The 57029-nt window shown below is 72.1% G+C and carries 47 protein-coding genes and 7 tRNA genes (2 of these 54 running past the window's edge); 26 read left to right on the forward strand and 28 right to left on the reverse strand.

The window, feature by feature from the left end:
• Positions 1-426 carry the end of a metallophosphoesterase family protein gene (locus OHB04_RS19735; RefSeq protein WP_326689023.1) on the forward strand. 1284 nt of this gene lie to the left of the window's left edge, so the window shows 426 of its 1710 coding nt (coding positions 1285-1710); the start codon falls outside the window, past its left edge; it ends in the stop codon at positions 424-426.
• Positions 427-565: 139 nt separating this feature from the next.
• A tRNA-Glu gene (locus OHB04_RS19740) sits at positions 566-641 on the forward strand.
• Between the two features lie 100 nt (positions 642-741).
• Here OHB04_RS19740 and OHB04_RS19745 read toward each other — a convergent pair.
• The 3 genes from OHB04_RS19745 to OHB04_RS19755 all read right to left on the reverse strand — a co-directional run bounded on the left by OHB04_RS19745 (position 742) and on the right by OHB04_RS19755 (position 4161).
• Entirely contained in the window at positions 742-2121 is a 1380-nt protein-coding gene (locus OHB04_RS19745; RefSeq protein ID WP_326807934.1) for a hypothetical protein, read from the reverse strand.
• A gap of 286 nt (positions 2122-2407) precedes the next feature.
• The gene (locus OHB04_RS19750) at positions 2408-3163 is read right to left on the reverse strand and encodes a formylglycine-generating enzyme family protein (protein WP_326689025.1); all 756 of its coding nucleotides are present in this window, start codon (positions 3161-3163) and stop codon (positions 2408-2410) included.
• A gap of 179 nt (positions 3164-3342) precedes the next feature.
• Complete coding sequence (locus OHB04_RS19755; RefSeq protein WP_326807935.1) at positions 3343-4161, reverse strand: class I SAM-dependent methyltransferase; 819 nt, start codon at positions 4159-4161, stop codon at positions 3343-3345.
• Positions 4162-4506: 345 nt separating this feature from the next.
• Here OHB04_RS19755 and OHB04_RS19760 point away from each other — a divergent pair, with 345 nt between their 5' ends.
• The 4 genes from OHB04_RS19760 to OHB04_RS19775 all read left to right on the forward strand — a co-directional run bounded on the left by OHB04_RS19760 (position 4507) and on the right by OHB04_RS19775 (position 6194).
• Positions 4507-5217 carry a Clp protease N-terminal domain-containing protein gene (locus OHB04_RS19760; protein WP_326807936.1) on the forward strand — a complete coding sequence of 237 codons (711 nt, stop codon included), beginning with the start codon at positions 4507-4509 and terminating at the stop codon, positions 5215-5217.
• Between the two features lie 200 nt (positions 5218-5417).
• Positions 5418-5492: transfer RNA gene (locus OHB04_RS19765), tRNA-Asp, on the forward strand.
• 20 nt (positions 5493-5512) lie between these two features.
• Positions 5513-5586: transfer RNA gene (locus tag OHB04_RS19770), tRNA-Phe, on the forward strand.
• Between the two features lie 272 nt (positions 5587-5858).
• Positions 5859-6194, forward strand: coding sequence for an SCO4225 family membrane protein (locus OHB04_RS19775; protein WP_326807937.1), 336 nt, complete (start codon positions 5859-5861; stop codon positions 6192-6194).
• A 67-nt stretch (positions 6195-6261) separates the two neighbouring features.
• Here the strand turns inward: OHB04_RS19775 and OHB04_RS19780 are convergent, their stop codons facing one another.
• The 3 genes from OHB04_RS19780 to OHB04_RS19790 all read right to left on the reverse strand — a co-directional run bounded on the left by OHB04_RS19780 (position 6262) and on the right by OHB04_RS19790 (position 10468).
• Complete coding sequence (locus tag OHB04_RS19780; RefSeq protein ID WP_326807938.1) at positions 6262-7431, reverse strand: ABC transporter permease; 1170 nt, start codon at positions 7429-7431, stop codon at positions 6262-6264.
• 118 nt (positions 7432-7549) lie between these two features.
• Positions 7550-9631, reverse strand: coding sequence for an SEL1-like repeat protein (locus tag OHB04_RS19785; RefSeq protein ID WP_326807939.1), 2082 nt, complete (start codon positions 9629-9631; stop codon positions 7550-7552).
• Between the two features lie 42 nt (positions 9632-9673).
• Positions 9674-10468 (reverse strand): SanA/YdcF family protein, encoded by a 795-nt coding sequence (locus OHB04_RS19790; RefSeq protein ID WP_326689031.1) that lies wholly within the window; start codon positions 10466-10468, stop codon positions 9674-9676.
• Positions 10469-10747: 279 nt separating this feature from the next.
• Between OHB04_RS19790 and hrpA the strand changes: the two genes are divergently transcribed.
• The 3 genes from hrpA (at position 10748) to OHB04_RS19805 (ending at position 15482) form a co-directional block, all read left to right on the forward strand.
• Positions 10748-14764, forward strand: coding sequence for an ATP-dependent RNA helicase HrpA (hrpA, locus tag OHB04_RS19795; protein ID WP_326689032.1), 4017 nt, complete (start codon positions 10748-10750; stop codon positions 14762-14764).
• 84 nt (positions 14765-14848) lie between these two features.
• A tRNA-Asp gene (locus OHB04_RS19800) sits at positions 14849-14923 on the forward strand.
• Between the two features lie 367 nt (positions 14924-15290).
• Entirely contained in the window at positions 15291-15482 is a 192-nt protein-coding gene (locus OHB04_RS19805) for a DUF6274 family protein (RefSeq protein ID WP_326807940.1), read from the forward strand.
• Positions 15483-15947: 465 nt separating this feature from the next.
• Here OHB04_RS19805 and bldC read toward each other — a convergent pair whose 3' ends face one another.
• Positions 15948-16154, reverse strand: a complete 207-nt coding sequence (gene bldC / locus OHB04_RS19810; RefSeq protein WP_003949541.1) for a developmental transcriptional regulator BldC — start codon at positions 16152-16154, stop codon at positions 15948-15950.
• 464 nt (positions 16155-16618) lie between these two features.
• Positions 16619-17494: a hypothetical protein gene (locus OHB04_RS19815; RefSeq protein ID WP_326689034.1), complete on the reverse strand. Its 876-nt coding sequence runs from the start codon at positions 17492-17494 to the stop codon at positions 16619-16621.
• 188 nt (positions 17495-17682) lie between these two features.
• Between OHB04_RS19815 and OHB04_RS19820 the strand changes: the two genes are divergently transcribed.
• Both OHB04_RS19820 and OHB04_RS19825 read left to right on the forward strand, forming a co-directional pair.
• Complete coding sequence (locus OHB04_RS19820) at positions 17683-18801, forward strand: Leu/Phe/Val dehydrogenase (RefSeq protein WP_326692813.1); 1119 nt, start codon at positions 17683-17685, stop codon at positions 18799-18801.
• 249 nt (positions 18802-19050) lie between these two features.
• A complete protein-coding gene (locus tag OHB04_RS19825; protein ID WP_326689035.1) occupies positions 19051-19311 on the forward strand; it encodes a DUF3073 domain-containing protein in 261 nt (86 codons plus the stop codon).
• 128 nt (positions 19312-19439) lie between these two features.
• On the opposite strand, the gene purM is transcribed toward OHB04_RS19825, so the two are convergent.
• From purM to OHB04_RS19845, 4 genes are all read right to left on the reverse strand, one after another.
• Positions 19440-20519 carry a phosphoribosylformylglycinamidine cyclo-ligase gene (gene purM, locus OHB04_RS19830; RefSeq protein ID WP_326689036.1) on the reverse strand — a complete coding sequence of 360 codons (1080 nt, stop codon included), beginning with the start codon at positions 20517-20519 and terminating at the stop codon, positions 19440-19442.
• Positions 20520-20716: 197 nt separating this feature from the next.
• Positions 20717-22267, reverse strand: a complete 1551-nt coding sequence (gene purF, locus OHB04_RS19835) for an amidophosphoribosyltransferase (RefSeq protein ID WP_326689037.1) — start codon at positions 22265-22267, stop codon at positions 20717-20719.
• 54 nt (positions 22268-22321) lie between these two features.
• Positions 22322-23146, reverse strand: coding sequence for a maleylpyruvate isomerase family mycothiol-dependent enzyme (locus OHB04_RS19840; protein WP_326807941.1), 825 nt, complete (start codon positions 23144-23146; stop codon positions 22322-22324).
• Positions 23147-23156: 10 nt separating this feature from the next.
• Positions 23157-23741 (reverse strand): TetR/AcrR family transcriptional regulator, encoded by a 585-nt coding sequence (locus OHB04_RS19845; RefSeq protein ID WP_326689039.1) that lies wholly within the window; start codon positions 23739-23741, stop codon positions 23157-23159.
• 189 nt (positions 23742-23930) lie between these two features.
• Here OHB04_RS19845 and OHB04_RS19850 point away from each other — a divergent pair, with 189 nt between their 5' ends.
• A complete protein-coding gene (locus tag OHB04_RS19850) occupies positions 23931-24665 on the forward strand; it encodes an SDR family oxidoreductase (RefSeq protein WP_326689040.1) in 735 nt (244 codons plus the stop codon).
• Positions 24666-24932: 267 nt separating this feature from the next.
• Here OHB04_RS19850 and purL read toward each other — a convergent pair whose 3' ends face one another.
• From purL to purS, 3 genes are read right to left on the reverse strand one after another with little or no spacing between them, the layout of a single operon-like run.
• Positions 24933-27203 carry a phosphoribosylformylglycinamidine synthase subunit PurL gene (gene purL, locus OHB04_RS19855; protein ID WP_326689041.1) on the reverse strand — a complete coding sequence of 757 codons (2271 nt, stop codon included), beginning with the start codon at positions 27201-27203 and terminating at the stop codon, positions 24933-24935.
• On the reverse strand, positions 27200-27877 hold the full coding sequence (gene purQ, locus OHB04_RS19860) for a phosphoribosylformylglycinamidine synthase subunit PurQ (RefSeq protein ID WP_326689042.1): 678 nt from the start codon (positions 27875-27877) through the stop codon (positions 27200-27202). Before purQ ends, purL begins: the two co-directional genes overlap by 4 nt.
• Complete coding sequence (purS, locus tag OHB04_RS19865) at positions 27874-28176, reverse strand: phosphoribosylformylglycinamidine synthase subunit PurS (protein WP_326807942.1); 303 nt, start codon at positions 28174-28176, stop codon at positions 27874-27876. The genes purQ and purS overlap by 4 nt, the downstream gene beginning before the upstream one ends.
• A gap of 362 nt (positions 28177-28538) precedes the next feature.
• Between purS and OHB04_RS19870 the strand changes: the two genes are divergently transcribed.
• The 8 genes from OHB04_RS19870 to OHB04_RS19905 all read left to right on the forward strand — a co-directional run bounded on the left by OHB04_RS19870 (position 28539) and on the right by OHB04_RS19905 (position 33661).
• Positions 28539-28856, forward strand: a complete 318-nt coding sequence (locus tag OHB04_RS19870; RefSeq protein WP_326689044.1) for a histone-like nucleoid-structuring protein Lsr2 — start codon at positions 28539-28541, stop codon at positions 28854-28856.
• Between the two features lie 138 nt (positions 28857-28994).
• A tRNA-Gly gene (locus tag OHB04_RS19875) sits at positions 28995-29066 on the forward strand.
• Between the two features lie 78 nt (positions 29067-29144).
• Positions 29145-29217 (forward strand) — tRNA-Gly (locus OHB04_RS19880).
• 230 nt (positions 29218-29447) lie between these two features.
• Positions 29448-30482, forward strand: a complete 1035-nt coding sequence (locus OHB04_RS19885; protein ID WP_326689045.1) for an ABC transporter ATP-binding protein — start codon at positions 29448-29450, stop codon at positions 30480-30482.
• Positions 30479-31297, forward strand: coding sequence for an ABC transporter permease (locus tag OHB04_RS19890; protein ID WP_326689046.1), 819 nt, complete (start codon positions 30479-30481; stop codon positions 31295-31297). Before OHB04_RS19885 ends, OHB04_RS19890 begins: the two co-directional genes overlap by 4 nt.
• Positions 31298-31399: 102 nt before the next feature.
• Positions 31400-32806, forward strand: a complete 1407-nt coding sequence (locus OHB04_RS19895; RefSeq protein WP_326807943.1) for a sensor histidine kinase — start codon at positions 31400-31402, stop codon at positions 32804-32806.
• Positions 32807-32909: 103 nt separating this feature from the next.
• Positions 32910-33512, forward strand: a complete 603-nt coding sequence (locus OHB04_RS19900; protein WP_326692814.1) for a response regulator transcription factor — start codon at positions 32910-32912, stop codon at positions 33510-33512.
• A 76-nt stretch (positions 33513-33588) separates the two neighbouring features.
• Positions 33589-33661: transfer RNA gene (locus OHB04_RS19905), tRNA-Gly, on the forward strand.
• 58 nt (positions 33662-33719) lie between these two features.
• On the opposite strand, the gene OHB04_RS19910 is transcribed toward OHB04_RS19905, so the two are convergent.
• The 4 genes from OHB04_RS19910 to purD form a co-directional block, all read right to left on the reverse strand.
• Positions 33720-34652 carry a phosphoribosylaminoimidazolesuccinocarboxamide synthase gene (locus OHB04_RS19910; RefSeq protein WP_326689048.1) on the reverse strand — a complete coding sequence of 311 codons (933 nt, stop codon included), beginning with the start codon at positions 34650-34652 and terminating at the stop codon, positions 33720-33722.
• 254 nt (positions 34653-34906) lie between these two features.
• Positions 34907-36493 (reverse strand): N,N-dimethylformamidase beta subunit family domain-containing protein, encoded by a 1587-nt coding sequence (locus OHB04_RS19915; RefSeq protein ID WP_326689049.1) that lies wholly within the window; start codon positions 36491-36493, stop codon positions 34907-34909.
• 170 nt (positions 36494-36663) lie between these two features.
• Positions 36664-38628 carry a hypothetical protein gene (locus OHB04_RS19920; protein ID WP_326807944.1) on the reverse strand — a complete coding sequence of 655 codons (1965 nt, stop codon included), beginning with the start codon at positions 38626-38628 and terminating at the stop codon, positions 36664-36666.
• Between the two features lie 380 nt (positions 38629-39008).
• The gene (gene purD, locus OHB04_RS19925) at positions 39009-40280 is read right to left on the reverse strand and encodes a phosphoribosylamine--glycine ligase (protein WP_326807945.1); all 1272 of its coding nucleotides are present in this window, start codon (positions 40278-40280) and stop codon (positions 39009-39011) included.
• A 277-nt stretch (positions 40281-40557) separates the two neighbouring features.
• Here purD and OHB04_RS19930 point away from each other — a divergent pair, with 277 nt between their 5' ends.
• Positions 40558-41313: an SLATT domain-containing protein gene (locus OHB04_RS19930; RefSeq protein ID WP_442814887.1), complete on the forward strand. Its 756-nt coding sequence runs from the start codon at positions 40558-40560 to the stop codon at positions 41311-41313.
• Positions 41314-41434: 121 nt separating this feature from the next.
• Here the strand turns inward: OHB04_RS19930 and OHB04_RS19935 are convergent, their stop codons facing one another.
• The 5 genes from OHB04_RS19935 to OHB04_RS19955 all read right to left on the reverse strand — a co-directional run bounded on the left by OHB04_RS19935 (position 41435) and on the right by OHB04_RS19955 (position 46174).
• Positions 41435-42094 carry a hypothetical protein gene (locus OHB04_RS19935; RefSeq protein ID WP_326689053.1) on the reverse strand — a complete coding sequence of 220 codons (660 nt, stop codon included), beginning with the start codon at positions 42092-42094 and terminating at the stop codon, positions 41435-41437.
• 205 nt (positions 42095-42299) lie between these two features.
• Entirely contained in the window at positions 42300-43205 is a 906-nt protein-coding gene (locus OHB04_RS19940; RefSeq protein ID WP_326807947.1) for an alpha/beta fold hydrolase, read from the reverse strand.
• Complete coding sequence (locus tag OHB04_RS19945) at positions 43202-43951, reverse strand: GntR family transcriptional regulator (protein ID WP_326809475.1); 750 nt, start codon at positions 43949-43951, stop codon at positions 43202-43204. The genes OHB04_RS19940 and OHB04_RS19945 overlap by 4 nt, the downstream gene beginning before the upstream one ends.
• Before the next feature lie 38 nt (positions 43952-43989).
• A complete protein-coding gene (locus OHB04_RS19950) occupies positions 43990-45417 on the reverse strand; it encodes an aspartate aminotransferase family protein (RefSeq protein ID WP_442815100.1) in 1428 nt (475 codons plus the stop codon).
• Between the two features lie 112 nt (positions 45418-45529).
• Entirely contained in the window at positions 45530-46174 is a 645-nt protein-coding gene (locus tag OHB04_RS19955; RefSeq protein ID WP_326807948.1) for a hypothetical protein, read from the reverse strand.
• 230 nt (positions 46175-46404) lie between these two features.
• Between OHB04_RS19955 and OHB04_RS19960 the strand changes: the two genes are divergently transcribed.
• Together OHB04_RS19960 and OHB04_RS19965 are read left to right on the forward strand one after the other, a co-directional pair.
• Positions 46405-47184 (forward strand): response regulator transcription factor, encoded by a 780-nt coding sequence (locus OHB04_RS19960; RefSeq protein WP_326689056.1) that lies wholly within the window; start codon positions 46405-46407, stop codon positions 47182-47184.
• Positions 47184-48530 (forward strand): sensor histidine kinase, encoded by a 1347-nt coding sequence (locus OHB04_RS19965; protein WP_326689057.1) that lies wholly within the window; start codon positions 47184-47186, stop codon positions 48528-48530. Before OHB04_RS19960 ends, OHB04_RS19965 begins: the two co-directional genes overlap by 1 nt.
• A 56-nt stretch (positions 48531-48586) precedes the next feature.
• On the opposite strand, the gene OHB04_RS19970 is transcribed toward OHB04_RS19965, so the two are convergent.
• Positions 48587-49222 carry a LysE family translocator gene (locus OHB04_RS19970; RefSeq protein ID WP_326689059.1) on the reverse strand — a complete coding sequence of 212 codons (636 nt, stop codon included), beginning with the start codon at positions 49220-49222 and terminating at the stop codon, positions 48587-48589.
• 140 nt (positions 49223-49362) lie between these two features.
• On the opposite strand from OHB04_RS19970, the gene OHB04_RS19975 reads away from it, so the two are divergent.
• Positions 49363-49815 carry an Lrp/AsnC family transcriptional regulator gene (locus OHB04_RS19975; RefSeq protein ID WP_326689060.1) on the forward strand — a complete coding sequence of 151 codons (453 nt, stop codon included), beginning with the start codon at positions 49363-49365 and terminating at the stop codon, positions 49813-49815.
• A 91-nt stretch (positions 49816-49906) separates the two neighbouring features.
• Here the strand turns inward: OHB04_RS19975 and OHB04_RS19980 are convergent, their stop codons facing one another.
• Together OHB04_RS19980 and OHB04_RS19985 are read right to left on the reverse strand one after the other, a co-directional pair.
• Positions 49907-50725 (reverse strand): polyphosphate polymerase domain-containing protein, encoded by an 819-nt coding sequence (locus OHB04_RS19980; RefSeq protein ID WP_326807949.1) that lies wholly within the window; start codon positions 50723-50725, stop codon positions 49907-49909.
• Positions 50722-51450, reverse strand: a complete 729-nt coding sequence (locus OHB04_RS19985) for a DUF4956 domain-containing protein (RefSeq protein ID WP_326807950.1) — start codon at positions 51448-51450, stop codon at positions 50722-50724. Before OHB04_RS19985 ends, OHB04_RS19980 begins: the two co-directional genes overlap by 4 nt.
• Positions 51451-51751: 301 nt before the next feature.
• Between OHB04_RS19985 and OHB04_RS19990 the strand changes: the two genes are divergently transcribed.
• Together OHB04_RS19990 and OHB04_RS19995 are read left to right on the forward strand one after the other, a co-directional pair.
• Positions 51752-53821: a protein kinase domain-containing protein gene (locus OHB04_RS19990; protein ID WP_326807951.1), complete on the forward strand. Its 2070-nt coding sequence runs from the start codon at positions 51752-51754 to the stop codon at positions 53819-53821.
• Positions 53822-53967: 146 nt separating this feature from the next.
• Entirely contained in the window at positions 53968-56058 is a 2091-nt protein-coding gene (locus OHB04_RS19995) for a serine/threonine-protein kinase (RefSeq protein ID WP_326689064.1), read from the forward strand.
• Positions 56059-56203: 145 nt separating this feature from the next.
• Here the strand turns inward: OHB04_RS19995 and OHB04_RS20000 are convergent, their stop codons facing one another.
• Positions 56204-57029: the 3' portion of an ABC transporter permease gene (locus OHB04_RS20000; protein ID WP_326689065.1), read on the reverse strand. The gene runs 842 nt beyond the window's last position; 826 of the gene's 1668 nt are visible here — the last part of the coding sequence; its start codon lies beyond the right edge, outside the window; its stop codon occupies positions 56204-56206.

The raw sequence follows: 57029 nt of genomic DNA on the forward strand, positions 1-57029 counted from the left end.
ACCGACGGCCTCGTCCCCCTCGCCCTCACCGGGCACACCCACAACCGCAGGACCGAGACGCTGGAGCACGGCACCCGGCTGATGACCCAGGGCTCCACGGGAGGCAGCGGCCTGCGGGCCGTCGAGGGCGAGACGCCGGACAAGGTGCAGGCGTCCGTGCTCTACCTGGACCGGAACTCGCGCCTGCTCCAGGCGTGGGACGAGATCACTCTCGGCGGCCTGGGCCTGTCCAAGGCGGAGGTCGCCCGCCACCTCCCGGAAGAGATCAAGCCGGGCTCTTCGGCATCGCCATCGCTGCCCGGGGCACCCTCCGTCTCGCCGTCGGAGGCGGGGTCGGGGCCTGGACCGGGGCCTGGGCCGGAGACGGGGCCGGGGCCGGGGTCGGCGGGTACGGGGAAGGCGACGAGCCCGGCGACCGGCCGCTGAGCACCGACGAACGGCCGCTGAGCGTCGAGGGCCGGCCGCTGAGAACGGCCCCAGCGAAACCGTTTTGGCGAACCGTCCGCGCATCCCATATGCTGCCGGAGTCCCCCGAAGCGCTGACCAGCGCCAGGGCGGGCCATCGGCCCTCATCGTCTAGTGGCCCAGGACGCCGCCCTTTCAAGGCGGTAGCACGGGTTCGAATCCCGTTGGGGGCACCACAACATCAAGGCCCCACTTGGATCTCTCCAGGTGGGGCCTTCGCTGTTCCGGCGCGTGGGGCTGTTCCGGTGCGTGGAGCCGCTTCAACGACCCCGCGGGTCAATACGGCTGGCGGTCGGCGCCTGCGAGGTCGAGTAGGTGGTGCATCAGCTCCACCGGCAGCGAAGGATTGCGGGCCGCCGTGCGGGGCATCCCGCCCTCGCCCAGCAGCTCGACCAGCCTCGCGCAGGGCAGACGGGGGTCGGCCGCGGCCTGGCGGCGGACCATGTCGTCCTCGTCGTGGGAGAGCCGCTCGACCAGCTCCGGCCCGCCTTCGGGGTCGAAGAGCGCGGCATAACGCAGCCGGTGGTTCGGGTCGTCAGCGAACCGGGCGAGGCCGGGGCGGGCGAAATTGCGGCGGAAGGCCAGCGTGGCCCAGCTCAGTCCCTGCCAGTCGGCGAACATCTCCACCAGCAGCTCGTGCGGGGCCCGGTCGTTCTCGCACAGCATCAGCCTGACGTAGTAGTCCTCGTCGGCGGCCAGCCGCTCGACGACGTCGGCCGGCAGCTCCGGTGCGCAGGTGACACCCCGGCGCAGCAGGACGTGGGAGGAAGCCGCGATCTCGCGCAGCGCGTGCGGGTCGCCGAAGCGCTCCGCCACCCAGGCGGGCACCTCGTGGCGGCCCGGGGGCACGGTGTAGTCGATCGCCGCGCGCTGTTCCTCGGTGAGGTCCCCGCGCAGGGAGACGGCGAGCCGGACGGAAGGCTCGGGATCGGCAGCCAGCGGGAGGGCGAGCGCGGTGGGGACGTGCGGGTTGCAGGCCGCTGCGCGGCGTATCCGGCTGTCCTCGTGCGCCACGAGCAGCCGGGCCAGCGCGGCGTCGACGGGTTCCGCGAACGCGGCGTCGCGACGGCGGCGGTCGTCCTCTTCCGCGAGGAAGTCCTCGGCCGTCGTCGGGAGCGGCCTTTCGACGCGGGCCGCGCGTTCGACTGCCTTACGCACCCGGGGATCGGGGTCGGCCTCGGCCGCGGCCCGGACCTCCGGCCGCAGCCGGGCCCAGCTCCATGCGCTGATGGCGGCGGCCCGGACGCGCGGGTCGGGGTCCTCGGCGAGCGAGAGCCGTATCTCGTCCGGCAGCCCGAGCAGCGCGAGGGCCCTGCCCCGCATCCCCGTCTCGGGGCCGGTGGCGAGCCGGACCGTCAGCTCGGTCGGCAGTTCGACGCCGAACTCGCCCGCCATGAAGACCGCGAGGCGGCGAACCGGCGGATCCGGATCTTCCGCCAGCACGGCGAGCACTTCCGGAGGCAGTGACTGGTTCTCGGCGAGGGACTTGCGGACCTTGGGGTCCCGGTGCGCGAGAGCGGCCGTCGCCACCTGGTGCGACAGCCGGCCAAAGCGCAGCCAGTAGTCATGGTCGGGCAGCGGGTCGACCGTGAAGACACGCTGGAGAACCGAGTCCGGTGCCGCACTGTTCATGGCGAGCCCCACGACCCACTCCACGCGCACCGCCGTGCCGGCTGTGCCGACCGTGCCGGCTGTATTGGCTGTATTGGCCGTGTTGGCTTCGAGGTGTGGAGCTTCGGCGTCGGATCCGCATCCGTCGGATCCGCATCCGTCGGATCCGCATCCGTCGCTTCCGGTTCCGGTTCCGGTTCCGGTTCCGGTTCCGGTTCCGGTTCCGGCAAAACGATCGTCCATGTCCCCCATGGAGTGATCCTCGCAGAACGCCCGCAGCGCAGGCCACGGCGTCTTCGGCAGGCCACGACCGCCGCCGAGGCCACAGCCGTCAGCGCGGGCGGCGGGTCAGCGACCGGGCCAGGCGGAAGCCGAGGTCGTCTATGCGGAGGGTCGGGTGGCTCTTGCGGCGGCACGGGGCGCGCACGCCACGGGGGTGGTCCTGCCAGCCGCCGCCGCGGAAGACGCGGTACGGGCCGTAGACATGAGGGTCGTAGAGGTCCCAGCACCACTCCCACACGTTGCCGAGCATGTCGTGGAGGCCCCAGGCGTTCGGGGCCTTGGTGGCGGTCTCGTGGGCCCTGTCACCGGAGTTGGCGCGGTACCAGGCGATGTCGTCCAGCGCGCCGTAGCGGTCGCCCGAGGTGCCGGCGCGGCAGGCGTACTCCCACTCGGCCTCGGACGGGAGACGGTAACCGTCGGCCGCCTCGTTCCAGACCACGCGCTCGGCGTCGGGGTCGGAGTCGAGGTCGGCGTCGGGACGGTGAGGGTCGTCGGCCGACGTGTAGCAGGGTTCCAGCCCGGTCGCGCGGGAGAGCCTGTTGCAGAAGCGGATGGCGTCCTTCCAGGAGACCTCGGTCACCGGGGTCCGGGCGCCACCGGCCGGACCCGGCTGCCCTGCCGTGCCCACGGGCGCTGAGGCAGCGTCAAGGGGGACGGGGACAGTGGGTGCGGCGCCTTGAACGGTGGCGTACAGCTCACGAGTCACAGGGAAGGGCGCGAGGCGGAAGGCGTCGACCTCGGCCTTCCAGTTCGTCTTCGTCCCCTCGTCCCGGAGGACGATCTCCCCTGCGGGGAGCTCCACCATCGCCACGCCTCGCGTGCTCCCAAGACTGCTTCCAGTACTGCTTCCAGTACTGCTTCCAGGAGTGCTTCCAGGAGTGCTTCCAGGAGTGCTTCCGGTGTGTTCCAGCGCCATCAGGTGACGATACAGCGGTCGTGATCGCCGCGGTCGTCACCGGCCAGTGCCTGCCGGAGAGCCCCCGTTCAGCGGGCCACCGCTACCAGGAGATCGACCACGTACGCCTCCTCCACCCACTCGTCGGAGCCCGTCCCGGCGAGCGCCTCGCGCAGGTGGGCACGTTCGGAGTCGAGGAAGGCACGGGTGCGTTCCTCGCCCAGGACGAGGAACGCGGAGTGACTGCCGATGTTGGCCAGGTGGAGGTCCAGCGGCACGGTGCGGCTCCAACGGATCCGGCGGCGGGTGACGTCGAAGTCCGGGCGATCCGACAGGCCCACGAGCCGGACGGCGACGCTGTCGGCGGGACGGTCGGCCGAGGGCGGCTTCCCGCCGGTGGCACGGGCCACGCGCTCGTGCTGGGCGAAGATCCACGGCACGTCGAGAGCGGACGTGTTCCACCAGATCGCGAGCGCCCCGCCCGGCCGCAGCACGCGCCGCGCCTCGGGGACGGAGCGCTCCGTGTCGGTCCAGTGCCAGGACTGGGCATAGGTGAGCAGGTCGTGGGAGGCGTCCGCGAGGGGCAGCGCGTTGCCGTCGCCCCGGACCACGGGGACGTCGGGAAGCGTGAGGCGGAACTGCGCGGCCATGCCGTCCCCCGGCTCGATCGCGAGGACCGCGGCGCCGCGCTCACGCAGCACCGCGGTGGCGATGCCGGTACCGGCCCCGACGTCCGCCGTCCGGGCCCCCGCGAGGGAACGGCCCGCCAGCTCTTCGACGGCGTCGAACAACGCGGCCGGGTACGGCGGTCGGGCCGCCGCGTACTGGGCGGCGGCCTTGTTGAAGGAGTGCGCGCGATCGGAGGAGGACTCACTGTCGGAAGAGGACTCGCGTGCCGGTGTTGTCATCCCGCCATGTTCCCCCGCCGACGACACCTCAACGAACCCGCTCCTCAGCCCCCGTATGGGCCGGAGTGCGGAGGCGCCAGGTGGTGCCGGAGCAGGGCCGTCCCGGTCAGACGGGGGCGGGATAAGGGCTGGGCGGACCACAGGACGGACCACAGGGCGGATCACGGGGCGGATCACCGACGAGAAGTCACGGCCGCCGGCAGGCCGACTACGCGGACACGGAGGGGGAGGGGGAGGCGGAGGCGAAGGCGGACGCGGACGCGGACACGGACGCCGGCATCGGCCACCCGACCGAACAGGCAAGCAACTCTTGACAGTTTGCATCTGTCAAGGCCTACTTGACGCATGACGCTCCCGGATCTGGACGACCTGATCGCCGAAGTGGACAGGACCTGCGAGGCCGCACACCGCCCGGGCGGGCACGAGCAGCCGGACTGGCTGGCGCTACTCACCTCCGCCGCCCAGCTGTCCGGCCAACTCCAGGCGCTGGCGGACGACTTGGTGGAGGACTACGTCGAGCACTGCCGGCTGCACGGCTGCTCCTGGACCGACATCGGCGCCGCACTCGGGGTGACCCGGCAGGCGGTGCAGCAGCGCTTCCACGCCCCCCACAAGCGGTACGGGCCCGAGGTGCTGACCGAGGGCCTCCAGCAGGCGATGACGCACATGAAGCGGGCCGCCGTGCAGCACCGCAACAACTACATCGGCACCGAGCACCTGCTGTACGGCCTGACCGCCGAGGACAACACCGGCACCGCCCTGCTCCAGCGGGCCGGCGCGGTCCCCGAGGAGGTCCACCGGACCGTCGGCACGCGAATCGGCATGGGCGCCTCGCAGGCCGCCGAGCGCATCGCCTGGACCCCGTACTCCCGCAAGGCCATGGCGCTCGCGGAGGAGCACGCCGAGCAGGCCGGCTCCCCGCTGATCGACTGCGACCACCTGCTCCTCGGTATCGCCCGCATCGGCCGCGGCACCGCCGCCGACATCCTGACCGAGGCCGGCCTGGACCCGGCCGCCCTCCAGAACACCTACGACCGCTCCGACTCCGGAGAGTGACCCCCGCCCCTGACTCAAACGGACCCCACCAAGCCCCCTCCCCGGACTCCCCGGCCGAACCCCCCGGACCGGCATGTTTACGGGGCACACCCTGGGGTCTGTTACTCTTTTCCGGCGACGTCACCCCAGCTCGGGAGCCCCCCAAAAGCAGTTGGGAGCACCGGTCGCACTGTGCGAGACTAGGGCTCGCACGAAAGCTTGGTCCTGTGGAGCAGTTTGGAGTGCTCGCCACCCTGTCAAGGTGGAGGCCGCGGGTTCAAATCCCGTCAGGACCGCTGCACCTCCCGAGGTGCGCGGCTGGGTAGCTCAGTTGGTACGAGCGTCCGCCTGAAAAGCGGAAGGTCGCCGGTTCGACCCCGGCCCCAGCCACCGTCGCCCTCGTAGGGCGGAAGCCCCCTTCAGAGATCTTCTGAAGGGGCTTTTTTGTGTCACGGGGTGTGCCGGGCGCCACGGAGGGTGTTCCACGGTCGTGCGCTCGCGCCTTGGTTCGCGCCCGCCCTGGTCGTCGTCGGGGCCAGAACTGAGTACGCGCACTCATGCGAGGGTGAGGCGCCCCTGCCTACCGTGACCGTGCAACCTGATACGGACCGGCACGTGACCTGACCGCCCACGTGCGAACAGCACACAGAGGAGATCCCGCGATGACGCGCATGCACACCTGGGGGAAGACAGCACGCCGACTGTGGGTCAACCCGGCCGCCCTCGCCTACCTCGGCCTCGTCCTCGCCGCTGTGGCGTTCGCCGTGGGCGTCAGTCTCTTCGCGCAGGGGCCCGACGCCTCGTTCGCGGGCATCTGGATGTACGTGACCACGGCCCCGGTGTCCTTCCTCTTCCTCCTGGTGAACACCGAGTCGACCTGGTTCGATGTGCTCTCGATCGCCCTCTCGGCGCTGATCCAGTCCGCCCTGATCGGTGCGCTCTACCGCACCATCCGCGGCCGGCGCCCCGCGTCGCCCCGCCACCCGTCCATTGCCTGACGCCCGGCCATGGCCTGACGGCCCCATAGCCTGACGCCGCCGCTCCCCCTCCCCCCCGGAGCGGCGGTCACGCGGCGGCCGGGGCCGCCGCGTGGGCCGCGTCCTTGGTGCGTCCGCCCGGGTGGCGGTGGCGCCAGATCCAGAAGACGGTGCTGGAGACCAGCGCCCAGGCGGCCAGCACCAGGTAGGGCTGGAGGAGCTGGTGTTCAGGGAAGTAGACCGCGGTGTGCTGGGCGTTCACCGAGGCGCCCGGTGGTAGCCAGCGGCCGATCTCACCCAGCACCGAGGGCAGCAGCGGCCAGGAGACGGCGCCGCCGGAGGACGGGTTGCCCAGCAGCACCATCACGCCCCAGGTGGGCAGCATGGCCCAGCGCCCGAAGAGGGTGTTGAACATCGTGAAGACCATGCCGCAGGTGAACATCGTCAGCGCCAGGATCAGCCAGGAGTGCGTGAACGGGAGCCGTAGCGCGTCCAGGCCCCAGTCCACGACCGCGGAGATCACGAAGCCGCCCAGCAGCGCGTACGCGACGGTGTAGGCGATGCGTTCGGGCGGATTCAGATCGCGCGCGTGCACGCTGAGCTGGATCGCGCCGACGAAGCCGATGATCACGGCCGCGAGCGAGATGTAGAAGATGGCCAGGCCGCGCGGGTCGCCCTCGTTCAACGGCTTGAGGTCCCGCACCTTCACCGGGACGCCGATCTTCTTGCCGACCTTCGGCCCCGCCTTCTCCAGGAGCTCGGCCACCGAGGCACCCGACGCGCTGGAGATGTCCAGCTCGACCCCCTTGGGCCGTTCCACGCGCAGGATCGCGAAGACCTGCTGAGCCTCGATGGCCCGCTCCGCCTGGGACTGCGTACGGAAGTGCCGCAGCTTCAGCGAGGACCCGAGCCCCTTCTCCATGCCCTGTACGAAGGCGCTCCGGTCGTGCGTACTGTTCGGCTTGCCGACGATGGCGACCGGGACGTGGTGCGGGGTGGGATTGGCCATCGCGTACGTGTACGACCCCGCGAAGAGCCCGGCCGCCGCGGCGAGGATCAGCACCAGCACCGAGGCGGGCAGAAACGGCGAGTGCTTGAAGGCCCGCCATCTCCCCCCCGCACTCGGCTTGTGTCCGTGCTGCCCGTGCTGCCCCTGCTGCCGGTGCTGCCCGTGCTGCTCGTGGGGCAGCCCCGTTCCGCGCTCCTCCGCGTCGGGCTCCACCCGGTGCTCGGACCACTCCGGTTCCTCGGCGCTCATGGCCTCACACTATGCGGGCAAAACGCACATTTCGCCTGCGGCGTCTTCGCACGGCCAGCCGTCGGACGGCGTACGCCGATGCCCCGCCCCGCACCTCAGCCCCGCCCGGCGGAACCTCTCAGAACCGCAGGAAGTTCCGCAGCGCCCCCGCCACGTCCTCGGCCGTCAGCAGCGGCCCCGTCTCCTCGCCCTTCGGGGTGTACGCCTGCTCCAGGTGCTCGCGCGCGGCGTCCACGTCGCCCCGCCGCTCCGCGATGCGCGCCGCCAGGTGACGGGCCGTCCGGTGGTACGGCCCGTACTTCAGCACGTCGGCGAGCAGCGCTTCGGCCTCTTCGTCGGCGGCCTCGGTCCCGATCTCCTTCACCAGGATCTCCGCCAGATCCAGCTTCGGGTCGAAGAGCGAGGTGCGCATGAATCCGGTGTAGCCGGCCTGCACGAGCGAGTGCACCTCGCCCGCGGTCCGCATCCACTCCAGGGCCTCGTCCACGCGCCCCTGCCCCTTCAGCGCGCGGGCCAGCCAGTAGGCGGCCTCGTTCAAGGGCTGCTGCTCCTCGCGGCCTGTCCACGCGAGCCGCAGCAATTCCTCGGCCTGCTCGTACTCGCCCTGGCCGACCAGCACCTTTCCGGCCCGCCAGCCGTACCAGACCTTGCCGCCGTGCGTGGCGCGGGTCCACCAGCGGACGGCCTCCTGCCGGTCCCCGTACTCGTCACCGACGCGGTTGCCGACCCAGCCGGCCGCCTCGGGCCTGCCGAGGTCCGCCGCCTGGCGCAGCCACCACTCGGCCTTGATCTCTTCGTCGCTGCGCGCGTACAGCGCGCCCAGGCCCTCGATCGCGTCCGGGTCCCCGGCCTCGGCAGCGGGCCGGTACAGGGGTACGACGGCCTTCTCCCAGGCGCCGCACTCCTCGTGCAGCATCCGGCCCAGCGCGTAGGAGGCCTGCGGGTCACCGTCGGCCGCCGCCGAGCGGTAGTGCCGTACGGCCTCGGGGTAGCGGCACAGCCGCTCCATCAGGCCGCCGAGTTCGAAGGCCGCGGCGCGGTCGCCGGATTCGGCGGCGGTAAGCAGTCCGGGCAGCCGGGCCTCCTCCTCGGCGCTCAGCGCGGGAGCCTCGCCCTCCTCCGCCTCCGCGAGCCGCTCCAGTTCGCCCGCGATGTCGTCGTCGAGTTTGTCGCGGGGCTCCGCCGAGGCCTCGGCCGCCTCCAGCCACCTGCGGGCCTCGGCCGACCGCCGCTGGCGGCGGAAGTGCCTCCCGAGCCGGTATTGCTGAAGCGGATCGCCCGCCTCGGCCCCGGGCAGGAGGGATGCCTCGTACGCGTCCAGTTCGCCGTACTGGAAGTGCACCGCGCTCAGCATCCGGGCCAGGGCCCGCGAGTCGGGGTGAAGGGTGAGGGCCTCCTCCAGGACGCGGCAGGCGTCCTCGTACCGGCCCAGGTTGAAGAGCAGCAGCGCGTGGGATTCGTGCGTGTCCGGGACGTTCAGCTCCCGCGCCTTCCGGTAGGTCCCCTCCACGTCGCGCACCAGGTGCGGGTAGGCGAGGAGCGCCTTGTGCGTGGTGTGCAGTTCACCGAAGTCCTCGTCTTCCAGGAACTCCTCCAGCCGGTTCTCCAGCTCCTCGTCCTCGTCCTCGGTCCGCTCCTGCGCCGGCTTCGCGGCCAGCAAGACCAGCTCCTCGATCTCCTCCTCGCACCGGACCGTGCGGATCTCCAGGCCCCGTATGTGCTCCAGGATCCCGTCGGCCACGTCGTCCCCGTCGCCGGCCGCCTGCTCCAGCTCCTCCTCGGCCTCCTCGATCCGGCCCTGGCGCGCCAGCAGTACGGCGCCGTTGGTGCGGCACTTGAGGCTGCCGAGCGCCGTGCCCTTCGCGTACCACTCGGCGGCGCGCTCCTCGTCCTCCAGCCGCTCCACGAACAGCTCGGCGAGCCCGAACGCGCAGTCCCCGTCCCACTCGGCGGCCTTGCCGTACCAGTGCTGTGCCGTCTCCCACTGGCCCCGGTCCTTGGCCGCGATGGCCCGCAGCCGCGCGGCCCGCGGCTCCCCGGCCTCGGCCGACTGCTCCAGCCACGGCAGCGCCTGGTCGACCTGGCCCTGGCTGACGAGGTGTTCGCCGTACTCGTACGTGCTGTGCGCGTCCCCGCCCTCGGCGGCGGCCCGCAGTCGCTCGCTCTTGGAGGGGGTGGTGCCGGTGTCCGCGGATGTCATATGGCCTGTCGCTCGCTCTCGTGCGTGGGGGTTCGTGAAGGTTTACGTGTGGTGCGGGTCGTTCCGGTGCGACCGATGTGACCGGTGTGACCTGCTCGCCTCGTGTGTCCGGTGTATCCCGTGCGCCTTGTGCGTCCCGTGTACCTCGTGCGTCCCGTGCGCCTCGTGCGCCCCGTGCGTCCCGTGCGTCCGGGCCAGCGCCCGCTGTACGCCGTGTTCGTGGGGGCCGAGGAAGTGCGGGTCGGGGGTGAACACGGCATCCAGGGCTGCCTTCGCGGCGCCGGGCAGCTCACGGACCCCGCCCGCGTACCAGGTGACGTCCCTCGGCTCGGTCACGGGCACGCCGTACGCGTCGATCCCCGCCGCCCGGCACAGCGCCGCCGCCCTGCGTACGTGGTAATCCTGGCTGACCAGCAGCGCGCGGTCCACGCCGAAGATCCGGCGGGCCCGTGTGCACGAGTCCCAGGTGTCGAAGCCGGCGTAGTCCGCGACGATCCGCGAGGCGGGCACGCCGCGCTCGGTCAGATAGCCGCGCATGGCGCTGGGTTCGTCGTAGCCGTGGCGGCCGTTGTCGCCGGAGACGAGCAGCGCGCGGGCCTTGCCGTGCCGGTACAGCTCGATCGCCGTATCCAGCCGGTGCGCCAGATACGGCGAGGGCTCGCCGTCCCACAGCCCCGCGCCGAAGACGACCGCCACCGGTGCGGACGGCGCGGCCTCGATGCCGCCGCGGACGACTCGGCTGTCGGTGGACAGCCGCAGCCAGGTGGCGGGCAGCACGGCCAGCACACATGCGAGCGCGGCCCCCTGCACGAGCCGGCGTCGCCGTTTCCGCGTCATGCTGCCCCCGTTCCGGACGATGTGTGCCCCGGCCCCGCCCCCAACAGGAGGCTGGGGGGAGGGGCCGGGGCACAAACACACGTACGGATACAGCGACGCGGAGGCCCATCCCCCGGTTGCACCGCCCCGCCGGTCGCACCCACCGCTCGCACCCACCCCCGGTCGCACCCGCCCCGCCGGTCGCACCGCCCCACCGGGGTCGCACCTGGGCCACACCGCCCCGACCGGAGGTCAAACCGTTCGCCTCTCCCTCGCCCCGGGTGAGATCCTGGGAAAGGTATGTCCACTTCCCCTCGCTCCCCAGAAGCGCTCGCGACCCGTCTCCCCGACCTCATGCTCGCGGACCAGCAGCGGCTGGGCCGTCGGCTGGCGGGTGCCCGGAAGATCCGCAAGGCGGAAGCCCGCGCCGGCGTCCTGGCGGAGATCTCCGCGGCGATGGACACCTCCGAGCTGCGCGTCACCGCCCGCCGCGAGGCGCTGCCACGGATCACGTATCCCCCGCAGCTGCCCGTCAGCCAGAAGAAGGACGAGATCCTGGAGGCCGTCCGCGACCACCAGGTGGTGATCGTCGCGGGCGAGACAGGTTCGGGCAAGACGACGCAGATCCCCAAGATCTGCATGGAGCTGGGCCGCGGCATCCACGGTGTCATCGGTCACACCCAGCCGCGCCGTATCGCCGCACGCACGGTCGCCGAGCGCGTGGCCGAGGAGCTGGGGTCCCAGCTGGGCGAGGCCGTCGGCTGGAAGGTCCGCTTCACCGATCAGGTGAAGGACCACACGCTGGTGAAGCTGATGACCGACGGCATCCTGCTGGCGGAGATCCAGCAGGACCGCGAGCTGCGCCAGTACGACACGATCATCATCGACGAGGCGCACGAGCGCTCCCTCAACATCGACTTCCTGCTCGGCTACCTCGCCCAGCTGCTGCCCCGGCGCCCCGACCTGAAGGTCATCATCACCTCGGCGACGATCGACCCGGAGCGCTTCTCGCGGCACTTCGGGGACGCCCCGATCGTGGAGGTCTCCGGCCGGACGTATCCGGTGGAGGTCCGCTACCGCCCGCTGCTCGACGAGGAGGCCGAGGAGAGCACCGCGCCCGACCGCGACCAGGTCACCGCGATCTCCGACGCCGTCGACGAGCTCCAGGCCGAAGGTCCGGGCGACATCCTCGTCTTCCTCTCCGGCGAGCGGGAGATCCGCGATACGGCCGACGCGCTGGAGAAGAAGTTCCAGCGCTCGGCGGGCCACCGGCCCGGCAACGAGACCGAGGTGCTGCCCCTCTACGCCCGGCTGTCCAACGCCGAGCAGCACCGCGTCTTCCAGGCGCACGGCAACCGCCGCGTCGTGCTGGCCACCAACGTCGCCGAGACCTCCCTCACCGTCCCCGGCATCAAGTACGTCATCGACCCGGGCACAGCGCGCATCTCGCGCTACAGCCACCGCACCAAGGTGCAGCGCCTGCCGATCGAGCGGATCAGCCAGGCCAGCGCCAACCAGCGCAAAGGCCGCTCGGGCCGCACCTCGGACGGCATCTGCGTCCGGCTGTATTCGGAGGAGGACTTCCTCGCCCGGCCGGAGTTCACCGACCCGGAGATCCTCCGCACCAACCTGGCCTCGGTCATCCTCCAGATGACGGCGGCGGGCCTCGGCGACATCGAGAAGTTCCCCTTCATCGACCCGCCGGACCACCGCAGCATCAAGGCCGGCGTCCAACTCCTGGAGGAGCTCGGCGCGCTGGAGTCCTCCTCGCGCACCCTCACCAAGGTGGGCCGCAGCCTCGCGCAGCTCCCGGTGGACCCACGGCTGGCCCGGATGGTCCTGGAGGCCGACAAGAACGGCTGTGTCCGCGAGGTCATGGTGATCGCGGCGGCCCTGTCCATCCAGGACCCGCGCGAGCGCCCCGCCGACAAGCAGCAGCAGGCCGACCAGCACCACGCCCGCTTCAGGGACGCCGGCAGCGACTTCCTGACCTTCCTGAACCTGTGGCGGTACGTCCGCGAGCAGCAAAGGGCCCTGTCCTCCTCGGCGTTCCGCCGCATGTGCAAGTCGGAGTTCCTCAACTATCTGCGGATACGCGAGTGGCAGGACATCTACACCCAGCTTCGCCAGGTGGCGAAGACGATGAAGATCCACCTGTCGGAGCAGGACGCGAGTGAGGACGCCGTCCATCAGTCGCTGCTGGCGGGGCTGCTGTCGCACATCGGGCTGAAGGACACCGAGAAGAACGAGTATCTGGGCGCGCGCAGCGCGAAGTTCGCCGTCTTCCCGGGCTCCGCGCTCTTCAAGAAACCGCCGCGCTGGATCATGTCGGCCGAGCTGGTGGAGACCTCCCGGCTGTGGGCCAGGGTCAACGCGAAGATCGAGCCCGAGTGGATCGAGCCGCTGGCCCAGCACCTGGTCAAGCGCACCTACAGCGAGCCGCACTGGGAGCAGAAGCAGGCCGCGGTGATGGCGTACGAGCGCGTGTCGCTGTACGGCGTCCCCATCGTGGCCCAGCGGAAGGTCGGCTACGGCCGGATCGACCCGGAGACCTCCCGCGACCTGTTCCTCAGAAACGCCCTGGTCGAGGGCGACTGGCGCACCCACCACCAGTTCTTCAGCGACAACCGCAAGCTGCTGGACGAGGTCGAGGAGCTGGAGCACCGGGCCCGCCGCCGCGGCATCCTCGTGGACGACGAGACGCTCTACGACTTCTACGACCAGCGCGTGCCCGAGCACGTCGTCTCCGGCGCGCACTTCGACGCCTGGTGGAAGAAGAAGCGCCGCGAAGAGCCCGACCTGCTCAACTTCGAGAAGTCGATGCTCCTGAGCGAACGCGCCGAGGAGATCGACGCCTCCGACTACCCGGACGTATGGCGCCAGGGCGGCCTCGCGCTGCCGGTGACGTACCAGTTCGAGCCGGGCGCCGACGCGGACGGAGTGACCGTCCACGTGCCGCTCCAGGTCCTCAACCAGGTCACGCCCGACCTCTTCGACTGGCAGATCCCGGGCCTGCGTGAGGACCTGGTCACCGAGCTGATCCGCTCCCTGCCCAAGCCGGTGCGCCGCCACTACGTTCCCGCGCCCAACTACGCCAAGCGCTTCCTGGAGACCACCGAACCGCGGTCCGAGCCGCTGACGTACACCCTGGCGCGCGAGCTGAAGCGGATGGTCGGCGTCCCGGTCGACCCGCAGGACTTCGACCTGGCGAAGATTCCGGAGCACCTCAAGATCACCTTCCGCGTCACCGACGAGCGGCGCCGCAAGCTGGCCGAGAGCAAGGATCTGGAGTCCCTCCAGATCCGTCTCAAGTCCCAGACGCAGCAGGCCCTCAGCAAGGCGTTCGAGTCCTCGGCGCGCGCGAAGGCGGACAAGGCAGGCAAGGCGGCGAAGGCCTCCCCGGACGGCGAGCCCACGCCGTCGTCCTCGTCCCCGGCCCCCGCCCTCCAGCGCACCGGCCTGACGAGCTGGACCCTGGGCACCCTCCCGCGCACCTTCGAGACCCGCCGCGCCGGACAGCCGGTGAAGGCGTACCCGGCGCTCGCCGACGAGGGCGCCTCGGTGGCGGTACGGCTCTACGACACCGAGGCGGAACAGCGCCAGGCGATGTGGCGCGGCACCCGCCGGCTGATCCTGCTCAACATCCCCTCCGACCCGGCCAAGTTCGCCCAGTCGAAGCTGAGCAACCAGCAGAAGCTGGCCCTCTCCCGCTCCCCGCACGGCAGCGTGCAGGCCCTGTTCGAGGACTGCGTCTCCGCGACCGCCGACCGCCTCGTCGCCGCCCACGGCGGCCCCGCCTGGGACGAGGAGTCCTTCCGCAAGCTGTTCGACGCCGTACGCTCCGACCTGGTGGACGCCACCGTGCGCACCGTCCAGCAGGTCCAGGAAGTGCTGGCGGCCTGGCACTCCTGCGAGGGCAGGCTGCGGGCCACGACGAGCCCCGTACTGTCCGACTCCGTCGCGGACGTACGCGCCCAGCTCAACGCGCTCATCAAGCCGGGCTTCGTCACCGAACACGGCGCGGGCCGCCTGTCCGATCTCATGCGCTACCTCGTCGCCGCCGACCGCCGCCTCCAGCAGCTTCCCCACCATGTGGAGCGGGACAGGACGCGGATGGCGAAGGTCCACGAGATGCGGGACGAGTACTTGTGGCTGCTGGAACAGTTCCCCCGGGGCCGTCCGGTGCCGCAGGCCGCGCGGGAGATCCGCTGGATGATCGAGGAGCTGCGCGTCAGCTACTTCGCGCACGCGCTGGGCACGGCGTACCCCGTCTCGGACAAGCGCATCGTGAAGGCCGTGGACGCGGCGGCCCCCTGACCGGGGCCGCTCCGTGTGAAACGATGATCACCCAGGGTGAGTTCGCTCCGCACCCGTGACCTGCTGTAGAGTCTCGTTTCGCGAGGTCCTGTGGAGCAGCTTGGAGTGCTCGCCACCCTGTCAAGGTGGAGGCCGCGGGTTCAAATCCCGTCAGGACCGCAGAGAAAAGAGGCCCGCAGCCACACGGCTGCGGGCCTCTTTCGCGCGCCCACCCAGGAGGCCGCGCCCGCGGCGGAGCCGCCGAACAAGCCAGCAGATCCCGTCAGGACCGCGGAAGAGCGCGGCCCGCGGCCACACAACTGCGGGCCCCTTTTCACACGCCCACCCAGGCCGCCCATGAGGCCACGCCCGGCAGCGGCAAAGCCGTCCACCGAACCGGCAAACCCCGCCAGCACCGCAGAACAGCCGGGCCCCCAGCCACCCACACAGTCGCAGGCCCCTCTCACGCCCCCTCAGACCCCTGGCCGGTCAGGACGGTTGACGACCCCTCGGTACCGGGGTACCCCTACTGAAGGAGGTGCGGCGGATGGCGACAGCTCCTTACGCTCCGAGGCGGCACGAAACGAGGGCGCTTCTGCGCGCCCACCTGGCAGCGGCGACGCGCTACCACCACATGACCCGGCACTGCCCCATCTGTCATCGCCTGCTGCGTCTGGCGATGGAGAACCAAAACCTGGCGACCGGGGAGCCCGCACCGCAGGGCTACCCCGGCAAGTGACCGACGTCCAGGGCCTGTTGGCCCATTACCGTAGGTTCGTTGGCGACCACAAGATATTCCACGTGTGACGGGTGTCACTCAACTCCGGCGTACCGATGGGGAACTTGAGGCCCCCTCACACACCGTCAATTTAATATGTGCAATTGCACTAGCTGCCCCGCCCCCTCGGAAGAGCCCGCGGGGCGACTCCCCATGCAGGGTTTCCACCCCTGCCGACGGTCATGCCAGCAGGTTCGTACGAAGCCGATCAAGCTCGATCAGCAGCCGCCAACCGACCCCGCCGACCCCACCCGTCCCTCGGGGCACAGAAGAGCGCGGCACAAAAAGATCGCGCCGGACCCGGCGGAGTCCAGCGCGATCACAAGACAAGCACTGTTGGGGCAGCGACTGTCGAATGGTGCTCAATGGGCGTACTTGCGGGGAGGGGGCCCCGAAAACGCCCCTATATGGTGTTGTTTCGCCTGATCAAGCCTCGCTGCGCTGCTGGGGGATACCTGCCAGCAGGGCGCGAACCTCCGCCTCGCGGTAGCGGCGGTGTCCTCCGAGCGTGCGGATGGACGTGAGCTTGCCCGCCTTTGCCCAGCGCGTGACCGTCTTGGGGTCCACACGGAACATCGTGGCAACCTCAGCCGGGGTCAACAGCGGCTCGGCATCAGGGGTGCGAGCGGTCATGAGCGGCCTCCTCGGGAGAACCGAACCATCACGGTTCTTTCCTCTAAATTCTGCACCTTGACCCGCGTTGCCCGATATGGCGGACGCGAGCCGAGTCGGTTATAGGACGAACGGCTTGTCCTCGGCACTACAACTACACCATCTGTCCAGCCACGTCGGCCAAACCGATGGAATTGCCCTCTCAGGTGTTCAACCTCGACGGAAGCCGATGGACCGTCCCATAGCGGACAGTCACGCCGCCGTGACGATCAGTCACAACGGGAGCAGTAGCCATCAGACCCATCAAGGAGGGCAATACCGATCTATCCGCCCATAGTTGGACGGAAGGAGCCCCGTGCGGACTCCTTGTCCTATTTTGACACGAGGGGTAGGTCTGAGAGCAAGACCCCTTTAAGTGCAATCCATCACGCTTGAGGCAAAAACCCGGTTCGGGACGTAGGTCCCAGGACGTTCCGATCCCGGACTCAGCTCGCGAACTGGAGTTCCCGGATCGCCCGCCAGCGGTCCGTCAACCGCCCGTACGCCTCGCCGGCCCGCTCACCGTCACCCACCCGGAGCGCGGCCAGACCCTCCGCCACATCGGCGGCGGAGTGGTCCCCCGCGAGCTGCTCCTCGGGGATCGCATGAGCCAGCCCGCCGTAGTCCAGTTCGACGAGGGAACGCGGATGGAACTCCTCCAGCCAGCGGCCCACATCTACCAGCCCTTCGACGAGCGGCCCCTCCTCCAGCTCCTCGCGAAGCACCTTCAGCCCTCTGGCGAGACGGCGCCTCGCCTGGGCCATTGGCGTGCGATAGCGGAGAACGAACTGCTGTCCGCTCTCCTCACCCGATTCCGGCTTCGCAAACTCCCTCTCTTCATCGACGAAGAGAACGAACCAGCGGACGGGCACATGCCACAGCGCCGTACGGATCCAGGGCCGGGCGTCCGGGTTGTGCTCCCGCCACCGCTCGTAGTCGGCCGCGGCCTGACGGCGCACGACGGGCGGGAGCGCCGCGTCCAGCACCACCTGGGGCAAGTCCGGCGCCCGGTCGCCCGAGGCCTGGGTGAGCGCGGAGAGCGCCTGCCAGCTGCGCAGCCGGGTCCGCCAGGGGCACACGCAGGTCACCCCGTCCACTTCCGTCACGAACGCCTCGGCGCTCTCCCGCTCCGGCACCACGACGGGCGGCACGGGCAGCAAGTCGGCCAGCGCGCGACGCACTTCGTCCTGGGCACTGGGAAAACGCTCCTGCTTGGCGTACCCGATCCAGTGGGCACGTTCCGGCTCGGGAAAGGCAGCCAACGGCTCATAGACCCGTAGATATGCCGCGTACGGGACAATGACCGACGCTTTCTCAGCCACGCGCTTCCTCCAAGAACCGGTCCGGACAAGCCTGAAAGACAGTTGACTACCCCGATCGTGGGACCGCAACGTGCCAGCAACGGCCAGGTCGTACCCTGCTCTCGACCGGTCCTCCCGGGGCCCTCCCCTGCCACGAGCGGCGCGGCCTCGCCGAGGGCTACGACGCGAGCCCAGGAGTCACTACCGTGATCGAGGCATCACCCACCGCAAGCGCTCCCGCCACCGCGGGCGGCCTTGGCGATCCGCTGGTCAGCACCCTCTTCCACTCGGAGCAGGGCGGGCACGAGCAGGTCGTGCTCTGCCAGGACCGGGCCAGCGGCCTCAAGGCCGTCATCGCCCTGCACTCCACGGCCCTGGGCCCCGCCCTCGGCGGCACGCGCTTCCACGCGTACGCGGGCGCGGCGGACCCCGAGCAGGCCGCGGTCCTCGACGCGCTCAATCTCGCCCGGGGCATGTCCTACAAGAACGCGCTGGCCGGGCTCGAACACGGCGGCGGCAAGGCCGTGATCATCGGCGATCCCGAGCAGATCAAGACCGAAGCCCTGCTGCGTGCCTACGGCCGCTTCGTCGCTTCCCTCGGCGGCCGATACGTCACCGCCTGTGACGTCGGTACCTACGTTCAGGACATGGACGTCGTCGCCCAGGAGTGCCGCTGGACCACCGGCCGCTCCCCCGCCGGCGGCGGCGCCGGCGACTCCTCGGTCCTCACCGCCTTCGGCGTCTTCCAGGGGATGCGCGCCAGCGCCCAGCGCCTGTGGGGCGCCCCGACCCTGCACGGCCGTACGGTGGGCGTCGCCGGCGTCGGCAAGGTCGGCCACCACCTGGTCGAACACCTGCTGGAGGACGGAGCGCGCGTCGTGATCACCGACGTGCGCGAGGAGTCCGTACGGCGCGTGCTCGCCGCGCACCCCGAGGTCGGCGTCGTCGCCGGGACCGAGGAGCTGATCAGGACCGAGGGCCTGGACGTGTACGCGCCCTGCGCCCTCGGCGGCGCGCTGGACGCCGAGACGACGTCCGTCCTCACCGCCCAGGCCGTCTGCGGTGCCGCGAACAACCAGCTCGCGCACCCGGGAGTCGAGAAGGACCTCGCCGAACGCGGGATCCTCTACGCGCCCGACTACGTCGTGAACTCGGGCGGCGTGATCCAGGTCGCGGACGAGCTGCACGGGTTCGACTTCGCACGCGCTAAGGCAAAGGCCGCCAAGATCTTCGACACCACCGTGGAGATCTTCGACCGCGCGGAGGCGGACGGAGTGCCTCCGGCGGTGGCGGCCGACCGGCTCGCGGAGCAGCGCATGGGCAGGTGAGAGGCGTCTCACGACCCCACGGCGAGCCGATCCGCCACAGGAAGGTAAAATCGCAACCGACCAGCATGTGGAAGGTCATCGGGCGCGTCGGACTGCGGCCGTGTCGTGCGGGCGACGTACCGTACGGCCGCGGAAGCAGGTACCGTTGAAGCCCTGAGTGCCGGTCTCTCCCACGAGAGGCCGATATGAATCATGAACGCGTGTCAAGACTCTGGGGCCGTCGAGCCCCGTCGTTGAGGGGGTCGAGCCATGGGGCGCGGCCGGGCCAAGGCCAAGCAGACGAAGGTCGCCCGCCAGCTGAAGTACAACAGCGGTGGGACAGACCTATCGCGCCTGGCCGAGGAGCTGGGCGCATCGACATCGAACGAGCCGCCGAACACTGGCGAGCCCGTCGAGGACGATGAGCAGGACGACCCGTACGCACAGTACGCGGATCTTTACAACGACGACGAGGACGACGATGGTTCGTCCGGATCGTCGGCTCCGCAGTCGAAACGCCGCGGCGCCTGACGTTCAGCCACAGTGACCCGGTCCGGCCGCCGCCGGACCGGGTTCTGACATGCCTGGGCCCGCCACGCTCGGGGCCTCGCCCCGAGATGTCCGGGTCCCGGGGGCCCGCGGCCCCCGGGTGAACGGGCTCAGCGTGCATGGTCCCCCGTGAGGGTGACGGCTTCGCCATGCCCGCCGCGCTCGGTGATCTCACCGGCGACCCAGGCATCCACGCCCCGGTCCGCGAGGGTGGCGAGTGTCACACTCACCGACTCGGGCGGGACGACGGCGACCATGCCGACGCCCATGTTCAGCGTCTTCTCCAGCTCCTCGCGGGCCACCTCGCCCACGCGGCCGACGACGTCGAAGACCGCACCCGGCGTCCACGTTGCCCGGTCCACGGTGGCGTGCAGGCCCTCGGGGACCACCCGGGCCAGGTTGCCCGCCAGGCCGCCGCCGGTGATGTGCGAAAAGGCGTGCACCTCGGTCCTGCGGGTCAGCTCCAGGCAGTCCAGGGAGTAGATCCTGGTGGGCTCCAGCAGCTCCTCGCCCAGGGTGCGGCCGAACTCGGGGATCTCGCGCTCCAGGGCCCAGCCGGCCCGGTCGAAGACCACGTGCCGCACGAGCGAGTACCCGTTCGAGTGAAGGCCGGAGGAAGCCATCGCGATGACGGCGTCCCCCGAACGGATACGATCCGCGCCCAGCACGGCGTCGGCCTCGACCACGCCCGTTCCGGCGCCCGCCACGTCGTAGTCGTCCGGGCCCAGCAGGCCCGGATGCTCGGCCGTTTCGCCGCCGATCAGGGAGCAGCCCGCCAGGACGCAGCCCTCGGCGATGCCCTTCACGATCTGCGCGACGCGCTCGGGGACGACCTTGCCGACACAGATGTAGTCCGTCATGAACAGCGGCTCGGCGCCGCACACCACCAGGTCGTCCACGACCATCGCGACCAGGTCGTGGCCGATGGTGTCGTGCACGTCCATCCGCTGGGCGACCGCGACCTTGGTGCCTACGCCGTCGGTGGCCGAGGCGAGGAGCGGGCGGGCGTAGTCCTTGAGCCGCGTCACGTCGAACAGGCCTGCGAAGCCGCCCAGCGCTCCGATCGATTCGGAGCGCTGGGTCTTCTTGACCCACTCCTTCATGAGGCCCACGGCGCGGTCGCCGGCCTCGATGTCCACGCCTGCGGCGGCGTAGCTGGCTGCGCCAGCGTTTTCGGCGCTCTTCGTCATCGGTACGTCTCTCGTGTGTGGCTGAGGTGGTCGGCTTGTGCGGCCTGCCCGAACCCCTGTTCAAGCAATCGCGCCGGCGCGCTCGTCCTCAATCGCCGGACAGGCTGAAGTCAGCCCCTCCGGCGATTGAGGAGCGGGGGTTGAGGGCCGACGCCCCCCCATAAGAAATGGGAAGGGGCGGGGCAGGGGCGGCATCGTTAGGGCCGCTTCAGGGCGTCCGCGGCGCCTACGCCGGCGGCGAGGGTGTTGACGCCGTCGACGTCGGTGCCCGTCTCGACCTCCAGCAGGTGCTTGCCCAGCAGCTCGGGGTCGGGAAGCTCCATCGGGTACTCCCCGTCGAAGCACGCCCGGCACAGCTCCCGCTTGGGGATCGTCGTGGACTCGATCATGCCGTCGATGGAGATGTAGGACAGCGAGTCCGCGCCGAGCGACTTGCCGATCTCCTCGACGGAGAGCCCGTTGGCGATCAGTTCGGCGCGCGTGGCGAAGTCGATGCCGAAGAAGCACGGCCACTTGATCGGTGGCGAGCTGATCCGGACATGGACCTCGGCAGCTCCGGCCTCGCGAAGCATCCGGACGAGCGCGCGCTGCGTGTTGCCGCGCACGATCGAGTCGTCGACGACGACCAGCCGCTTGCCGCGGATGACTTCCTTGAGCGGGTTGAGCTTGAGGCGGATGCCGAGCTGGCGGATGGTCTGTGAGGGCTGGATGAAGGTCCGGCCGACGTAGCTGTTCTTGACCAGGCCCGAGCCGTAGGGGATACCGCTCGCCTCGGCGTAGCCGATCGCGGCGGGCGTGCCCGACTCCGGGGTCGCTATGACCAGGTCGGCCTCGGCCGGGGCCTCGGCCGCGAGCTTGCGGCCCATCTCCACCCGGGAGAGGTAGACATTGCGTCCCGCGATGTCGGTGTCGGGGCGCGCGAGGTAGACGTACTCGAAGACACAGCCCTTCGGCTTTGCTTCGGCGAAGCGCTGGGAGCGCAGTCCGTTCTCGTCGATGGCGACCAGCTCACCCGGCTCGATCTCCCGGATGAAGCTCGCGCCGACGATGTCCAGGGCCGAGGTCTCGCTGGCCACGACCCAGCCGCGCTCCAGGCGGCCGAGGACCAGCGGCCGGACGCCCTGGGCGTCGCGGGCCGCGTAGAGCGTGTTCTCGTCCATGAAGACCATGGAGAAGGCGCCCTTGACCTGTGGCAGCACCCGCGGGGCCGCCTCTTCGACGGTGAGCGGGGTGCCGTCCTCGTCGGTCTGGCCCGCGAGCAGCGCGGTGACCAGGTCGGTGTCGTTGGTGGCCGCTACCTGGGTCGCCCGCCCGTTGCCGGTGGCGGCCAGCTGGGCGACCAGCTCCGCCAGCTCGACGGTGTTGACCAGGTTGCCGTTGTGACCCAGGGCGATGGAGCCGTGGGCGGTGGCGCGGAAGGTGGGCTGGGCGTTCTCCCAGACCGAGGCGCCGGTGGTCGAGTAGCGCGCGTGACCCACGGCGATGTGGCCGCGCAGGGAACCGAGTGAGGTTTCGTCGAAGACCTGGGAGACCAGGCCCATGTCCTTGAAGACGAGAATCTGGGAGCCGTTGCTGACCGCAATGCCCGCGGACTCCTGACCGCGGTGCTGCAGTGCGTACAGGCCGAAATATGTGAGCTTCGCGACCTCTTCACCCGGAGCCCAGACGCCGAAGACGCCGCAAGCGTCCTGGGGGCCCTTCTCGCCGGGGAGGAGGTCGTGGCTGAGTCGTCCGTCACCACGTGGCACGTCATCGAGTCTAGGACAGACACCCCGCTGCGCCGAACCGGGGACCTGTGACCTTCAGCCCAGTACGGGCAGTACGGCCGACAGGTCGGAGCGTTCGCCGCTGGCCGACAGGTGGCCGGAGGCGAGCGCTTCGCTCCAGGTCAGGCGGCCTGTGGCGAGGCGCAGCCAGGTGAGCGGGTCCGCCTCCACGACGTTCGGCGGGGTGCCGCGGGTGTGCCGTGGGCCTTCGATCGCCTGTACGACAGCGAACGGCGGGATCCGCACCTCGACGGAGCCGCCCGGCGCCTTCGCGGCGAGGGCGTCGGCCAGCAGCCGGACCGTCGCGGCCAGTGCCTGGCGGTCCAGGGCCACCCGGATGCCCGCCGCGCGGGCGAGGTCGTCGCTGTGGACGACCAGCTCGACCAGTCGCGTCACGGTGAAGTCGAGCATGCGCATCGCGCCGAAGCCGTGCGGGATCAGCAGGTCCTCGCTTACGGCGGACTCGATGACGGGCTCCAGGTCGGCGACGGCCTCGTCGATGCGCGCCGCGCCGTCGGCGGAGCGGGCCGCCTCGCCGCGGGTGTCCTCGTCCAGGGCGTCGGCCCGCGTCGCGGTGGAGACGGCCCAGCGGGAGAGGGAGACCTCGGGCGCCGCGGCGGGGGACCCCGGCCCTGCCAGGTAGCGGGGCACGGCGTCGATCTGGAGCGCGATGTGCACCAGCAGATGGTGCACGTCCCAGCCGGGGAGCCCGGAGGGCAGCGTGCGCTGCTCGGGCGTGAGCTGGTGCGCGGCGTCGGCGACGGCCTCGACCTGGTTGATGAGCGCTGCGCGTACCCGTGCCGGGTCGTATGTGCGAGGTTTCCGGTCTCTTCCTGCGGGGGTGCGGTTCGCGGGCGGCATAGGCGTGAGATTAGCCGCTGGTCGCCCGGTTGAGCCTCAGCCCGTCCAAGGTGAGATCGAGAAGGCGTTCGGCCTGGTCCCGCTGTTCGGGCCTGCCCGAGGTGAGGGCGATACCGGCGAGGGCGGCGAACATGTCGGTCGGGCGGATGTCGGGCCGGAGCGTACCGGCGGCGATGCCGGCGTCCAGGAGGGTGGAGAGGGCGGCCTGGATCAGCTCGTGGCTCTCGGCGTGCGGGTTGCTCCCCGAGGCGACGAGGGCCCGCAGCGCTTCGGCCATGCCGAGTTTGGCGGTGGCGTAGTCGATGAAGTGGCGCGTCCACGCCCGGAAGGCCTCCTCGGGCGGCAGCGTCTCCAGGAGGGCGGGGGCGGCGTCGCACAGCTGGGCCACCTCGTTGCGGTAGGCCGCCTCGACCAGGGCTTCCCGGGTCGGGAAGTTGCGGTAGAGGGTGCCGGTGCCCACACCCGCCTCTTTGGCGATGCGCTCGAAGTGCGCCTCCAGCCCTTCCTCGGTGAACACGCGCACCGCCGCGGCCAGGATCTTGTCCCGGTTGCGCTGCGCGTCAGCCCGCAGCGGACGACCTGCTTCCCGGACCATCAGCGGCTCTCCTCGTCACCGGTTGCTAAGTGGCGGCACCTCCACTTAACGTGGGGGCAAGAAGTGGCGGGGCCTCCACTTCCACTGTAGGGCACGGCTTGCCCTGCCCTCATTCCTCTCAGGCCTCATGCGGCCTCCGCGGCGGCCTCATCCGGCCACCCCTGGGGCCCTCCCCCGAAAGGACTGCTCATGTCGGGAATCGAAGGCAAGGTCGTGGCGATCACGGGCGCCGGCAGCGGTATCGGCGAGGCGACCGCGCTCCTGCTCGCCGAGCGTGGCGCGAAGGTCGTGCTCGGGGCGCGGCGCTCGGAGCGTCTGGACGCTCTGGCCACCCGCATCGAACAGGCGGGCGGTGCCGCCGCCTGGGCCTCCACGGACGTGACGCGGCGCGCGGACCTGGCCAGGCTGGTCGAGCTGGCCCGCAGCCGGTACGGCAGGCTCGATGTCCTCGTCAGCAACGCCGGGGTCGGCCTCATCTCCCCCCTGGACGAGCTGCGCGTCGAGGACTGGGACGAGATGATCGACGTCAATCTCAAGGGCGTGCTGTACGGGATCGCCGCCGCCCTCCCCGTCTTCCGGGAACAGGGCTCCGGGCACTTCGTCAACACCGTCTCCACCTCCGGGTTGCGCATCGTCCCGTCCCAGTCGGTGTACGCGGCCACGAAGAACGCCGTCCGCACCCTCTCCGAGGGCCTGCGCCAGGAGGCCGGCGACAGCCTGCGCGTGACCGTCGTCTCCCCCGGCGCCGTCCGCACGGACTTCGCGGAGCGCATGCAGCCCGCGATGAAGGCCGAGGTCACCAAGATGATGGCCGACACCGGGCTCTCACCGGACGCGGTGGCCCGCGCCATCGCCTTCGCCGTCGAACAGCCGGATGGGGTCGACGTGGGCGACCTCGTCGTCCGCCCCACCGCGCAGGGGTGAGCGGGTCCCGCGAAGTCCGGTGCGGTTCGGCAGCGCCGAAGGGGCGGGACTGTGTCAAATATGCGGCTCCGCCGCGTGGGCCCGACCAGCCACGACAAAGTCGCAGGTGACACCCCGGGCTTCCCGCGGAGCGCTCAGGGCGGCGGCGCGGCGCCGGACGGCCTGTGACCTGGAGGTCCGGCCGCCCGGAGCCGGTGGCCCGTACGAGCGGTGCGGTCGCGCACGCCGGGTGAGTCGCGCACGCCGGGTGAGTCGCTCCCGTCGGCGTCAGCCGAACAGGCTGGGAATCGTCGTCTCGTGCTCGCGGCGCAGCTCGGTCAGCGGGATGCTGAACTGGCCCTGGACATCCAGCTCCGCGCCGTCCACGACGCCGATGCGGGCCGCGGGCATGCCGCGGGCCGCGCACATGTCGGTGAAGCGGACCTCCTCGCTGCGCGGGATCGCCACCAGCGCGCGGCCCTGCGACTCGGAGAAGAGGAAGACGAACGGGTCGGTCCCGTCGGGCACCACGATCCGCGCGCCCTTGCCGCCCTTGAGGCAGGACTCGGCGAGCGCCTGCACCAGGCCGCCGTCCGACAGGTCGTGCGCGGCGTCGGCCATGCCGTCGCGGGAAGCGGAGATGAGGATCTCGGCCAGCAGCCGCTCGCGGTCCAGGTCCACCTTGGGCGGACGGCCGCCCAGGTGGCCGTGGGCGATCTGCGACCAGGCCGAGCCGCCCAGCTCCTCCTCGGTGTCGCCCAGGAGGTAGATGAACTGCCCCTCCTCGGCGAAGGCCATGGGGGTGCGCCGGGCCACGTCGTCGATGACACCGAGGACGCCGACGACGGGCGTGGGGTTGATGGCCGCCTCGCCGGTCTGGTTGTAGAGCGAGACGTTGCCGCCGGTGACGGGCGTGCCCAGCTCCTTGCAGGCGTCGGCGAGCCCGCGGCACGCCTCGGCGAACTGCCACATGGCCGCCGGGTCCTCGGGCGAGCCGAAGTTGAGGCAGTCGGTGACGGCCAGGGGGCGCGCACCGGTCGCGGCGACGTTGCGGTACGACTCCGCGAGCGCCAGCCGCGCTCCCTCGTACGGGTCGAGCTTGGCGTAGCGGCCGTTGCCGTCGGTGGAGACGGCGACGCCGAGGCCGGTCTCGGTGTCGATGCGGATCATGCCGCTGTCCTCGGGCTGGGCGAGGACGGTGTCGCCGAGCACGTAGCGGTCGTACTGGTCGGTGATCCAGGACTTGGCCGCCTGGTTGGGCGAGGAGAGCAGTGCGAGGGTGGCGGCGCGCAGTTCCTTGCCGTCCGTGGGACGGGGGAGCTTGGCCGGGTCGTCGGCCTGGAGCGCGTCCTGCCACTCGGGCCGCGCGTAGGGGCGCTCGTAGACGGGGCCCTCGTGGGCGACGGTGCGCGGGTCGACGTCCACGATCTTCTCGCCGTGCCAGAAGATCTCCAGCCGCTCGCCGTCGGTGACCTCACCGATGACGGTGGCCGTGACCTCCCACTTCTCGCAGATCTCCAGGAAGCGGTCGACCTTGCCCGGCTCGACCACGGCACACATGCGCTCCTGGGACTCGCTCATCAGGATCTCCTCCGCGGAGAGCGAGGAGTCGCGCAGCGGCACGGTGTCCAGCTCGACCTGCATGCCGCCCGAGCCGTTGGAGGCCAGCTCGCTGGTGGCACAGGACAGCCCGGCGGCGCCCAGGTCCTGGATGCCGACGACGAGGTCGGCGTGGAACGCCTCCAGGGTGCACTCGATGAGCAGCTTCTCCTGGAAGGGATCGCCGACCTGGACGGCGGGACGCTTGCTCGGCTTCGCGTCGTCGAAGGTCTCCGACGCCAGGATCGAGGCGCCGCCGATGCCGTCACCGCCGGTCCTGGCTCCGTAGAGGACGACCTTGTTGCCGGTGCCCGCGGCCTTCGCGAGGTGGATGTCCTCGTGCTTCATAACGCCCACGCACAGCGCGTTGACCAGCGGGTTGCCCTGGTAGCAGTCGTCGAAGACGACCTCGCCGCCGATGTTGGGCAGGCCCAGACAGTTGCCGTAGCCGCCGATGCCCGCCACGACTCCGGGCAGCACCCGCTTGGTGTCGGGGTGGTCGGCGGCGCCGAAGCGCAGCGGGTCCATCACGGCGACGGGGCGGGCGCCCATGGCGATGATGTCGCGCACGATGCCGCCGATACCGGTGGCCGCGCCCTGGTAGGGCTCCACGTAAGAGGGGTGGTTGTGCGACTCGACCTTGAAGGTGACGGCGTAGCCCTGGCCGACGTCCACGACGCCCGCCTGCTCGCCGATGCCCACCAGCATGGCCTCGGCGCCGGGGCCCTCGGTGGGTGCCTTCTCGCCGAACTGCTTGAGGTGGACCTTGCTGCTCTTGTACGAGCAGTGCTCGGACCACATGACGGAGTACATCGCCAGCTCGGCACCGGTGGGGCGACGGCCGAGGATCTCGCGCACGCGGGCGTACTCGTCCTCCTTCAGGCCCAGTTCGGCCCAGGGGAGGTCGGTTTCGGGAGTCTGCTCCGCGTGCTCGACGGTGTCCAGGCTCTGGGAAGTCATGAGGTGACCAGCTTCTTCAAGGCCGAGGTGAAGAAACCGAGCCCGTCGGTCGTCGGCCCGGTCAGGGCCTCGACGGCGTGCTCGGGGTGGGGCATGAGACCGACCACGTTCCCGGCCTCGTTGGTGATGCCGGCGATGTCGCGGCGCGAGCCGTTGGGATTGCCGCCCTGGTAGCGGGCGACGACGCGGCCCTCGGCCTCCAGCGCGTCGAGAGTGTGCTCGTCGGCGACGTAACCGCCCTCGCCGTTCTTGAGGGGGACGGTGATCTCCTGGCCGCGCGCGTAGTCGAGCGTCCACGCGGTGTCCGCGTTCTCGACGGTCAGCCGCTGGTCGCGGCACAGGAAGTGCAGGTGATCGTTACGCGTCAGCGCGCCCGGCAGCAGATGGGATTCACACAGGACCTGGAAGCCATTGCAGATGCCGAGCACCGGCATTCCGGCCTTCGCCTGTTCGATGATCGTCTGCATGACGGGCGAGAAGCGGGCAATTGCACCGCAGCGCAGATAGTCGCCATAGGAGAATCCGCCGGGCAGAACGACGGCGTCCACTTGGTGCAGATCCTTGTCGCGGTGCCACAGCGCGACCGCTTCACCGCCGGCGATGCCGACGGCGCGCCGTGCGTCACGGTCGTCGAGGGAGCCGGGAAATGTGACGACGCCGATACGGGTGGTCACGCCACGGCTCCTTCGGAGTCGGCGTCCGCTTCGACCAGGCGCTCGACACCTTCGGCGTCCGTGACCCGGACGGTGAAGTCCTCGATCACGGTGTTGGCGAGAAACGTCTCCGCCAGTTCACGGATACGGGCGAGGGCGGCCCGGTCGACGGGGCCCTCCACTTCCAGCTCGAAGCGCTTGCCCTGGCGGACATCGGAGATTCCCTCGAAGCCCAGACGGGGCAGTGCGCGGTGCACCGCCTGTCCTTGGGGGTCGAGGATCTCCGGCTTCAGCATGACGTCGACCACGACGCGAGCCACGGGGTACTCCTAGTGCTTAGCGGGGGCGCTGCGCTGGCCAGCGTACCCGCCATGAGATTCTACGCGCGTTGATATAGGTGACGATCCTGTTGGGACTTCGCGTAGCACTGGGAAAACGGCCCGGAAAAAAGTATGGTCCCGATTGCGGCCGGAAGCCGATCTGAATTCCGTCGGCCCACAATCTCTGTGCGCCTGCCGCGATCCGAAGCACAGCAGAATAAGGACCCCGTCCCCTATCCGGACTCGCCCGTATACCGGCTTGTCGCCTCCGGCGGCCCCGGCCGGACTTGTCAGCGGAGCCGCGCAGGACGCGGTAATGCCGGGTGATCCCTTTAACATTCCTGAAGGAAGGACCGATATCCGTGGCACAGCGCGTAGTGGTCACACTCTCCGATGACATCGACGGCGGAGAAGCGGCGGAAACGGTCACCTTCGGCCTTGACGGCAGGTCCTACGAGATCGACCTGACCACCGACAACGCCAAGCGTCTCCGTACCGAACTCGCCCCCTTCGTCGAAGCCGGACGCAAGCGGGCGAAGTCGGGCAAGACCTACCACCGTACGTCCGTAGCACCCGACCCCCGCGCGGTGCGGGCCTGGGCGGAGTCCAACGGCTTCGAGGTACCGGCCCGGGGCCGCATTCCCAAGAAGGTCTACGAAGCGTTCAACGCCTCGCGCTGAGCGCCACCTTCGGGTGACACCGAGCCGCGCACCTCCCGGCCCGGGCCCCGCACCTCCCGACTTGCCATGCACCCCGGTTGATCGGCTAGAGTTCACATCACGCCGCGAGGGAGCCCCCCGGGAAACCTCACGAAGCGCGCGGGTGTAGCTCAGTAGTAGAGCGCCCTCTTTCCAAGAGGGAGGCGCAGTGTGCGATTCCTGTCACCCGCTCTCCAATACCGTCCTTCGGTCGGAAACGATCAGGTAGGGTATTGGTCGCACCACTCGGTGAAAGCCGGGTGGCGGCAGGCGGACGTAGCTCAGTTGGTAGAGCGCAACCTTGCCAAGGTTGAGGTCGCGAGTTCGAGCCTCGTCGTCCGCTCAGAGAAAGGGCCCCGGTCTTCGGACCGGGGCCCTTCATCGTTTTCCGCACCGGGCCGCCGGGCCCCTTTCCAGCGGCTCGGTTTTCCGACGGCTCGGCGTTCCGGCCCGGATGGGACGTTCCGGATGACACGCTCCGAATGACACGTTCCGGCCCGGATGACATTCGTCATCAGCAACGATGACGCCCCGCACTGCCCGAGGCGCCCGCACGGCGGAAACCTTGAGGGCATGGACGCAATCGAGGTCGAAGGACTCAAACGCCGGTACGCGGCGGGCAAGAGCGGCGCCTTCGAAGCCGTACGGGACATCTCGTTCTCCGTACGCGAGGGAGAGATCTTCGCACTGCTGGGCACGAACGGGGCGGGCAAGACCTCCACCGTGGAGGTGCTGGAAGGGCTGGCCCGGGCGAGCGAGGGCAGCGTGCGGGTGCTCGGGCTCGACCCGTACACCCAGCGCGCCTACGTACGCCCCCGGACCGGCGTCATGCTCCAGGAGGGTGGCTTCCCCTCCGAGCTGACCGTCGCGGAGACGGCCAGGATGTGGGCGGGGGTCACCAGCGAGGCCAGGCCGGAGAGCGAGGCACTCGCGCTGGTCGGGCTCAGCAAGCGCGCCGGCGTACGGGTCAAGCAGCTGTCCGGCGGCGAACGTCGGCGGCTGGATCTGGCGCTGGCGCTGATCGGACGGCCCGAGGTGCTGTTCCTGGACGAGCCGACGACCGGCATGGACCCCGAAGGGCGGCGCGACACCGCCGATCTGGTGCGCGAGCTGCGCGCCCAGGGCACGACCGTGCTGCTGACGACGCACTACCTGGAGGAGGCCGAGCAGCTCGCCGACCGGCTCGCGATCATGCAGGCCGGGCGGATCGTGGCGGCCGGCACCCCGGAACAGGTGGTGGCGGAGCGGCCCTCGCGGATCTCCTTCCGGCTGCCGGCGGGGGTCTTGCCGGAGCGGCTGCCACTGTCCGTGCCCGCCGCCGTCGAGGGGCGCACGGTGTCCGTCAAGACCGACGCGTTGCAGCGTTCGCTGACCGAACTGCTGCTGTGGGCACGGGAGGCGGACGTCGAGCTGGAGGGCTTGCAGGCCCGCGCCGCCTCGCTGGAAGAGGCGTTTCTGGAGATCGCCCAGGCCGGCCACCGGTACGAGGACGAGCACGGGAACGGGAACGGTCTGGGGAGCGCGTCCGGCGGGCACGGAGATTCCGCCGGACACCAGGGTCCGGACCGCGGCGAAGGTACGAGGACGAAGGCGGGGATGCGGGTATGAGCGCCGTGACCGGAACACCGGGCCGGGCCCAGGCCAAGGGCGCCAGGACGAGCGGGCTCTCCGGGCGGCGGCTGGGCGCGCTCGCGCGGGCGGAGATGACGCTGCTGCTGCGTAACAGGTCGGCGCTGTTCGTGGCTCTCGTCGTGCCGATCATGCTGACCTTCTCCATCAAGTCGACCGTCGAGCAGGCCGACCTGTCCGGCACCGGGCTGTCGATGGGCACCACGGTGGTGCCGGGGTCGGTGGCGATGGTGCTGGTCTTCGCCATCTACAGCAACCTCGTCGGCGTCTACGTCGCACGGCGCGAGGAGCTGGTCCTCAAGCGGCTGCGCACCGGTGAGGCCAACGACCTGGAGATCCTCGGGGCCGCCGCGCTGCCCGCCGTGACCGTCGGGCTCGCGCAGTGCGTGCTGCTGCTGGCCGGCGGGGCCGCCGTACTGGACGTGGGCGCCCCGGCGCGGCCCGACCTGATCGTCGCGGGCGTGGTGCTGGGCATCGTGATGATGGCCTCGCTGGCCGCCGCCTCCACGGTCTTCACCCGCAGTGCCGAGATGGCGCAGCTGACACCGATGCCCCTGATGATGCTGACGTTCATCGGCTCCGGGGTCTTCGTCCCGCTGGAGGTGCTGCCCGACCAGCTGGCCGAGGCGTTCCGCTGGCTGCCCATGACGCCGGTCATGGACCTGGTGCGCGGCGGCTGGACCGAGCAGCTCAGCGGTGCCGGGACGCTGCGGGCGCTGGCCGTCGCGGTGGCCTGGATCGCCCTGGGCGCGTACACGGTCCGACGGCGCTTCCGCTGGGAGCCTCGCCGCTGAAGGGGCGCGCGGATACCGCTGGGGGCTGGGCCCTGAGAAGCGGGCCGGGGGTTCGGGGATGCCACGTAGGGTGAGGGGCGCTCGGGAGACGGGAGGCGGCCGATGGTCGGCTGGCGCAGGGCCAAGTGGAGCAACTGGCAGCGCCGCAGCACGCAGGATCAGGTCGAAACCTCCACGCGCTGGGTGCTGTTCTCCACTCCCTGGATCTTCTACTTCAGCGGCAGCCCGCAGATCGTCCCCAATGTCGATGACGCCCCCTTGCCGATGGGTCTGGTCGGGCTGATCTACCTGCTGGGTCTCGTCCAGTGCCTGCTGAGCATGCGCGGGCTGCGCAAGGGGATGGACTTCTACCTGGGCACGGGTCCCGTACCCGTACGGTGGCTCGTGGCGATGGTCGTGGTGCAGGCCCCCATCGTCGCCCTGCTGCTGACACTGGTGGCCGCCGACTGGGTCAAGCCCGGTCCCGCCGTGGCCCTGGCGCTGTTCGGCTCACTGCCCGGCCCCCTCGGCGTCTACGGGCTGTGTGTGACACCGCGCCGGGCCCTGAAGCTGGTGGCCGCCCTCACCACCGCGCTGACCGGCGCCTTCGCGGTGGCGGGCATGGGCTGGGCCTCGCTGGTGGTTCTCGTGATCTTCGTCGCCGTGACCGGGTGCATCGGGGTGTTCGCACCCCGGTCCTCGACCTGGTACCTGTCGGTGATGCGGGAGCTGGACCAGGCCAGGACGGTGCAGCCACGGCTGGCCGTCGCCGAGGAACGGCTGCGCTTCAGCCGTGACCTCCACGACGTGATGGGCCGCAACCTGTCGGTGATCGCGCTCAAGAGCGAGCTGGCGACGCAGCTGGCGCGGCGCGGCGCCGAGAGCGCCGTCGAGCAGATGGAGGAAGTCCAGCGGCTGGCGCGCGAGTCCCAGACCGAGGTGCGCGCGGTCGTACGCGGCTACCGGGAAGTGGGCCTCCAGACCGAACTCGCCGGTGCGCGTGGGGTACTGCGCGCCGCGGGCGTGGACTGCCGGGTCGAGGGGGGCACGCTGGAGATGCCGCCCGAGGCGCAGTCGGCGCTGGGCTGGGTGGTGCGCGAGGGCGCGACGAACGTGCTGCGGCACGCGGAGGCCTCCTGGTGCGCCGTACACGTCAGCGCCGTCGACCTCGCCGGCGGTGGCCCGGCCGCCGTGCTGGTGATGGAGAACGACGGCGTGAGCGCCCGTCCCACGAAGGGCGGCTCGGGCCTCGTGGGCCTGCGCGAACGGCTGGCCGCCCTGGGCGGCACCCTTACGGCGGAGCGCACTACGGACCCCGACGGCGCCGCGCTCTTCCGACTGCGCGCGGAGGTCCCGGTCGGGGCGGAGGTCCCGGGCGGCGCGGACGTCCCGGTCGGGGAGGACGCGGGGGTGCCGCCGGTGGAAGCGGGGGCCGTGGAAGCGGGGGCCGTGGAGCGGGACGGCGGGGCCGGACTCGGGTACGAGCGCCCGTCCGGTGACGGCGTCGGTGGCAGCACGGCGACGGGTTGAGAGGAGAGCCGTGAGCGAGGTACCAGAGGCCGAAGCGGGCGCGGAGGCACGGGCGGCGGGTGATGGCCCGGGCGGGACGGGGGGCTCGGAGGGCCCGTCGGGCATTCGCGTGCTGTTGGCCGACGACGAGCATCTGATCCGGGGGGCGCTGGCCGCGCTGCTCGCGCTGGAGGACGATCTGGCGATCGTCGCCGAGGCCGCCTCCGGGCCCGAGGCCAAGGCCATGGCCCTCGCCCACCGGCCCGATGTGGCGGTGCTCGACCTCCAGATGCCAGGGGCCGACGGCGTACAGGTCGCCTCCAGCCTGCGCACCTCGGTACCGGAGTGCCGGACGATGATCGTCACCAGCCACGGCAGGCCGGGCCACCTGAAGCGGGCGCTGGCGGCCGGCGTACGGGGATTCGTCCCGAAGACGGCGTCGGCGCAGCAGCTCGCGGAGATCATCCGCACCGTGCACGGGGGCAGCCGCTACGTCGACCCGGAACTGGCGGCCGACGCGATCAGCGCCGGGGACTCCCCGCTCTCGGCCCGGGAGGCCGAGCTGCTGGAGCTGGCCACCGACGGTGCGTCCATCGCGGACATCGCCCGCGAGGCGTCGCTGACGCAGGGCACCGTACGCAACTATCTGTCGGCCGCCGCGGCGAAGCTCGGGGCCGAGAACCGGCACGTGGCGGCCCGGATGGCCCGCGAACGGGGCTGGATCTGAGCGCCCGGTCCGAGCGCCTCCGAGTCCAGCTATACTGGGCCGCGCTTCACCGCACCCCGGGTGCCGGTGGGGACAGGCGGACGTAGCTCAGTTGGTAGAGCGCAACCTTGCCAAGGTTGAGGTCGCGAGTTCGAGCCTCGTCGTCCGCTCAGAGAAAGGGCCCCGGTCTTCGGACCGGGGCCCTTCGTCGTTTTCCGCCCCGCCCAGTCAGCTCCAGGGGACGCCGGTGAGGCGCTCGTACGCCTCGATGTAGCGGGCGCTGGTCGCCTCGACGACCTCCTGCGGGAGGGCCGGCGGGGGCTGCTCGGAGTGGCGGTCCCAGCCGGAGGCGGGCGAGTCGAGCCAGTCGCGGATGTACTGCTTGTCGAACGAGGGCTGCGAGCGGCCCGGCTGCCACTGGTCGGCGGGCCAGAAGCGGGAGGAGTCGGGGGTCAGCACCTCGTCGGCGAGCGTGAGCACGGGCTTGCCGTCACCGCCCTCACGCTCGGCCGCCGCGTCGTCCCAGCCGAACTCGAACTTCGTGTCCGCCAGGATGATGCCGCGCTCGCGCGCGATGTCGCGGGCCCGGTCGTAGGCGGCGAGGGTGGACTGGCGCAGCTCGGCGGCGGCCTCCGGGCCCACCTCGCGGGCGACGTCCTCGTACGCGACGTTCTCGTCGTGCTCGCCCACCGCCGCCTTGGTGGCGGGGGTGAAGATCGAACCCGGCAGCTCGGAGCCGTTCTCCAGGCCCTCGGGGAGGGCGAGCCCGCAGACCGTGCGGGACTGCTGGTACTCGGCCCATCCGGAGCCCGCAAGGTAGCCGCGGGCCACGCACTCGACGGGGAGCATGCGCAGGGAACGGCACACGGTGGTGCGGCCCTCCCAGTCGGCGGGTGCGCCGGGGGGAAGTTCGGTGCTGAGCACGTGGTGGGGCAGCACGTCGATGAGCTGCTCGAACCACCACAGCGACAGCTTGGTGAGGACGCGGCCCTTGTCGGGGATCTCGGTGGGCAGCACCCAGTCGTACGCGGAGATCCGGTCACTGGCCACCATGACCAGCTCGCCCGCCCCGTTCTGGTACAGGTCGCGCACCTTGCCCGTGTGCAGGTGCTCCAGGCCGGGCACCTTGGCGGGCTCGGGCTTCTCGACAAATCCAGACACGTTTTTTCCTCCCGGGGGGCGGCCGATGTACGACGGGTGCCCCGATTCTCCCCTGTGCCCCGGTCGCATCTCCGCAACGGGGCCCCGCCCCCGGATCTCCCGCGACGGCCGTGGGGCCCTGTCTCGCCGTCGCGGGGTAACGGGTGGGCGGGTGGGTGGGCTCACCGGCACGGCGAGAACCCCGACGGCGGGTGCCGGGTCGGTACCGCCGGGCTGCCGCGGCGGGGAAGGAGGTGGCGGGGAAACCCGGGACGTCAGTCCCGCTTGCAGATGCGGTCCAGGAGGTTGGATGTGGCGCGTTGGACCCGGGCGTCGACGTAGCCGGGACGGTCCAGCGCCGGGGACCAGGCGAAGGTGCCCGAGGAGAAGACGAGGGCGCCGGACGGGGCGCGGTACAGGGACGTCTCCTGGTGGCGCCGGGCGCCACCACGGTCGCGGTAGGGCGAGTGCGCCAGCAGAATCCGCGCGGTGTGCTCCGGCAAGGCCGTCCGGGGGAAGTAGTGGTCGGCCTCGCCCGCGACGAGGCCGGGCAGCTCGTCGCCCTCGCCCGCGCCCGTCGCCTCCCACAGCCAGTGGTCCGCGTTGCGGACGATCAGCGGATAGGGCTCGGCGACCTGCGTGGCGTACTGGATGCCGAGCAGCCCCTGCTCGGCATTGCCCTGTTCACGCCAGAGCGCGGGCCGGCCGGGGCCGCGCCGTTTTCGGCAGGTGAGCAGGCGGTCGGAGGCGCCGGAGGGCAGGGCGTCCAACTCGACCTGCCAGTACATGGTGTTGGCGGAGAGGAAGACCAGCGCCGTGCCGCTGTCGCGCGCCTTCTCGGCGGCCCTGCGCATGGGCACGGACCAGTACTCGTCGTGGCCGGGGAAGACGAGGCCGCGGTAGCGCGTGGGGTCCACGCGGCCCGCATGCAGATCGCGGGTGTCGGCGTACGCCAGGTCGTAGCCGTAGCGCTCGGCCCAGCGGATGAAGTCGTAGGCGTGGCCCACGTGCAGCGGCAGGCCCGAGCCCGCGTAGGGGCGGTCGAACGAGACGGTCATGGCCGCTTCGCTCTCGCCGAGCAGGCGCCCCTCGCCGTCCCACGCGTGGTAGAGGCTGGCGCCGGTGCGGCCGTCCTCGGGGAAGAGGTTGTACGCCTGCCACGTCACGTCGGGCAGGATGAGCAGCAGGTCGGCGGGGTCGCGGTCGCGCACGGTGAAGGGGATGTGCGAGCGGTGCCCGTCGGCGGTGGTCAGCACGGCGACGTAGGCGCCGGTGCTCCAGAACTCGGGGATCTGGAGCCGCCAGGACAGCCACCAGTGGTGGCAGGAGACGGTGCGGTCGGCGGTGAGCGGGTCGGGCTGCCTGATGCCCGACAGCCGGGGGCTGGTGGTGATCTTCATGGCGCCCGCGCCCGCGTAGTGCCCGATGCGGTAGACGTCGACGCTGAAGGGCTGGGGCGGGTTGACCGTGATGCGGAAGTCGATGGACTCACCGGGCAGGGTGCCGCCCGGGACGGAGGCGAAGCCCTTGATCTGGCAGCGCACGTCGTCGGCGGCGGGCGGGCCGCTGCTGGAGAGGCCCCGGGTGCGCGGCGGCGGGACGAGGCGATTGCCGCCGGCCAGCTCGCGCACCAGCTCGGGGGTGCGCGAGGTCTGGCCGGGCGCCGGGTCGCAGTCGATGTACCAGGGGACGAGACGGCCGTTCTCGAAGTAGTTCTCGCTCACCCGCAGCCAGGGCAGAGGGCCTTGGCCGAAGGGGTCGGTGACGGCGTGCGCGAGGGCGCCGGATTCCCAGCGCCGGGTCTGCTCGCCCTGCCGGGCGTGGGGTGCGTGCCGTTCCTGCTCGGTCCGCTCGGTTCCCACTGTCTGCTCCCTCCCCGGCCTCCCGACCCACTGGCGCGGGATGGCCGGCGCGTCCGCCACGGGCCCGCCTCCGGTCGCCGTGCCGTGCCGCGCTTTGGTGACGACAGACAGCACATCACATTACGCATGCATGTGGTCACCCTTCGTCGCTAATCCGTTGGGGACGAAGTTCAGACAAGCCGCACGGGCTTGTCCGGGCGCACGCCGACGGCGGCCAGCCAGTCGCGCAGGCCGCGGGAGTCGCCCTCCTCGACGAGCGCCAGTACGAGCCGGGACAGATCGCTTCTGCGCTCGCCCTCGACGAGAAGCGTGGGGCCGTCGAGCCAGTCCAGACCCGGTGCGGCGCCCGCGGTGTCGACGGCGGCGCAGCAGACGGCCGCGGTGATGTGGTCCGTCAGCAGCTCCCGGCCGCTGCGCGGGGGCTGGAGCGGGAGGCCCATCGGGGCCGGGGGCGCCGGGTGCGTTTCCCCGGCCCCTGGCAGGACCCCGGCGCCCGGGGTCGCACCGATGGCACCAGGGGCGCTCATGGCCTCGGCGCGCGCCACGTCCGCACTGATCCGCGCTGCCAGGGCCTCGGTCTCCCCCGGTGAGGCGAACCGGTCCAGGACGCGGGAGAGGGTGGGCCCGGTCAGCTCGTGATCGTGGTCCCCCTCTGCGGTGCCCGGGGGCCGCCCGCTGTGTGCGGCGCCCTCGGCTGTTCCCACGTCCGCCGCACTCACGGCTGTCGCCACGTCCGCCGCGCTCGGGGCTGTCCTCACCTCCCCGGCTCTTCCCGCTTCCGCCCCGTCCGCCCTGTCCGCCGCGTTCACCGCGTCTGCGCCGTCCGGCCGGACTGCCGCCGCCGGGTCCGGCTCGGGGGAGGGCGCACATGTGGGGCGGGTGGCGTCGAGGGCGGCGAAGAGGCGGGCGGCCTCGGTGCGCCAGATGCGGTCGACGACCTCCTCCGGATACGCCGACCACTCCACCGGTGTCCACTCCGGAGCCGCCGCACCCGGGCCGCTGCCCATGGGCAGCGGGGGCGTCGCACCGAGGAAGAGCCGGGCGGCGAACAGCGAGACGGCGGCGTCCACCGTGCCGGGCTCTTCCAGCAGATCGCAGGCGGGGCGCTCGCCCAGCCGGGAGGTGAAGCCCTCGGCGAGGCGGTCGCGGCGGGACAGCTCGGTCAGCGCCGAGACGACACCGGCGTCCAGCCGCGTGGGCCACAGGCCCAGCCGCCAGGCGGGCAGCGCTACTCGGGTCAGCAGCCGGTCCCACCCGGCGTAGGCGAGCCCGACCTGCTCCTGGGCGACCACCCGCAATCCGTAATCGACGCTCTGGGCGCGCTCGGAGGCGGCGGCTGCGACGCCGCGCTCCATCTGTGTGACGTGCGGACCGGCGGCACGGAGCATCAGCCGGGCGAGGGGGCCCACCAGCCGGGCCGCGCTCAGCCGGGGACGGCCCGCGCCGGGCGGCCCCTGCTGCTTGTCGGCCCCGGCGACGGCCGCGTCCAGGCCCCGTACGAAGCGGCGGGCCGCCGCTATGTCGGGGTGCACCGAGGGGCCCGTACCCGCGACGACGGGGGCGAGCAGGGCGCGCAGCTCGGCCACGCGCATCCACCACAGGAACGGCGAGCCGATGACCAGAACGGGCGCTTCGGCCCGCGCCGTGCTTCCGGCACCCGTCCCGCCCGGCGCCCTCCCCCCTCTCCCGCCCGGCTCCTCGGCCGGAGTGCCGGAGGCGGGGGTCTGCGCGGGGTGGGTGCGGTCCTCCAGCCAGCTGTCGCAATCCGGGGTCAGCGCGATGGCGGAGGGGACGGGGACGTCGAGCCGCTCGGCGAGGTCCCGCACCATGGCGTACAGGTCGGGGGCCGACCGTTCGTCGACGGGAACGGTGGGTGAGACGGCGGGGCGGGCGCGGGCGATGACGAGCCCCGCGGACACCGCGCAGGCCAGAACCGCGAGGCCGAGACCCGTCACGGCCCAGCGTGCGGTGTCCCACCCGGCGCCGAAGTGGCCTGTCGCGTTGCCCGCGATCAGGATGACGGCCGCGGCTGCCGGGAGCAGTGCGAGGCCGAGGACCGTGCTGCGCACCCGCAGCACCGCGAGGGCGTGAGCACGCGCGGAGCGCGTGGCGGCGCGGCGGCCGACACCGTTCATCTCTCACCCCCGGACACCTTCCAAGTCGCAGCCGGTCTCTCCGGCTCCCACCCACTCTGACACCGCGCGCTGACACCGCAATGCGCGCTGCGCCAGTCGACGGACGCCCGTCGGGGGCGGCCCACTCGGCTTGTTCGGCACCCTAGTTGGGGCCCTGCCGGGCGTCAGCCGTACGAGGCTCCGGTCACCCGATGGAATGGCTTTGGGGAGAGGTCTTGCTCAAAGTCGCCCCGGGGCGATATGAGGGCCGTGCGCTCGGTCCTTGGGCCCGTGCGCTCGGCCCTTGAGCCCGTGCGCTCGGTCCTTGGGCCCGTGCGCTCGATCCTTGGGCCCGTGCGCTCGATCCTTGGGCCCGTGCGCTCGATCCTTGGGCCGTGCGCTCAGTCCTTCGCCCCGGCCGCCGCGCGCGCGGCGATGTCCGTGCGGTGGTGCGAGCCCGCCAGCCGGATGCGGCCGACTGCCGCGTAGGCGCGGTCGCGGGCCTCGTGCAGATCGGCGCCGGTGGCCGTCACCGACAGCACCCGCCCGCCCGCGCTGCGGACGGTGCCGTCCTCGCCGGCGCTGGTGCCCGCGTGCAGGACGTAGGCGTGCGGGCCGTCCTGGTCCGCGACCTCCTCCAGCCCCTCGACAACGTCACCCGTACGGGGCTTGGCGGGGTAGCCGTGCGCCGCCACGACGACCGTGACGGCGGCGCCGTCGCTCCAGCGCAGCGCGGGGAGGTCGGCGAGGGTGCCGGTGGCCGCCGCGTACAGCAGCCCGCCCAGCGGGGTGCGCAGCCTGGCGAGTACGGCCTGGGTCTCCGGGTCGCCGAAGCGGGCGTTGAACTCGATGACGCGTACGCCCCGCGAGGTGAGGGCCAGACCGGCGTAGAGCAGGCCGGAGAAGGGGGTGCCGCGGCGGTGCAGCTCGCGGACGGTGGGCTCCAGGACGGTGGTCATGATCTCGTCCACGAGCTTCGGGTCGGCCCACGGCAGCGGCGAATAGGCGCCCATGCCGCCGGTGTTGGGGCCCTCGTCGGCGTCGTAGGCGCGCTTGAAGTCCTGCGCGGGCTGGAGCGGTACGACGGTCTCGCCGTCGGTCACCGCGAAGAGGGAGACCTCGGGTCCGTCGAGGAACTCCTCGATGACCACCGCGCCACCGCAGGCACGGGCGTGCGCGCGGGCCTCCTCGACGTCGTCGGTCACCACGACGCCCTTGCCCGCGGCGAGGCCGTCGTCCTTGACCACATACGGCGGCCCGAAGGCGTCCAGCGCCGTGTCGGCCTGCTCGGGGGTGGTGCACAGGTAGCTGCGCGCGGTCGGCACCCCGGCAGCCGCCATGACCTCCTTGGCGAACGCCTTGGACCCTTCGAGCGTGGCGGCCTCGGCGGAGGGGCCGAAGACCGGGATTCCCCGCTCGCGCAGCGCGTCGGCGACGCCCGCGACCAGCGGTGCCTCGGGGCCCACGATCACCAGGTCCGCGGCGACCTGGTCGGAGGCCGCCAGGTCGGCGACGGCGGCGCCGTCCAGCGCGTCGACGGGGTGCGGCGTGGCCACCTCGGCGGTCCCGGCGTTGCCGGGAGCGCAGTGCACGGCGCTGACCTCGGGGTCGAGGGAGAGCGAGCGACAGATTGCGTGTTCGCGGGCACCGCCGCCAATGACCAGGATCCTCACGCCGCCCAGCGTAGCGGGCGGCGGCGGGTGCCTTGGGGGCGCGGTCGGGGGGCGGTCGGGGAGGGCGGTCGGGGGCGCCCGTCAGTCCTCCGGGGGACGGCCCTCCCGCGACGCGCCCGGGGATCCGACCCCTTCTGAGGGAAAACATAGGGGTTCGACGTGAAAGTCCCTCTACCGGCGGTAGGAAGGGACGTCGGAACGCGGGGCCGGCCGGAACGCGGGGGCGGCCGGAACGCGGGGGTCGGACGCGGGGGCCGGAACGCCGCGGTACGCCGTCGTGGGTTGTCGTCAGGCGTCGTTGGGCGTCGTTGGGAGTGCTCGGGTGAGTCAGCCGGATCTGCTGGGGCGCGGGTTTCCGTCCGGTGACTGGGAGGAGCCCGCCGAGCGTCTGGAGGAGCTGTACCAGTGGGTCGAGCGGGGGGCGCTGGAGATCGTCGAGTGGTATCTGTCCGACCGGGTGCGCAAGCGCCGCTGGGCGCGGGTGCTGCGCGCCGGGGCCGTCGCCGGGGCGGCGGCGGGGGCCGCGGTGCCGCTGCTGGATCTGGCGGGACTGCTGCCCCACGCGTGGGCGGTCTGGGGGTATGCCGGATACATCGCGTTCCTCGTCGCCGGCGTGTGCGTACTGGCCGACCGCCGGCTGGGGCTGACCTCGGGCTGGATGCGCGACATCGCCACGGCACAGGCCGTGCAGGGGCGGCTGGAGTCGCTGCGGTACGAGTGGGCGGCGGAGAACGTGCGTGAGGTCCTGGGGCCCGCCGAGGGCACCGCGGGCGAGGCGGCCGAGCGGTCGCTGGCGGTGCTGCGGCGCTTCGCGGAGGACGTGGGCGAGATCGTACGGACGGAGACGTCCGACTGGATGGTGGAGTTCAGGACCGCCTCGGCGCCCGTGCATCTCCACAGTGCGCTGCGGACCGGCCGGGCGCGGCGCTACGGCGGCGGCCCCGCCGCGGGTGGGCCGGCGCGTCGGCTGCCGCCCCCGCCACCACCGAACGGGCAGCGCCCGAGCATGCCCCGCCAGCGCCCGCCGGGCTGAGCCCCGGCGGGCGCTGTTCCCGGCCGGGGCCCGGCCCGGATCCGCTTGAGCCTGGGCTGGACCCGGGCCCACTGGGCGTGGACCCGGGCCCACCGGATGTGGACCCGGGTCCGGGCCGGGGTCAGCCGAAGACGATCATGGAGCCCTGGGCCAGGCTGCGGGTCGCCGCGGCATGCAGGCTCAGCCACACATGGCGCTCGCGGCCGAAGGACGTGCCGTCGTCGTAGCCGATCGCGGCGGACGCGGCGGGCTCGTCCAGATCGGTGGGACGCAGCGGAGCCGCGGGCGCCGGGGGCGGGTTGTCCGGGTCGATCCCCAGATGCGGGCCCACCAGGTGGAGTTCGCGCAGCAGGCCGTGGCTGGAGCCCAGCGGACCGCCGCCTTCGAGGAGTTCGTCGTCGGACAGCGGGGAGTTGAAGTCGACAGGGATGTAGGCCCCTGCGTGGTCGTAGTGCCACACGAGGTGGGACTGCTGGGCCGTCTGCTCGAACATCTCCAGGAGTTGCTCGTAGTCGCCGCCCAGCTCGCCCACCGGGGTGACCTCCAGTCCGCTGGCGAGCAGCAGATAGGCGCGGCGCAGGTAGTGGAGTGCGTCGTAGTCGAAGCCCGCGACGGGGGCGACGTCGCCGGAGAGGCCCGGCATGTAGCCGAATACCGGAACGGTGGGCAGGCCCGCCTCGGTGAGCGCCCTGTCGTAGGTGGCGATCTCTTCGGCGAACGGGTTGTCGGGGCTGTGGCAAAGCACGTCGACGAGGGGTACCAGCCAGAGGTCACAGGCCAAGGGGCGCTCCTATACCGTCAGGGACCTGCATGGGCCCAGCGTAGTGCGCCCGGCGCCATCCGCCCCCTGCCCGGTGTGTTCAGCACACCGACGCGCGGCTTCACCCCCGGCACGCCCCCGGTCACGCCCCTTGTGACGCTCCCGGTCCGTCCCTTGTGACAGCCCTTGTGACAGCCCTTGGTGACGCACCCCGGCACGGTCCAGGTCACGGCGCCGTACGGGCCAGCAGGACGCGCAGCACATCGGCGGCGTGCGTCCACAGGAGTGCGCCGCCGATGCCGGGCACCACGTGGCGTACGGCACCGGGCACCCGCGCGGCGAGGCCCGCGCCCTGGTCGGGCGAGTGGCTGAAGTCCTCCTCGCCGTACCAGAAGCCGACGGGCGTGGCGACGGCCGCCAGGTCGATGCCCCAGCGGCCCATGGCCAACGCCGTGTCCCGGGCGTAGCCGTCCGGCCCCTGCGCGAACGCCTCGTCCATGGCGTGGCGGTAGGCGGCGGCGAAGTCGGGGCTCTCGTAGACGGCGCGGTCGCAGGCCGGGCTGCCCGCGAGCACCATGTCCCACATGGCCTGTGGCGTGAGACGGGCGAACCGCGCCTGGGCGGCGCCGGGTTCGGAGACGGAGAGCGCGATGAGGCCGCGCAGCTCGGCGGGCAGCGCTTCCTCGAAGGGCGGCTCGGCGAAACGGGGATCGGCGACCTCGTCGGCGCCGGAGACGACCGCGAGCGGCCCCGTCACCCCGTGTGCGGCGCAGGCCAGGGCGAACGGCGCGCCCTGGGAGTTGCCCACCATCGCCGGACGGCCCAGCCCCCGGTAGGCGGCGAGGGCCGCCACATCCGCCGCGAAGTCGTCGAAGGTACGTTCCGGTTGTGGCGTGGAGGCGCCGAGCCCCGGGCGGTCCAGCGCGATCAGCCGCACCCCGAGCGCGTCGACGACGCCCGCGCCGAACCCGAGGGACCGGCTCGTCGCGGCGCCCGGCGAGAACAGCACCGGGACGCCGTCCTCCGGCCCCCACTCCGCCCAGCCCAGCTCCCGTCCGCCGGGCAGCGGGGTGGCACCGGTGCGCCGCGGGGGCGCGACGAGGGGCCGCGAGGCGCTCGACGCCCCGTTCATCGTTCCGTTCCCTCGTCTGTGTCGTTCGGCCGCACGTCTTCTCCGTCCGTGCCGTCCGGCTGCCCGGCCCGGCCCTGCCCCGCGCCGATGCCGACCAGGGCGAGGGCGTGGGAGTTGTAGGAGGCCATGACCTCGCGGGCGCTCGCGGCGTCGCCCGACTCCACGGCGTCGACCAGCGCGTTGTGGCCGGACCACAGGTGTCCGCGCGGGGTCGGCAGGGTGCGCAGCACGGAGACGGCGTAGACCCAGCACTGGATGCGGAGGCGGTCGAGGAAGTCGCAGACGTACGCGTTGCCGAGCAGGCCGCTCAACTCCCGCCAGAAGCGCAGGTCGTAGGCGATCAGCACGTCCAGGTCGCCGGAGCGCGCCGCGCGTTCGGCGGCGACGGCGCGGCGGCGCACCGACGTCACGACCTCGGGCCGCAGCGCCTGGAACGCCCGCTCGGCCACCGTCTCGCAGCGCGCGTCACCGCGTCGGCCCTCGGCGGGCCCCGCGGGGTTCGGCAGCCCCTGGAAGACGCCGTCCACGACGAGCTGTTGGGCCTCGCACATCGCGAGGTAGTCCGCCAGCGTGAACTCGTGCACGCGGAAGCCCCGGTGCTGCTCGACGTCCAGCAGCCCCTGCGCCGCGAGGTCGACCAGCGCCTCGCGCACGGGCGTCGCGGAGACGCCGTACTGCTCGGCGATCTCCTTGACCGTGAAGTCGCGGCCGGTGGCCAGCCGTCCGGCGAGGATCTCGTCGCGCAGCGCGGTGGCGACCTGCGAGCGCAGGGTGCTGCGTTTGATCACGCGCTCGCGCCCCCGCCCGCGCCGCCACCCGTGACGGTGTGCGCGTCGGCCGCGGTCAGGGCCTGGTCCAGCGCGGACAGGCCCTCCTTCAGCTCGGCCTCGGTGATGTTGCACGGCGGCACGACGTGGGTGCGGTTCATGTTGACGAACGGCCACAGTCCCGCGCGCTTGGCGGTGGCGGCGAAGTCGGCCATGGGCGCGTTGGCGGGGCCCGTCGCGCCGTAGGGGACCAGCGGTTCGCGGGTGGCGCGGTCGCGCACCAGGTCCAGGGCCCAGAAGGCGCCGGTGCCGCGCACCTCGCCGATCGAGGGGTGGCGCTCGGCCAGCTCGCGCAGCGCCGGGCCGATGACGGCCTCGCCCAGGTGCGCGGCGTGCTCGACGATGCCCTCCTCGGCCATCGTCTCCAGGGTGGCGACGGCGGCGGCGCAGGCCAGCGGGTGGCCCGAGTAGGTGAGGCCGCCCGGGTAGGGGCGCTGATCGAACGTCTCGGCGATCTTCGCGGAGATCGCGACGCCACCGAGCGGGACGTAGCCGGAGTTGACGCCCTTGGCGAAGGTGAGCAGGTCGGGGACGACGTCGTAGAGGTCGGCCGCGAACCAGGTGCCCGTCCGCCCGAAGCCCGCCATCACCTCGTCCAGGACGAAGACGATCCCGTACCGGTCACAGATCTCGCGGACGCCGGCGAGGTAGCCGGGCGGCGGCAGCATGATCCCGGCGGTGCCGGGGATGGTCTCCAGGATGACCGCGGCGAGCGTCTGCGGGCCCTCGTAGGCGATCGTCTGCTCCAGGTGTGCCAGCGCGCGCTCGCACTCCTGCTCCTCGGTCTCCGCGTAGAACGGCGAGCGGTACAGGTGCGGGGCGTTGAAGTGGACGACGCCCGCCGTACCGGTGTCGGAGGCCCAGCGGCGCGGGTCGCCCGTGATGTTGATCGCCTGCTGGGTGCCGCCGTGGTACGAGCGGTAGGCGGACAGCACCTTGGGGCGGCCGGTGTGCAGGCGGGCCATGCGGATGGCGTGCTCGACGGCGTCGGCGCCGCCGTTGGTGAAGAAGATCTTGTCGAGGTCGCCCGGGGTGCGCTCGGCGATCAGCCGGGCCGCCTCGGACCTGGCCTCGATCGCGAAGGCCGGCGCGAAGGTGCACATCTTCGCCGCCTGCTCCTGGATCGCGGCGACGACCTTGGGGTGCTGGTATCCGATGTTGGTGAAGACGAGACCGCTGGCGAAGTCGAGGTACCGCTTGCCCTCGTAGTCCCAGAAGTACGAGCCCTCGGCCCCGGCGACCGCGAGCGGGTCCATCTGGCCCTGGGCCGACCAGGAGTGGAAGACGTGCGCGCGGTCCGTGGCGTGCACGGCCCGGCCCGCACCGGGGTCGGGAGCGGCGGGGGCGGAGGCGGCGGGGGCGGAGGCGGTGGCTGGTGAGGGGATGTGGGTCGTCACGGTCGGTACCTCGGTTCACTCGCGTCTGGCCCGCCCGGACGGACGGACACCTCCCGGGCCGGAGGGGCCACGGGAGGGTGGACGCAAGCCAGGGTAATGATCAGTCGTCGTCCGCGTCCTCCCTCTCGTACGCGGCATGGGGTTTGCCCTGGGCGCAGCGCACGATGACGGTGTGGTCGTCGGCGTCGTCGGCGGCCGGCTCCAGCTCGACACCGGCCTTCGGCGCGGGCCCCGGTTCGACGTCGTCGGCGCTGTAGCCCTCGGCCGGGGACCAGCTCAGGAGCTTGACCGTGCGCGCGTCCGTACGGCACTCGGCCACCGCCGTGCCGAGGCCGTCGGGGAAGCGGACGGTGCTGGTGCTGGTGCGGGATGTGGGCCGGGAGGGGTGCGGGGAGGACGTCGGCTCCTCGGGCTTCCGGGTGCTCTCGGGGTACGCGCTCCTGGTGGCGGCGCGCTGCTGGGCCTGGGACAGCTCGTGCTGGACGCCCGCCTCGGTGAGCGGCTCGGGGCGGCCGTACTGCCCGCCGGGGTCCGCGTGCGAGAAGGACCAGGCGCCCAGGAGGAAGGCGGCGGCCACCGCGCACACCCAGGCCACGGCGCCGAGCTGCCTGCGCCGGGGCCGCCTGCCCGGGATGTCCGCCGTGCTGTCGTGCTCGGCCGTCGTGCTGTCGTGCCGGGCCGCCGTGCTGTCGTACCTGGCCGCCGTGTCCGCTGGGCGCTCTGGGCCCTCCGTGCCGTCCCGCATGTCCGGCAGTCTGCCGTCCCGTTCCCTAATGCCGGGTTAAGAGCAGGGCAAGGGGACAGCGCGGGAGCCGGGACAGACCGGTGCGGTGCCGGATCCCGTGCGGGTATCGGTGCCGGTGCAGGTATCGGTGCCGGTGCAGGTATCGGTGCCGGTGCAGGTATCGGTGCAGGTGCCGGTATCGGTGCGGGCTGCCTGTCGGCGGAGCCCGGCGATATGGCTAACGTGCATGTGTGCCACATCTGCTCGTCGTCGAGGACGACCCCCAGCTGCGCGCGGCGCTCGTACGGGCGCTGCGGGACCGTGGCCATGCCGTGGCCACGGCCGCCACGGGCATGGCGGGGCTCGACGCGGCGGTCACCCATCGGCCCGACCTGATCGTGCTGGACCTGGGCCTGCCGGACGTGGACGGCGGGCAGGTGCTGCGGATGCTGCGCTCGGTCAGCGACGTTCCCGTGATCGTCGCCACGGCGCGGGACGAGGAGCCGGAGATCGTCGCCGCGCTGGAGGACGGCGCCGACGACTACATCGTCAAACCGTTCGGATCGGGCCAGCTGGAGGCCCGTATCAAGGCGGTGCTGCGGCGGCTGGGCAGCGGGGAGCCGGACGAGCCCGAGCCGCCCGTACGGGTCGGCGGGCTGCTGGTCGCGCCCTCGGCACGCGAGGTCACGCTGGAGGGGGAGGCGCTGGAGCTGACCCCGCGCGAGTTCGATCTGCTGTGCTACCTGGCCCGGCGCCAGGGCCAGGTGGTCTCCCGCCGCGAGCTGCTGGCCGAGGTGTGGCAGCAGCCGCTCGGCGGCGCGGACAAGACGGTCGACGTCCATCTGTCGTGGCTGCGCCGGAAGCTGGGCGAGACGGCGCAGCGCCCGCGCTATCTGCACACGGTGCGCACGGTCGGAGTGAAGCTGGCCGCACCGGAAGAGCCCCCGGGCGACCGCGCCGGGGACTCCGCCGAGGGGGACCGCGCCGAGGGCGATGCCTCCGAGGGGGACGCCATCGAGGGCGACGGCTGATGCGCAGACAGTTGCTCGCGCTCATCGGGACGACCACCGTCGTGGTGCTCGCCGTCCTGCTCGTACCGCTGGCGCTGCTGGTGCGCAGCCACGCCGAGGACCGGGCGATGACGGACGCCACCGAGCGGGCGCAGTCCGTCGCCGCCGTGGTCGGGGGCTCGCTGGGCCGGGGCGCGGGCGGGCGAGAGGTCGTCCAGGGCGTGGTGGACGGTCTCAACGGGCGCGGGCAGCCGCGTACCTCCGTCGTCCTCGCGGACGACACCGTGCTGGGGCGCCGCACGGGCGGGGTCAGCGCCGACGCGCTGAAGCTGGCACGCGGCGGGCGCGCTTTCACCTACGCGCCGCGCGACGGGCACGGCGGGGGCCGGGTGGTGATGGTGCCGGTACTCGCGTCCGGGGCGGAGGGGAAGGAGCATGGCCGGGTGCGGCCCTCGGCGCACTCCGCGTCCGTCGTCGAGGTCGCCGTCAGCGAGGACCAGCTGCACGCGGGCGTCCTCCCCTCCTGGCTGGCGGTCTTCGGGCTCGGCGTCGCGCTGATGCTGCTCGGGCTGGCCTTCGCCGACCGGCTGGCGGCGCGCCTCGTCCGCGCCACGCGGCAGCTCGCCTTCGTCTCCGACCGGCTGGCGGGCGGCGAGCTCACCGCGCGCGCCGAGCCCTCGGGCCCGCGCGAGCTGCGGCAGCTCGCGGGGCGGCTCAACGAGCTGGGCGAGCGCATCGACGGCCTCGTCACCGCCGAGCGCGAGCGCGGCGCCGACCTCGCGCACCGGCTCCGCACGCCGGTCGCCGCGCTGCGGCTGGACGCCGAAGGGCTGCGGGACGCGGATGAGGCCGCGCGGATCGGGGAGTCCGTGGCGGCGCTGGAGCGCAGCGTCGACGGCGTGATCCGCGCCGCGCGACGGGCCGGTGCGGACCCCGGCTCCCAGCGGTGCGACCTGGCGGCCGTGACGCGCGAGCGGGCCGCGTTCTGGACGCCGCTCGCCGAGGACCAGAGCCGCGCCGTAACGGTCTCGGCGCCCGCGGCGCCGGTGTGCGTACGGGTCTCCCGCGAGGAGCTGTCCGCCGTGCTCGACACCCTGATCGGCAACGTCCTCGACCACACGCCGGAGGGCGCGGGCCTGTGGATCACCGTCACCCCCGAGGGCACCCTCGCCGTCGAGGACGAGGGCCCCGGCTTCGCCGACGGCGGCGCCGAGGTGGCGGCGCGCGGCGAGAGCGGGGCGGGCTCCACGGGGCTCGGCCTGGACATCGCGCGGACGGCGGCCGAGGACTCGGGCGGCGGCGTCGAGCTGGGGACCTCGGCGCATGGGGGCGCGGCGGTGCGCTGCCGCTTCGGGGCGTGCGCCTGAGCCCGCTGTTGGGGCCCCGTCTGTCAGGGGCCCGCGCCCGTCAGGGCCCGCGCCCGTCAGGGGATGAGGTGTTCGGCCAGCAGCAGGCCGCCCAGGGCGATCATCGCGACGCCCGAGAGGCGAGTGATGACGCGCGCCGCGGTGGGCCGGGCGCTCAGCAGGGTCTTGGCCAGGGTGCCCACACCGAGGTAGACGGCACCGGCCGTGAGCATGTGCACCAGGCCGAGGAGACCGATCTGCGCCGCGAGCGGCCAGTCCCCGTGCTGGTCGGCGAACTGGGGCAGCAGCGCGAGGTAGAGCATCAGCGCCTTGGGGTTCAGTCCGCTGACGCCCGCGCCCTTGAGGACCCGGGCCCGCGCGGCGGGCTCCCCCTCCGCTCCCACCTCGGCCCGGGGTGCGGAAGCGGCTGCGGACGACGTCGAGATCAGCGTCGTCACCCCCAGCCACAGCAGGTACGCGGCGCCGAGCAGGGTCACTCCCGTGAGGACACCCGGCGTGCGGGCCACCAGCGCGGCGACCCCCGCCACGACGACGGCCGTGAGCCCCACGTAGCCGAGCATCAGCCCGCCCACCGCCGGTACGACCGAGCGGTCGCGCAGGCCGGACGAGATCGCGTACGCCCAGTCGGCACCCGGCACCATGACGAGCATGACGGACACGGCCAAGAAAGCGGCTATGGAGCTGACGGCCATGGTGGTACTTCTCCCTCTCTGACGGTCCCGGGTCGCCGGTTCCGGACCTGACGGTTCCAGAAGGAAGATTACGGACGATCAGCCCAAAAGTGCTCCCCGTTTTGCTCCCCCGGAGAGCCACCACTGGAAGAATCTCCCCCATGGACGACATGGACCGGCAGATTCTTGCGGAGCTCCAGGAAGACGGGCGGCTGACCGTCACCGAGCTGGCCGCCCGCGTCGGCCTGAGCCTCTCCCCGTGCCACCGCCGCCTGCGCGAGCTGGAGCGCTCCGGTGCGATCCGCGGCTACCGCGCGGTGGTGGACGCGGGCGCGGTCGGGCTGACCTTCGACGCGCTCGTCTTCGTGACCATGCGCCAGGAGGACCGCACCACAATCTCCGACTTCGAGCAGGCCCTCACCGAGCTCCCCCAGGTCATCCAGGCCCAGCGCCTGTTCGGCGACCCGGACTACCTCCTCCGCGTCGTCACCGCCGACCTCGCCGCCTTCCAGCGCCTGTACGACGAGAACCTCGCCACGCTGCCCGGCGTCCAGCGGCTCAGCTCCACGCTGGTGATGAAGCACGTCGTCCACGAAAGACCGCTTCCGGCGTGAGGGCCCCGCGCGGGGCCGCACGGTGAGCGGCGGCGCGAAGGCGGGGCGCCCTGGCAACGGCGAACGGCGAAGGCAAGCGTGCCGAACGCGGCTACGCCACCGTGAAGACCTCCCTCAAGGCGCGGCGCCAGCGGTTGGCGGGGAGGGTGGGGGTCAGGGCGCCCAGGGAGGCGTACTTGGTGAAGTCGGCGGCGCGGTGGCCGTGTTCGTGGAGGAGGAGGTCGGCCTCCGTGAGGTGGCCGTAGGACTTGGTCTCGACGAGAACGAGGTCACGGGCCGCGCGGACCTCGTTGCCGTGGGCGTCGCGGCAGACGAGGCCCGCGTCGCAGGTGATGCGCCGGCCGTCGGCCACGAAGGTGGCGCGGGTGTAGTCCGTCACCAGGCTGGGGCGCAGGTCGTCGGGGACGGTGAAGCCGGCGCCGTAGGTCTCCTCCAGCGTCCGGCGCAGGAAGCTGCGGGACGCGTCTTCCAGCGCGTGGGCGCGCTCGCCCAGGCGGCGGCGGAACTTGAGGGTCTGGCCCCGGCCGCCCTTCGCCTTGATCTCGAACTGGCGCTCCCCGGTGTCCTCGTAGAGCCGCTCGCGGATCTTGCAGCGCTGCCGGCGGCTCTGCCGGTGGTCGTGGTAGGCGCGCAGGCCCGGGGTGTCGTAGTAGACGGAGTGGTAGCCGAACCACCGGCGTCCGCCTATGGACAGGGCGCGGAAGGGCTCGTCGCGGTGCGGGTCGGTCAGGCGCGCCGCGATGTCCTGGAAGGCGTGCGACGGGACGAGGTAGCAGCGGTCGTAGCGGTCCAGCAGCGGGGCGCGCTCCATGACCTCGGCCAGACCGACGGGGTGGGCGGCGAGCGCGGCCCGGGCGAGTGCGCGGACGGCCGGGGCGACGCGGGTGGCCGCGGTGACAGGCCCGGTCATCGGGCGGTCTCCGTCAGCTGAGCGGCAGGGGCAGCGGCAGATGCGGTGTCACACGTACGGGGGTCGCTGCCACCGGAGTTGCGGGTGTCGCTGTCGCCGGAGTCGTCACGAACGGCGCTGCGGCTTCGTCCCCGGGACGCGGCCAGGGACTCGTTCTTCGCCGACGGCGCGGGCTGGCGGTAGCGCACGTCCACGACCGTCAGGTCACGGACGAAGTCGACCTCGCTGATTTTCCAGGCCAGCGGCTCCCCCAGCCGCGCGCGGATCCGTTCGCGTACGGCCTCCGGCGCGGTGACGGCCGCGTCCAGGGTGACGACCGCGCGCCGGGTGCGGGAGAACAGGCGCGGGTGGTCGGCGCAGTAGAGGACGGCGACGGGCAGCAGGCACAGCGCGGCGGCGAGGCCGAAGGGCAGGTGCGGCAGACCGGAGACCAGGCCGATGACGAGGGTGGTGAAGTAGTACGCCACTTCCTCGTGCTGGATGGACTCCGAGCGCAGCCGGATCATCGACAGCACGCCGAACAGGCCGAATCCGAGCGCCATTCCGCCGTCGCCCCCGACCCGGGCGAGGGCCGCGACGACCGCGAACAGCGCGACGTTCAGCGCGAGATAAGCGGGGAGCAGGTCCCGTCGCCGGTGTCTGGGGAAGTACACGGCGAACGTCAGGACCAGCACGGCTGCGAGGTCGAGTGCGAGGTGGGTGGCGAACTGGCTCAGCGATTCCATGCCGTCGAACGTAGGGAAGCGCGGGTTAAAGCGACTTCCTTGTGACGTTAAGGATCGGGAGCGGCTGCTCGCCGTCTGCGGCAGCGCGGGACATGAGCCTGCTCCGGCAGGGCGTGCGGCCAGGTCACAAGCGCGCTGCGGCGGCCGGCCGAAGCGCCGGACGAGCTGGTTCCCGGGGACAAGGGCCGGGGAACGGCCGGAAATGTGACCCCTGGGGCGGCTGGTCCAAGAGGGGCGCGACTCGCACGTCCGTCCGTCTACGGCCTATCCTCATGCGGACCATGAGGAGGGGCATAAGGCTATGGAAGCGCTGAGCGCTGAGGACCCCCACTGGATCGGTGGTTACCGTCTGCTGGGCAGGCTCGGCGAAGGCGGCATGGGCCGCGTCTACCTCGCACGTTCCGAACGCGGCCGGACCGTGGCGGTGAAGGTCGTCCAGGACCAACTGGCGCGCAGCACCGACTTCCGACGGCGCTTCGCCCAGGAGGTCACCGCGGCGCGCCGGGTGGGCGGCACCTGGACGGCGGCCGTGCTGGACGCCGACACCGAGGCCGACACCCCGTGGGTGGCCACCGCCTACGTGGCGGGGCCCTCGCTGGCCGAGGTGGTGGACATCCAGTACGGACCGCTGCCGGAGACCTCCGTGCGCGCGCTGGCCGCCGGACTCGGCCACGCGCTCGGCGCCATCCACGGCGCTGGGCTCGTGCACCGCGACCTCAAACCCTCCAACGTGCTGGTGACCATCGACGGGCCACGCGTCATCGACTTCGGCATCGCCCGCGCGCTCGACGGTGCCGTGCAGTCCTCCGGCGGCCTCACCAAGACAGGCGTCGTCGTCGGCTCGCCCGGCTTCATGTCGCCCGAGCAGGTACGCGGGGAGCGGGTGACCCCGGCGAGCGACGTGTTCTGCCTGGGCGCCGTGCTGGCGTACGCCGCGACCGGGCGCATGCCCTTCGGCACGGCGGAGGGCGGCATCCACTCGCTGCTGTTCCGCGTCACCCAGGAGGAGCCCGACCTGGCGGGCGTTCCCGAGGGACTGCTGCCGCTGATCGCCGGGGCGCTGGCGAAGGACACGGGGCAACGCCCCGATGTTCCCGCGCTGCTGGAGGCCCTCGGCCCCGACACCGGGCCCAACGGCGCGTGGCTGCCGGGCGAGGTGCTGGCCGAACTGGGCCGGCACGCGGTGGCCCTGCTGGACAGCGAGGACCCGGAGGCGGCGGACGCCCTGCGGGACGCGGGAGCCCTGCCGGACGCGGGCGCGCTGCCGGACGCGGAGGCCCTGCGCGCCGCAGAGGTCCTGCGGGACGCGGGCTCGCCGTCGGACGGGGGCGCGCTGCCGGACGGGGGCGCGCTGCCGAACGGGGGCGCGCTGCCGGACGGGGGCGCGCTGCCGAACGCCGAGCGGGAGGTGAGCGCGGGGGCGGGGGCGGGCGTCGGCTTCGGGCCCGCGCAGGTGCCCGACTCCCCGGCGCCCGGCTACGCCACCCCGTCAGGCGGACCGAACACCCCGTCAGGGTCGCCCACCCCGCCCGGAGCCCCGGGGAGTCCGGCCAACGGCGCGTTCGGGCCGCCCAGTCCGTACGTTCCCCTCCAAGGCCCCACGCCGGGCGGACCGTTCCAGGGGCCGGGGCCAGGACCGGGACCGGGGCCAGGACCTGGCCGGGGGCCCGTGCCCCACTCGCCGCGCGGAGCAGGCGCCCCGCGCGGGCTGTCGATCGCGCTGAACTCGTTGCTGGGCCTCCTCCTGGTCCCGCTGATGCTCCAGCTCTCCACCCTCATCGATGTGCTCACGCGCGCCCAGTCGGCGCTGGCCGCTTCCGATATCAGCCCGAGGATCGGCGCGCTCGACGGCTTCTCCACGCTGCGCACCCAGTCGATGGTGTTCGAGATCCTCACGGTCGTCGTCGGAATCCCGGTCATTGTGCTGTGGCTGTGCTGGTTCCGGGCCGCACGGCTGCGCGGCGAGGAGCTCAAGCCTGATGGGTTCCGGCGCGGCAAGGGCTTGGCCGTGGGCTCCTGGTTCATCCCCGTGGTCTTCTTCTACCTCCCCAAGCAGATCGCCAACGACATCTGGCGGGCCTCCGTACCGCCGCCGAAGGACCGGCGGCGCTCGCTGCTCAACTGCTGGTGGATCGCCTGGCTCTGCTTCTTCGTGGGGGAGGCGACGTCCCTGGTCTCCTGGTACGACCAGGAGAACCTCCTGTCCGCCGTCGGCGGCGCCGCGACCTCGGCGTTCTTCACCTTCATCGGCATCATCGGCGCCGTGCTGGCCGGAGTGGTGGTGCACCGGATCACCAAGGCGCAGGCAACGGCGCCCACCACCGCCGCGCCGATACCGGCACAAGCGCAGGCACAGGCAGCAAATTCATGACACAGCGTCACCCCCCTACGATCCCCTACGATCAAAGCGAGGCCCGTTGGCAGCCCTCCCGTGACATTCGTGGCCGACAGTGAAATGAGAGACAGCCTCGGACCAAAGCGGGGAAGGCCACCACGAGCAGCGGGAGCGGGCAGAGCATGACGGACCTGACGTCGGACGATCCGGCCCACGTAGGCCCGTACCGGCTGCTGCGCAGGCTCGGGGCCGGCGGCATGGGCCGGGTGTATCTCGCGCGCTCCTCGGGCGGACGCACCGTGGCGGTCAAGCTCGTCAAGGGAGACCTGGCCGACGATCCCCTCTTCCGCGCCAGGTTCCAGCTGGAGGTCGAGGCCGCGCGGCGCGTCGGCGACCGGTGGACGGCGCCGGTGCTGGACGCCGACACCGAGGCCGACACCCCGTGGGTGGCCACCGGTTACATCGCGGGCCCCTCGCTCGACGAGGTCGTCTCGGCGGGCACCCAGAGCTGGACCGGGACGCGGCGCCGGTCGGGGTACGGTCCGCTGCCGGCCGATTCGCTGCGGGTTCTCGCCTACGGGCTGGCCTCGGCGCTGCTGGACATCCACGGCGCCGGGCTCGTGCACCGCGACCTCAAACCCTCCAACGTGCTGCTGACGATCGACGGGCCGCGCGTCATCGACTTCGGCATCGCCCGCGCGCTCGACGCTGTGCCCGAGTCGACGCTCACCACCGCCGGCATGGTCGTCGGCTCGCCCAGCTACATGTCGCCCGAGCAGATCACGGGCGACCCGGTCACCGCCGCGAGCGATGTGTTCTGCCTCGGCGGCGTGCTCGCCTACGCGGCGACGGGACGTCCGCCCTTCGGATCGCCGTCCGGGGCCGGAGGCGTGCACTCGGTGATGTTCCGTATCGCCTCCGAGGAACCGGACCTCGCGGGCCTGGACGACGAGCCCGAGCCGGGCGGGTCGGGCGATCCACGCGACCCACGCGAACCGGCCGGACCGCGCAAGGCGGGCGATCGGGCCGGACCCGGTAGCGGCATGGGGCCGATGCGGAAGCTGATCGCCGACTGCCTCGACAAGGACCCCGAGAACCGGCCCGCGCCCGAAGAGGTCGTGGAGCGGGTGCAGCCCATCGCGACCGGCATCTCGGCACCCCCGTGGCTGCCCGCCGGACTCCTGGCCGAACTGGGGCGCCACGCCGCCGAGTTGCTCGACGCCGAAACGCCCCCTTCGGGCTCCGGGCGGCCCGGGGCCCCCGTACTCCCGACCGCCTCGCCGGCCCCGTCGGCTCCCGGCGCTTCCCCGGAAACGGCAGGGCAAGCGGAAGCGCCGTCCGAGTCCGGCACCCCGTCCCCGTCGGACAGCTCGCTCTCCTCGGGGACGACGGCACCCGAACCGGCGACACCCACCGAGGTCCGCCGTCCCGACGGCGACCCCGCCAGCGGATCCCGGCCCAGGCGCCCCCGGCGGGTGGGGCGGGCGCTGCTGGTCGCGGCCGGTGTGGTGGTGCTGGTCGGCGCCGGGGTGGCCGCCGGTACGGGGCTGGGGCCGCTGGGCGACGACGAGAAGAAGAAGGAATCGCGGTCGGACTCCGACGTGCCCCCGGAGTACGTCGGCACCTGGGTCGGCGCCGTGGAGCGCGACGGCCGGCCGACGGGACAGCACCGCCGCTTCGTCATCACCGAGGGCAACGAGGGTGAGGTCGTCGCCAACAGCGTCAGCCTGGGCACCGACTACGAGTGCAAGAGCGACGGCAAGCTCGAGGGGAAGGCCGGATCAGCCTCGGGCGTGGGGCTGCGGCTGAACACCAAGGTCGTCAAGAGCCTGCCCGAGGGCAAGTGCGCGGCGATCGGCGAGCACACGCTGCTGGCCAAGCCCGGCGACACCCTCGAATGGCGCGCCGCGGGCCGTACCGCCACCTTGCACAAGGTCGCCTCGCCGGAGAAGATCCCGCAGGAACTGGTGGGTAAGTGGCAGCGGCAGCTGGCCAACGGAGGCCAGCAGACGCTGACCATCGCCGCCGACGACATCGACGGCAAGGGCCTCTCGATGATCTCGAACGGCGTCGAGCGCTGCGAGGCGGACGCCGATGTGTTCTCCGTCGGGACCGACACCGACCCCGTACGGGTGGCGCCGCCCGAGGTCGACAGGACCGTGTCCCGCGGCGCCTGCCAGGCCGGCAACGCCTCCACCCTGCGGCTCGACGGCGAAACCCTGCGGCGGGAGTTCCCGGACGGCGGCGCCGTGGTGTACGAGCGCGCGGAATGACGGACTGACTCCGGGCACCGTTCCCGCACCCCGGAAGCGCCGGACGCACGCCGCGTCCCCCGGCCACGGACGGCCGGAGGACGCGAGGCGCTCAAGACGGCGACTCCCTGCTTCGTCTCCAGGTCCCTGCTTCGTCTCCAGGTCCCTACTTCGTCTCCAGGTCCCTCCTGCGGAACCCGGCCAGCCCCACCGCCAGCAGCCCCGCGGCCACGAGGACGAGCAGCAGCTCCGGCGTCCAGCGCATGTCCGCCGAGGGAAGCTGGGGGACGTGGCCGAAGGGCGAGAGGTCGTTCATCCAGCCGGGCAGGTCCAGGAGCTTGCCGAGGTAGCCGACGACGAAGCCGTAGACGGGCACCAGCCACGCGACGGCCGTCGCCTTCGGCGCCCAGCCGAACAGCAGCGCCGCCACCCCGCCGGTGACCCACAGCGCGGGCGCGTAGGCGAGTCCCGCGCCCAGCAGCCGCCCGAGCAGGCCCGCGTCCCCCGTGGCGGCGGCACCGGCCAGGCCGAGGCCGAGCGCGCCGAGAAGCAGCACCAGCGTGCCGCCGCCGAGGGCGACCACCAGGTGCGACCCGACCCAGCGGGACCGCGACAGACCGGTGGCCAGCAGCGGCTCGGCCCGGCCCGCGGTCTCCTCCGAGCGCGGGCGCAGCGCGGCCATGACGACGTAGAGCGAGGCGACGACGGCGATCACCAGCATGATCGTCGAGGCGAAGGACTCCGACAGCGAGCCGCCCGCCTCGGCGATGGCGTCGCGTACGTCGCCGCCGAGGTCGTTGAGCATGTCCTCGATGTCGCCGAGGAGGGACCCGTACATCGCGCCGAGCAGCACCAGCCCCGCGCCGAAGCCGAGGAGCAGGCCGCGGTGCAGTCTCAGGGCGAAGCCGAGCGGGTGGGTGAGCACCCGGGTGGCCCGCGCGCTGCCCAGCCTGGGCGGCAGCAGCCCGGCTCCCACGTCGCGCCGGGTGCTG

This window comes from Streptomyces sp. NBC_01775 (genome assembly GCF_035917675.1).
Lineage (GTDB): Bacteria > Actinomycetota > Actinomycetes > Streptomycetales > Streptomycetaceae > Streptomyces.

Bases quoted from the DNA above. Each gene is read 5' to 3' on its own strand.
- OHB04_RS19845 (WP_326689039.1), bottom strand. From the start codon at position 23,741: ATGGTCCGGGAAGCAGGTCGTCCGCTGCGGGCTGACGCGCAGCGCAAC.
- OHB04_RS19940 (WP_326807947.1), bottom strand. From the start codon at position 43,205: ATGAACGGGGCGTCGAGCGCCTCGCGGCCCCTCGTCGCGCCCCCGCGG.
- OHB04_RS19885 (WP_326689045.1), top strand. From the start codon at position 29,448: ATGGACGCAATCGAGGTCGAAGGACTCAAACGCCGGTACGCGGCGGGC.
- OHB04_RS19805 (WP_326807940.1), top strand. From the start codon at position 15,291: ATGGCGACAGCTCCTTACGCTCCGAGGCGGCACGAAACGAGGGCGCTT.
- OHB04_RS19790 (WP_326689031.1), bottom strand. From the start codon at position 10,468: ATGACGCGGAAACGGCGACGCCGGCTCGTGCAGGGGGCCGCGCTCGCA.
- OHB04_RS19970 (WP_326689059.1), bottom strand. From the start codon at position 49,222: ATGGCCGTCAGCTCCATAGCCGCTTTCTTGGCCGTGTCCGTCATGCTC.
- OHB04_RS19890 (WP_326689046.1), top strand. From the start codon at position 30,479: ATGAGCGCCGTGACCGGAACACCGGGCCGGGCCCAGGCCAAGGGCGCC.
- OHB04_RS19920 (WP_326807944.1), bottom strand. From the start codon at position 38,628: ATGAACGGTGTCGGCCGCCGCGCCGCCACGCGCTCCGCGCGTGCTCAC.
- hrpA (WP_326689032.1), top strand. From the start codon at position 10,748: ATGTCCACTTCCCCTCGCTCCCCAGAAGCGCTCGCGACCCGTCTCCCC.
- OHB04_RS19840 (WP_326807941.1), bottom strand. From the start codon at position 23,146: ATGCCGCCCGCGAACCGCACCCCCGCAGGAAGAGACCGGAAACCTCGC.
- OHB04_RS19760 (WP_326807936.1), top strand. From the start codon at position 4,507: ATGACGCTCCCGGATCTGGACGACCTGATCGCCGAAGTGGACAGGACC.
- OHB04_RS19850 (WP_326689040.1), top strand. From the start codon at position 23,931: ATGTCGGGAATCGAAGGCAAGGTCGTGGCGATCACGGGCGCCGGCAGC.
- OHB04_RS19995 (WP_326689064.1), top strand. From the start codon at position 53,968: ATGACGGACCTGACGTCGGACGATCCGGCCCACGTAGGCCCGTACCGG.
- OHB04_RS19750 (WP_326689025.1), bottom strand. From the start codon at position 3,163: ATGGTGGAGCTCCCCGCAGGGGAGATCGTCCTCCGGGACGAGGGGACG.
- OHB04_RS19985 (WP_326807950.1), bottom strand. From the start codon at position 51,450: ATGGAATCGCTGAGCCAGTTCGCCACCCACCTCGCACTCGACCTCGCA.
- OHB04_RS19975 (WP_326689060.1), top strand. From the start codon at position 49,363: ATGGACGACATGGACCGGCAGATTCTTGCGGAGCTCCAGGAAGACGGG.
- OHB04_RS19955 (WP_326807948.1), bottom strand. From the start codon at position 46,174: ATGCGGGACGGCACGGAGGGCCCAGAGCGCCCAGCGGACACGGCGGCC.
- purM (WP_326689036.1), bottom strand. From the start codon at position 20,519: ATGACGAAGAGCGCCGAAAACGCTGGCGCAGCCAGCTACGCCGCCGCA.
- OHB04_RS19785 (WP_326807939.1), bottom strand. From the start codon at position 9,631: ATGACATCCGCGGACACCGGCACCACCCCCTCCAAGAGCGAGCGACTG.
- OHB04_RS19825 (WP_326689035.1), top strand. From the start codon at position 19,051: ATGGGGCGCGGCCGGGCCAAGGCCAAGCAGACGAAGGTCGCCCGCCAG.
- bldC (WP_003949541.1), bottom strand. From the start codon at position 16,154: ATGACCGCTCGCACCCCTGATGCCGAGCCGCTGTTGACCCCGGCTGAG.
- OHB04_RS19990 (WP_326807951.1), top strand. From the start codon at position 51,752: ATGGAAGCGCTGAGCGCTGAGGACCCCCACTGGATCGGTGGTTACCGT.
- OHB04_RS19755 (WP_326807935.1), bottom strand. From the start codon at position 4,161: ATGACAACACCGGCACGCGAGTCCTCTTCCGACAGTGAGTCCTCCTCC.
- OHB04_RS19965 (WP_326689057.1), top strand. From the start codon at position 47,184: ATGCGCAGACAGTTGCTCGCGCTCATCGGGACGACCACCGTCGTGGTG.
- OHB04_RS19775 (WP_326807937.1), top strand. From the start codon at position 5,859: ATGACGCGCATGCACACCTGGGGGAAGACAGCACGCCGACTGTGGGTC.
- OHB04_RS19780 (WP_326807938.1), bottom strand. From the start codon at position 7,431: ATGAGCGCCGAGGAACCGGAGTGGTCCGAGCACCGGGTGGAGCCCGAC.
- OHB04_RS19895 (WP_326807943.1), top strand. From the start codon at position 31,400: ATGGTCGGCTGGCGCAGGGCCAAGTGGAGCAACTGGCAGCGCCGCAGC.
- purL (WP_326689041.1), bottom strand. From the start codon at position 27,203: ATGACTTCCCAGAGCCTGGACACCGTCGAGCACGCGGAGCAGACTCCC.
- OHB04_RS19980 (WP_326807949.1), bottom strand. From the start codon at position 50,725: ATGACCGGGCCTGTCACCGCGGCCACCCGCGTCGCCCCGGCCGTCCGC.